Raw genomic sequence first — 57,671 nt, 5'->3', positions numbered from 1 at the left:
ATCGCCTTCGTGGCCCATTCGAACGCCGAACTGATCTACCGCGTCAACGTGGTCGGCACGCGCAACCTGCTCGAAGCCCTGAGCGCGGGCGGCCACCGCCCCACCAGCGTGCTGCTGGCCTCGTCGGCGAATATCTACGGCAATGCCAGCGTGCCCGTCATCGACGAGAACGTGCCCCCGGCGCCGGCCAACGACTACGCCGTCAGCAAGCTGGCCATGGAATACATGGCGCGCCTGTGGATGGACAAGCTGCCGATCACGATCGCGCGCCCGTTCAACTACACCGGTGTCGGCCAGGCCGAAAATTTCCTGCTGCCGAAGATCGTCTCCCACTTCCGCCGCAACGAACGCCGCATCGAGCTGGGCAACCTGGCGATCGCGCGTGATTTTTCCGACGTGCGCATGGTCGCGCGCAGCTACCGCCGCCTGCTGGCCGTGGCGCCGGCCGGCGAAGCCTTCAACGTCTGCTCGGGCAGCTCGCATTCGCTGGCCGACCTGATCCGGATGATGAGCGACATCGCCGGCTACCACATCGATGTCCAGGTGAATCCGGCATTCGTGCGCGCCAACGACGTCCTGCAACTCAGCGGCAGCAACAGCAAGCTGACCGCCGTGGTTGGCCACCTCGATCCGACGCCCCTGTGCGATACGCTGCGCTGGATGTACGAGGCGTGAAGTCCGGCGGTCTCAGCGTCGGGCTCGGCACGACCATGATCGAGCCGGGCCTGACCGGCGGCCGCCTGGACGGGATCGGCGTGTATACGCGCGCGCTGCTGCGCCACCTGCCCCAGGCCGGCTGCGCGGTACAGCCTTTTTCCTGGCCGCGCCCGCGAACGGGGAAGGCGGGCATCAGCATCGGCGCCCCGATGCCGCAATCCTTCGAGCAAGCTTCCCTGGTCGACCTCGCCACGCCCGCCGCGCACCGCGTGCACATGCCGGTCGACGTCTTCCACGCCACCGACTACCGCATCGTGCGCATGGATTGTCCGGTGGTGGCGTCGCTGCATGACGCCTTGCCGATCAAGTATCCCGAATGGTGCAACCCGCGCCTGCGCACAGTGAAGAACTGGCTCCAGCGCAAGGCCGCGGCCAAGGCCGACCACGTGATCGCCCTGTCGCACTTCGCGATCGACGAACTGGTCGAATGCTTCGGCGTCGATCCACGCCGCATCTCGGTGGTGCCCTGCGGCGTCGACGACGAATGGCTGGAGGTGCCGGAACCGGCCGCCGTGGCGGCCACCCTGGCTGCTAATAAATTGCAGCCCGGCTATTTCCTGACTGTGGGAACTTTGCAGCCGCGCAAGAACATCGGCCGCCTGATCGATGCCTGGCTGATGCTGTCCCCCAGCCTGCGCGCCGAGCGCGCCCTCGTCATCGTCGGTGCGCGCGGCGCGCGCAGCGAGGAACTGGCGGCCCGCATCGCGGCCGTGCAGGCGGACGGCGAGAACCTGGTCTGGCTCGATTCCCTGACCGATCCCCAGGCCTTGCGCCATGTGTACGCGGGGGCCGGGGTCTTCGTGTTTCCCTCGCTGTATGAAGGTTTCGGCATTCCCGTGGTGGAAGCCTTTGCCTCGAACGTGCCGGTGGTGGCGTCGAATGCCAGCTCGCTGCCGGAAGTGACGCAGGGCGCGGCGCTCGACGTCGACCCCCTCGATGCCGGCCAGATCATGGAAGCCATGCGCACCCTGGCCCAGGACGGCGCGGCGCGTGCGCGCTGCATCGCCGCCGGCCGCGTGCGCGCCGAACGACTGACCTGGCGGGCGACCGCACGCCTGACCCTCGATGTGTACCGTGCAGTCCTTTCGCAGTAAGCTTTGAACATGCGTGTCCTTCACTTCTACAAAACCTATTATCCCGACTCGATGGGTGGCATCGAACAGGTCATCCGTCAGCTGTGCGTCGGCACCGGCCGCCTGGGCGTGAGCAACACGGTGCTGTCGCTGTCGCGCCACGCCAAGCTGACGCCCTTCGAGTTCGAAGGCCACACCGTGCATCGCGTGCCGCTGAACGCCGAGATCGCATCCAACGCCATTTCGCTGCAGTCGATCGGCGCGCTGGCGCGCATGGCGCAAGAGGCCGACGTGGTGCACTACCACTTCCCCTGGCCCTTCATGGACCTGGCGCACTTCATGGCGCGCGTGAACAAGCCGACCGTGCTGACCTACCACTCCGACATCGTGCGCCAGCGCAACCTGCTGCGCCTGTACGCGCCGCTCAAGCACCGCTTCCTGCGCAGCGTCGACGCCATCGTGGCGGCTTCGCCGAACTACCTGGCCTCGTCGCCGGTACTGGACCGCTACCGCGACAAGACCAGCGTCATCACCTACGGCCTGGACAAGGCCACCTATCCGCAGCCCGAGCCCGACCGCCTGGCGCACTGGCGCGCGCGCGTGGGACCGAAGTTCTTCCTGTTCGTGGGCGTGCTGCGCTACTACAAGGGCCTGCACATCCTGCTCGAGGCCGCAGCCGGCCTGGATTATCCGATCGTGATCGTGGGCGCCGGCCCGATCGAGCAGGAGCTCAAGCAGCAGGCCGCACGCCTCAAGCTGAAAAACGTGATCTTCCTCGGCGCGCTCGACGACGCCGACAAGGTGGCGCTGCTGACGCTCTCCTACGCGCTGGCCTTCCCCTCGCACCTGCGTTCGGAAGCCTTCGGAATTTCGCTGCTCGAAGGGGCGATGTACGGCAAGCCGATGATTTCCTGCGAGATCGGCACCGGCACCACCTACATCAACATCGACGGCGACACCGGCATCGTGGTGCCGCCCTCCGATCCGCTGGCGCTGCGCGCGGCCATGCAGCGGCTGTGGGACAACCCCCAACTGGCGCGCCAGATGGGACGGCGCGCCGAATTGCGCTACCAGGAATTGTTCACGTCCGAGAAGATGGCGATGAACTACCTGTCCCTCTACGAGCAACTGGCGCCGCAGCGCCTGGCGGCGCCGCTGGCGCGGGCGCAGGCCTGAACCACAGCCTGGAAATCACCGTTGGCGGCGTCGTAGGGTCGGCGGCGTAGCCGCCAACCCTACGGGTGCTCGGCCCAGCGCATCCTGATCGACTGGATCGCCGGCATCTGTTCGATGAACAAGTCCACCAGCACCGGATCGAAGTGCTTCGCTTTCTGCTGGCGCAGGAAGTCGATCGCCTCGTCTTCGCTCCAGGCTTTCTTGTAGGGGCGCACCGAGGTCAGGGCGTCGAACACGTCGGCGATCGCGCAGATGCGTCCTTCGAGCGGAATTTGCTCGCCCTTCAGGCCGTTCGGATAGCCGCTGCCGTCGTACTTCTCGTGGTGGGTGAGGGCGATGTTGCGGGCCACGGCCAGCATGCCGTCCGCGTGCTCGCCGATGATCTCGGCGCCGATATTCACGTGGCTCTGCATCACCTTCCATTCCTCGGCATCGAGCGGCCCCGGCTTTTGCAGCACCCGGTCGGGAATCCCGATCTTGCCCACGTCGTGCATCGGCGCCGCATGCAGCAGGTCGTCGGCTTCCGCTTCGGTCAGGCCGGCCGCGATGCCGAGCACGCGCGCGAAGTGGCTCATGCGGATCACGTGCAGGCCGGTTTCGTTGTCCTTGTACTCGGAGGCCAGGCCCAGGCGCTGCACGATCTCGAGGCGGCTCGCGCGCAGTTCTTCCATGCGCACCAGCGACAGGTGGGTGCGCACGCGCGCACGCACGATCGGCGGGCTGACCGGCTTGGTGATGTAGTCCACCGCGCCCGCCTCGAAGCCTTCCACCTCGTCGTCGGTGTCGCTCAGGGCGGTCACGAAGATCACCGGGATCGAGGCCGTCGCGGGGTTCGCCTTGAGCGAGGCGCACACCTCGTAGCCCGACATCCCCGGCATCATCACGTCCAGCAGGATCAGGTCGGGCTGTTCGCTGCGCGCCAGCTCGAGGGCGCGCGCGCCGTCCTTGGCGAACAGCAGCCGGTAGTGGTCCTGCAGGATCTGGCGCAGCAGCGCCAGGTTGCTCGCTTCATCGTCGACCGCCAGGATCAGCGGCTTGTTGGTCGGTTGGGTCATGCCTGTATTCCTGAATTGCTTGCTTAGTGCTTGGCCTGGTGCTTAGGTGTTGGCCTCGTCCCCGAGCGCGCCGAGGATGGCTTCGAGCTGTCCGAGGGCGAGGTCGAAATCGAAGTCGCCGATCGCGGTGCGTACCTGGGCCACCTGCGGCGCGCCGGCGTGGCCGGCCAGGGCCGAAGACAGGCTGGCCAGGGCGCCGTCGTCCAGCGCGCCGCGGCGCAGGGCCTCCAGCAGCACGCCGCCCGCGCGCCTGGCGCGCGCCAGGTCGACCGTCGCGGCTTGCGCGGCCTGCTCCGGCTGGGCGCCGCTGGCGTGGATCGCCGCCAACGCCGCGCTCACGGCCTTGCTCGATGCTTCCAGCGCGGCCGCCGCCTTGTGCTCGTCGGTCGGCACGGCGTTGGTGGCATGTTCCAGCAGGCCGAGGGCGTCGGACAGCTGTTCCAGGCCGACGTTGGCGGCCACGCCGCGCACCTTGTGGGCCAGCATGCGCAGCTCCTGGTGTTCGCCGCCGGCGGCGTGCAGGTGCAGCATGCTGTCCAGCTCCGCGTACTGGCGGCTGAAGTGCTCGAGCGCCTCGAGATAGCTGTCTTCCTTGCCGCCCCAGCGGTGCAGGCCGGCGCGGCGGTTCAGGACTTCGCGCGCCGGCCCCGGGATGCCGGAGGCGGCGGAATCAAGGCATTGCTGGGCGATGCCGAGCACGCGCGCGATTTCGTGCGAGAGGGCGAACCAGTCGACCGGCTTGCTGGCGAAACCGTCCATGCCGGCGTCCACGCTGGCGCTGCGGTGTTCGGCCAGCACGCTGGCGGTCATCGCGATCACCGGCACGCGGCGGCGGCCGCCGGCGGCTTCGTGCGCGCGGATCTCGCGCGTGGCCGACAGGCCGTCGAGCAGCGGCATCTGGAAGTCCATCAGGATCAGGTCGAAGTCCTGTTTCGTCGCCAGCTCCACCACGGCGGCGCCGTCGCCGACCCCGGTCATGGTGTGGCCGCGGCGCGCCATCAGGAGCTGCAGCAGCTCCAGGTTCTGCGGCACATCGTCGGCCACCAGCACGCGCAGCGGCGGCAGCACGGCGGCGCTGCGCACCCGCGGCGCCTGCTGGGCGAAGCGCGCCAGCACCAGCGGCACGCGCACGTGGAAGGTGGTACCCCGGCCGACTTCGCTCTCGGCCCAGATCCGGCCGCCCATCAGTTCCACCAGCTGCTTGCAGATCGTGGTCCCCAGGCCGGTGCCGCCGTAGCGCCGGGTCATCGAGGCGTCGGCCTGGGTGAAGGGATCGAAGATCGCATCCAGGCGGTCTTTGGCGATGCCGATACCGGTGTCGATCACGGCGATGCACAACTGGTCGCCTTCGGCGCGCACCTTGAGCGTGACCGAGCCCTTGGCGGTGAACTTGATCGCGTTGTCGATCAGGTTGGTCAGGACCTGGCGCATGCGCAGTTCGTCGCCGCGCAGGCCGGTCGGCAGCGCCGGGTCGTACTGGATGTCCAGGTGCAGGCCCTTGGCGCGGGCGTTCGCCGCCAGGGTCGAGGACAGCTCGTCGATCAGCGACAGCAGGTTGTAGTCGTTCTGTTCCAGCTCGACCGCGCCTTTTTCGAGCTTGGCGGTGTCGAGGATCTCGTTCAGCAGGCGCAGCAGCGACTTGCCCGCGTTGCGGATGGTGTCCAGGTGGCGCCGCTGCTCCACGTTCAGTTCGCCGTCCAGCAGCACGTCGGTGAAACCCAGGATCGAGTTCATCGGGGTGCGGATCTCGTGGCTCATGTTGGCCACGAAGGTAGCGCGCGCGGCGGCGGCCTGCTCGGCCTTTTCCTTGGCGTCGCGCAGCGCTTCTTCCATCTGGCGGCGCTCGGTGATGTCGAGGATGACGCCGTCCAGCCAGCGCACCGCGCCCGATTCGTCGCGCACGCCGGTGCCGTTCTCCCACAGCCAGCGCACGCTGCCGTCGGCGTGCAGGATGCGGTATTCGACCAGGTAGTGCAGGTCGTTGCGCAGCGCGGCCTCGAGCTGGTCGTTGACGCGCACGCGGTCGGTGGCGTGGATCAGGGCGCCGAAGGTACGGCGCGGCGGCGTGCCCAGGAAGTCGGCGGCCGGGTAGCCTGTGATGCGCTCCACGGCGTCGCTGATGAAGACCATCGGCCAGCCATCGTCGAGGGTGCAGCGGAAGGAGATGCCGGGGATGTTGCCGATCAGGGAGCGGAACTGCTGCTCGCTGGCGCGCAGCGCCTGCTCCATCGTTTTGCGTTCGCTGATGTCGGTGACGAAGCCGACGAACAGGTCTTGCGTGCCCAGTTTCGCATGGCCGATCGAGCGGCGCACCGGCACCACGCTGCCGTCCTTGCGCTTGGCCAGCACTTCGCTGCTGCGCGCGAAGGAATCGAGGCTGCCCTGGCGCAGGATACCGAGCAGGCCGTCCTTCTCCGCATATTCCTGGTCGGCGATCAGGGCATCGATGTGCCGGCCCAGGATCTCGTCGCGGCGCCAGCCGAAGATGCGCTCGGCCGAGGCGTTGAATTCGTTGATGATGCCGTCGCGGTCGATGGTGACCACGCCGTCGACGGTGGTGGTAAGCAGGGCGCGCATCCAGGCTTCGCTGCGCGACAGGTCGAGGAACATCTGGCGGTAGCGCAGCAGGCCGTTGGCGGCCACCACGAACAAGGTGAAGGCGACGGTGATCACCGTGATCGCCAGCGCCAGGAAGTCGCTGTTGACGTGTCCCTGGCTGCCCGGCGTCACATGGCCGATGAAGCGCGCGGCGGCCATGCCGGTATAGTGCATGCCGGCGATGGCGCAGCCCATCACGATGGCGGCCAGCAGCAGGCGGCGCGATTCGGACATCGACTGGAAGCGCGACAGGCCCGAGCGCACGCCCAGCGCCAGGGTGGCCAGCACCACCGCCACCACGATCGACAGCCCAAACATCAGCGGGTCGTAGTGCAGGCTCAGGCTCATGCGCATGCCGGCCATGCCGGAATAATGCATCGCGCCGATGCCGGCGCCGACCAGCACGCCGCCCGCCAGCAGGCCGCCGCGCTGCAATTGCGGACGCGCGATCAGGGACAGCGCGACGAAGGAAGCCGCGATGCTGGGCAGGGCCGACAGGATCGTGGTCAATTCGTCATAGTCGACCCGCGTGCACAGGTTGAAGGCCAGCATGCCGATGAAGTGCATCGCCCAGACGCCGGCGCCCAGCGCCAGGCTGCCGGTGGCGAGCACGATCGTGCGCTGCGCACGGTTGACGCTGGCCTGGCCGGCGATCTGCAGGCCCATCCAGGATGAAAAGATGGCAACCAGCAGCGACAGCACGACCAGCCGCGGCTCGTAGACGCCATACGTCAGCAGGGAGGGGTCGGCGGGGACTGAAAATATTTGCAACATAGGGATGGCGGGCTGCGACTGCTATGCCCTTCGGGTGAGCTGGACAGTATCTCATTTTCGTTTGGGAAAGTCTGCTTGAACGCGGGAATCATCCCGAGACAAAGCCGGGACTGTGGCAGCCGCGCCACCTTCCGCTCCGGCGTTGGGGGAAATTTCGGCTTGCTGGTATGCTTGGCTGGCCTTCATCCAAAAGGCAGAGGAGCAAGCTGCACATGTTGAACAGATTCGTTGGTGCCGCAGTCGTGCTTGCCCTGCATGGGGCGTGCGCAAATGCCGCGCCGGCGCCCAGCGGGGCGCCGGCGGACACTCCGCGCCTGTACATCACCACCGAACAATCCGGCACATCGAGCATGCTCGACAAGGGGAGGGTGGTCGGCGTGGCCACCGACAAGGTGCGCGAAGCGATGCAGCGCGCCGGCGTGGCCCATACCATCGAGCTGCTGCCCTGGAAGCGCGCCTATGCCGCGGCGCTCGAGCGTCCCGACGCCTGCGTCTACTCCACCACCCGCACGCCCAAGCGCGAGCCCCTGTTCAAATGGGCCGGCCCGACCGATGTCGGCCAGTGGGTGCTGATGGGGCGTGCCGACCGCGAATGGAACCTGGACACCCTGGAACAGGCGCGCAGCCTGCGCATCGGCACCTATATCGGCGATGCGCGAGACCAGTTCCTGCGCGACCGCGGTTTCCAGGTGGACGCCACCCCGAACGACCTGATGAACCCGCGCAAGCTTCTGCTGGGCCGCATCGATTTGTGGGCCGCCAGCGTGCGTTCGAGCGAAGAAATGCTGGCCCGGCACGGCTGGGACAAGCAGATCGTGCCCGTGCTCGTATTCAACCGGATCGAGGTTTACCTGGCCTGCAACCGCGCCGTGCCGGACAGCGTCATCGACCGCCTCAACCTGGCATTCGCCGAAATCGCCAGGGATGGGACGGGGCGGCGGATCGAGCGTTCCTATGACAGCTGGGGCGTGGCGGGGAATGCGGCGGCGGCCGGCAAGCGCTGAGGATCCGCGACCGGCGCGGTCGTCCCACGTCCCGTGCGCTCACCGCGCTCATGGTAATCTTCCAGCCACAAGCTTGTAAAAAGCACCATGCCTCTCAGGCAGGGCGGCACGCTGCTCCCGGCCGGGATGGTTCCTCGCGCGACAGTTTTCGGGAGCATCATGCAAAGTGTCATGTGGCCTGCCATGGCAGGCGAACAGGCGAGGGGGCGGCCGCGTGCGCGTTCCCACCGCATTCCTGGGCGCGCCGCCATCGTATGACGGGTATCCGCCATCCATTTTTACGGACGCCCGGCCGTCCAAGCCGCCGGTGGCGCGCGCGCGCCTTCGCGGGACTGGCGCTGTGCCTGGCGCTGCTGGCCCTGCTGGCGCCGGCCGCCTGGGCGGCGTCGGCGCGGGAACTGCGGATCGGCATCTACAACAACGAACCCAAGCTGTTTATCGACGGACAGGGGCGGGCAGCGGGCATCCTGGTCGACCTGCTGGAGGAAGTGGCCAAGGCCGAAGGCTGGACCCTGCGTTTCGTCCCTTGTGCGTGGAGCGGCTGCCTGGCCATGCTCGAACGCGGCGACATCGACTTGCTGCCCGACGTCGCCTATACCGACGAGCGCGCCATGCGCCTGTCCTATCACCGCACGCCGGCCCTGCTCAGCTGGTCGCAGCTGTACCGGGGTTCGGTCAAGGTCGCCTCCATCCTCGACCTGAAGGACAAGCGCGTGGCCGTCCTGGAGCGCTCGGTCCAGGCGGCCTTCCTGCCGACCCTGACGGACAGCTATGGCTTGAACACGCGCTTCATCGCGACCTCCTCGCTCGACCAAGCATTCCAACTGGTGCGCGAGGGCAAGGCGGACCTGGCCGCGGCCAACAAATTCTACGGCGACGGGCGGGCCGCGGACTACGGGCTGCAGGACACGCCGATCGTGTTCCTGCCGGCGCGCCTGTTTTACGCGGCGCGGCGCGGCGCCCACGGCGCGGAACTGGCGGCGATCGACCGGCACCTGGCGGTCTGGCAGGCCCAGCCCGACTCGGTGTACTTCAGGATCATCGAGCGCTGGCAGCTGCGAGGCTCGATGCATGAATCCGGCATGCGCATGCTCTGGCTGCTGGGGCTCGCGGGCGCCTTGCTGCTGGCCGCCCTGGCGGCGGCGCTGCGTTTCCGGCGCCAGGCGACGGCGGGCGCACGCGCCCTGCGCGATACCGAGATCAAGCTCGCGACCATCCTGGACAGCGTCGATTCGCCCGTGTACATCAAGGATGCCGGATTCCGCTATTGCTATGCGAACGGGGCGCTGGGCCGGATGCTGGGCATGCCGCCGGCGGACATCATCGGCAAGGACGACTTCGAGCTGTTCGGCCCCGACCATGCGCCCGCGCTGCGCGCGCACGACGTCGAGGTGATGCGGGACGGAGGGCGCAAGGTGTTCGAAGAGTCCGCGTACGATCCGGGCGGCGAGCGCCGCACCTTCCTGTCGACCAAGGTCTCGCTGGCGCTGGAGGTCGGCGCGACGCGCTACCTGTGCGGTATCTCGAGCGACATCAGCGGCCGCAAGCAGATGGAAGAGTCGGTACGCCTCGCCGCCACCGTTTTCCAGTCGCACGAGGGAATGCTGGTGCTGGGCGCGGACCGGGCCATCGTCGACGCCAACGGGGCCTTGTGCACGATGAGCGGCTATGCGCTGTCCGAACTGGTGGGGTCGCGCACGCTGCCCTTCCTGCTGAGCCGGGACGGGCGCGGACTCGACGAGCGCTTCTGGGACATGCTGGAGGCCCAGCAGCGCTGGCAGGGAGACGCCTGGGGCCAGCGCACCTCCGGGGCCCTGTATCCGGCCCTGCTGTCGGTCAGCGCCGTGCCGGACGAAGCGGGGCGCATCGCCCACTACGTCTGCACGGTGTCGGACATTACCGAACTCAAGCAGACCCAGGAGCGCAACCAGCGCCTGGCCTACTACGACGAACTGACCGGCCTGCCCAACCGCAGGCTGTTGTTCGAACGCGTCCAGTCCTGCCTGTCCGCCGATCGCGGCGGCGCCCCGGTCGGTGCGCTGCTGTTCCTGGATCTCGACAATTTCAAGGATTTGAACGACACCCGCGGCCATGTCGCCGGCGACCAGCTGCTGCAGCACGTCGCCCGGCGCCTCGGCGCCTGCGTGCGCGGCAACGATACCGTGGCCCGCCTTGGCGGCGACGAGTTCGTGGTCATGCTCGACGCCGTCGGCGCCGATGAGGAGGAGGCGCGGCTGCACACCGAGCTGCTGGCGGAGAAGATCCTGGCGGCCGTCAGCGCCCCCTACGAGATCGGCGGCATGGCGCACCACGCCAGCTGCAGCATCGGGATCACGCTGTGCACGCATGCCGACGAATCGCTCGACCTGCTCATGAAGCGCGGCGACCTGGCGATGTACCAGGCCAAGGCCGATGGGCGCAACACGCTGCGCTTCTTCGAACCCTGGATGGAGCAGCGCGTCCAGCGCCGCATGCAGCTCGAAGTGGAGCTGCGTAATGCGCTGACCGCACGCCAGCTGGAACTGTTCTACCAGCCGCAGGTCGAAGGCAGCCGCGTGATCGGCGCCGAAGCCTTGCTGCGCTGGCGCCATCCCGAACGCGGCCTGATCGGCCCGGCCGAATTCATCGGCGTGGCCGAGAACACCGACCTGATCCTGCCGATCGGCGCCTGGGTCCTGCGCGCCGCCTGCGAACAGCTGGTGCGCTGGAGCGCCGCACCCGCCAGCGCGCACCTGACGGTGGCGGTCAACATCAGCATCCGCCAGCTGATGGAGGACGGCTTCGTGCGCGACACCCTGGACACCATCGCCGCCACCGGGGCCGATCCTTCACGCCTGAAGCTGGAGCTGACGGAGTCGATGGTGATCGACAGGGTGGAGGAAACCATCGAGAAGATGGAGGAACTGCGGCGCCATGGCGTCTGTTTCTCGCTCGACGACTTCGGCACCGGGTATTCCTCGCTGGCGTATCTGAAGCGGCTGCCGCTGGAACAGCTCAAGATCGACCGCTCCTTCGTGCGCGACATCCTGGTCGATCCGAACGACGCCTCGATCGCGCGCAGCGTGGTGGCCCTGGCCCAGGCGCTGGGGCTGTCGATCATTGCCGAGGGGGTGGAGACGGAGGAGCAGCGGGCCATGCTGCAGGAACTGGGCTGCCAGCGCTACCAGGGTTATTTGTTCGGCAAGCCCGGGCCGGCGGATGGGATCGGAGCCTTGCTGGCCGTGAGCGTCACCTCCTAGCGCGATGCCGGGCAGGCGAGGGCAGGGTGCATGCCGGCCTTGCTGCCTGTTGAGGCAACAAAAAACCCGCATTCTTGTAGGAAATGCGGGTTTCGGTATTGGGTAGTGCAGGATGCTGCACAGTGTTGGTGCCTCCGGCCGGAATCGAACCGGCACGCCTTTCGGCGCTTGATTTTGAGTCAAGTGCGTCTACCAATTCCGCCACAGAGGCCCAATAGCAGGCGCGAATCTTAGCACATGCCTTGTGTAACTGACCAGTCCAACTGACGGGTGCGGCGCGAAATCGCCGTGCCGCCTGCCCGCAACGGCTGAAACCCGGAGTGAACTCAGCGGGCAATGTGGTGCTGGAGCAGGCGCAGGCTGCCTACCGGGCCGATGACTTCCAGCGCGTGTGGGCGCACCGCCACCGTGATGGCGCCTTCCTGGCGGCGCAGCCAGGGGCGCGGGCGGTAGTAGCGGATGCTCTCGGCGTTGGCGTCGCTCTTGCGGTAGCCCAGGGCCGCCATGGCTTCGTCGAGCGTGCTGATCATGTAGTGGGCGTCGAAGCGGGTCTGCATCTCGAAGCGGCCCGGGCCCAGCATGCATACGGGCAGCACACCGCCCAGCAGGGCCGGCAGCACGATGTAGGGCAGGGGCGTGCCGGGGTCGATCAGGTGCAGCACCAGCATCAGCAGCGGCAGCCCGGCCAGCAGGGTCAGGGCCCAGGGCAGGGACTGGCGCCAGGTGGCGATGCGGCGCAGGTAGCCCGGCCGCTGGCGAACACGCACTATTTCAGAAAAGGTAACGCTTTTCATGATCGTCTCCTTGCTGCGTGCTTGAGTGTCCGGGCCAGGGCCTGGCGGGGATCGTTCGGTAGGGTGGACCAAACCATTTTGACGATCACCGCCGGGCGGGGATTGACTCGGCTCAAACAGGACTCAAACGCGCCGATTGTTGGAGATAGGTTCTCATATCGCGCCCGGGGAGCGCGCACTGGTGGCGGAGGCGGCCGGAACAGGCGAAAAAAAAAGCCGCACGGCGATGCGTGCGGCTTTCGATATGGATGAGCGTTCAGCGGTCGCGGCGGAACAGGCGGAAGCGTTCGTCGCGGTCCGAGGCGCGCCGGCCCTCCCACAGCGCGGCCGGATTACGCACGCCGTACTTGCGCATCATCTCGCGGTCGTCGCGGGTCTTGACGCTGTCGCGCAGCAGCACGTAGTCGCATTCTCCGCCGGCCAGGGTCTTGAAGGGCAGGCGGCCGTAGTAGGCGAGCGAGGCGCGCTGGGCCGGGGTGATATTGGTGTCGATGCAGCCGCCGCCGGCGGCGCTGCTGTCGGCCGGCAGGCGCGCCGCGATCTGCTGGGCCACGCCGGCGTAGCTCTTGCTGTAGTTGAGGTCGGGCAGGAACAGGGTCATCAGGAGCACCCACAGCAGGATCAGGCCGCCCGAGGACAGCACCACCGCGCGCCACAGCACCGAGGGCTGGCGCGACAGGCGCCACTGCACCAGCATGATCCAGCCGATGCTGGCGGCGGCCGCCACCACGAAGGCGACGATGCCGACTTCCGGCTTGAAGCCGGGCACCAGCTTGAGCGCGTTCTTGGCCAGCTGGGCCGGCCAACCGGTCAGCTTGGCGATCCAGAACAGCCACACGATGGCGCCCAGGATGGTCAGCACCATCACCGAGAACCAGTCGATGGCGTTGATGGCGCCGCGCTTCATGGTCGGCAGGCCGAAGGCGGCCATCAGGGCCAGCGGCGGCAGCATCTTGAGGAAGTCGCCGTTCTCGGGCGCCGGGTCGCACAGCTGCAGGGCGGCCAGGGTGGCGAAGAAGAACACCGGCAGCACGATGTGCAGGAGCTTGCGCTGGCGGCGCCAGGCCCATACGGCCCACAGCGCGAAGGGCCAGGCCGGCCAGAAGAACCAGATGCCGATGCGGAAGAAGGCCTTCAGCGAGACCAGGCTGGGCAGGCCGAGCTGCTCGCCGTTCCAGGCCAGCCAGTCGCCCACCGGCGACATGCCGTAGGGCTGGGCCAGCAGCGCCGGCAGGATCCACACCAGGGTCAGGCCAAAAGCCACGGCGAGCGCGATCGCCAGGTGGCGCAGGGTGGCCGCGACCGGCAGCTTGAGGTAGCGGGTGCAGGCGAACAGCGCCACGACCAGGGCAAGGGGCGCCAGGAAGCCGCGCGTCAGGGTCAGGGCGCCCAGCGACAGGCCGACCAGCACGGCGTTGCGGATGCTGGTGTGCTCGACGTAGCGCACCGCGCGGTACAGGAAATAGGCCAGCAGCGCGCCCTGCAGGGTGGGCGCCAGGGTCAGGTGGCTCTGCAGCAGCAGGCCGAGGCAGCCGAGGTAGATCAGGACCGCGGTGTCGCCCAGGGTGCGGCCGTAGTCGTCCGGTTCGGGCTGGCCGCCGAAGGCCAGGCGCAGCGGCTGGGCTTCGGCGCGGCGGCCCAGGTGGAAGGCGGTGTACCAGAGCGACATGGCGCCGGTCACGAAAATGCCGATGGTCGAGACGCGCGCGGCCAGCACGTCGCCCAGGATCCAGCCGAACAGCTTGATGCACAGCGCGCCCAGCCAGAAGGCCAGCGGGCCCTCCTCGGCACTGGCCAAGCCGGCGACGTTCGGATACAGCCAGTCGTCCAGGCCGCCGCGCGCCATGGTCCACATGATGCCGAAGCTGCCGGCGTCTTCCTTCCACAGATCGCGGCCGATCAGCCCGGGCAGGATGTACAGCATGCCCAGCGCGAGCAGGGCCCAGCGGGGCAGCGCCAGGGTGGCGGCGGCGGGAAGGCGGACGGGTTTCATCGATGGGTCTGATGCAGGAAAATAATCGCGTAGTATAGCCGCGAAAAAAAAGAAGCCGGACGAACCGGCTTCTTTCTGGGTGCTCCGGAGTGCTCCGGATCGGTGCCCGGCAAATTAGCCGTTGGCGACCGCGGTCTTCGAACCGACCGAACCGAACTTCTGGCGGAACTTCTCGACGCGGCCAGCGGTGTCGACGATCTTGTGCTTGCCGGTGTAGAACGGGTGCGATTCAGCCGAGACTTCGATCTTGATCAGCGGGTATTCTTTACCTTCGTGGGTGATCTTTTCGCGGGTAGCGATGGTCGAACGGGTGACGAACTTGAAATCGCAGGACAGGTCGTGGAACACGACTTCGCGGTATTCTGGATGGATATCGGTCTTCATAGTATTGCCTCTGATTAGGTTGGTAGCCAAAAGACACTTCGTCGGTCGTGCTGCTTCTTGACCCGATTGCCGATCACTTGCCAGGGTTGACTGAACCGGAGATTATAAAGTGGTTTGGGGGCGGGGGCAACCGGTGTGCTGGGGGCCGTTGTCATAATGAGAATACGGGGGGGCGGCAAACTTGGGTCCCGGCCTTCGCCGGAACGACGGCTTGAGGGACGTGTCCGACATCGCGATACCTTTATCACGCACCATCAATCAACGTCATCCCCGCGAAGGCGGGGACCCAAGCTTGCCCGCAGGCCGCCCGATATCCTTTCCCCACGCACCAAAGAAAAAGGCGGCCGTCCAGGCCGCCTTTCGCGCGAGGCTGCGGAGGACTTAACCGCCGCGGCGCATCATGTCGAAGAACTCGACATTGTTCTTGGTCGCGCGCATCTTGTCGAGGATGAACTCCATCGCTTCGATCTCGTCCATCGAGTACAGCAGCTTGCGCAGGATCCAGATCTTCTGCAGCTGGTCCGGCTTGATCAGGAGCTCTTCGCGGCGGGTGCCCGACTTGTTCAGGTTGATCGCCGGGTAGACGCGCTTCTCGGCCAGGCGGCGCTCCAGGTGCACTTCCATGTTGCCGGTGCCCTTGAATTCTTCGTAGATCACGTCGTCCATGCGCGAACCGGTTTCGATCAGCGCGGTCGCGACGATGGTCAGCGAGCCGCCTTCCTCGACGTTGCGGGCGGCGCCGAAGAAGCGCTTCGGACGCTGCAGCGCGTTGGCGTCGACACCGCCGGTCAGCACCTTGCCCGAGGCCGGGATCACGGTGTTGTAGGCGCGTGCCAGACGGGTGATCGAGTCCAGCAGGATCACGACGTCCTTCTTCATCTCGACCAGGCGCTTGGCTTTTTCCAGCACCATCTCGGCGACCTGCACGTGGCGGGTGGCCGGTTCGTCGAAGGTCGAGGCGACCACTTCGCCGCGCACCGAACGCTGCATCTCGGTCACTTCTTCCGGACGTTCGTCGATCAGCAGCACGATCAGGGTCACGTCGGGGTGGTTGGCGGTGATGGCGTGCGCGATGTGCTGCAGCATGACCGACTTGCCCGACTTCGGCGAGGCGACCAGCAGGCCGCGCTGGCCCTTGCCGATCGGCGAGATCAGGTCGACGATGCGGCCGGTGATGTTCTCGGCGCCGTTCATGTCGCGCTCCAGGCGCAGCGGCTCGTTCGGGTGCAGCGGGGTCAGGTTCTCGAACAGGATGCGGTGCTTCGAGGCTTCCGGCGATTCGCCGTTGACCTTGTCGACCTTGACCAGCGCGAAGTAGCGCTCGCCGTCCTTCGGTGTCCGCACTTCCCCTTCGATCGAGTCACCCGTATGCAAGTTGAACCGGCGGATCTGCGACGGCGAGATGTAGATGTCGTCGGTCGAGGCCATGTAGCTGGCGTCCGGCGAACGCAGGAACCCGAAGCCGTCCGGCAGCACTTCGAGGGCGCCGTCGCCGAAGATCTGTTCGCCGCCTTTCGCGCGCTTCTTCAGGATCGCGAACATCAGTTCCTGTTTACGCAGGCGGGCTGCGTTGTCGATGTCGAGGCCGATGGCCATCTCCAGCAGGGCGGAGACGTGCATTGCCTTCAGTTCAGATAAATGCATGTTTGTATGGGTGTCCCGTGATGGGAAAGTAAAGGTAGGGGAGGGAGCTGCGTGGCTGGTTTAATCAAGCCGGAAGAACCAGGTAGTTCTTCCGTCCAGGATGACGGTGGCGCGGGCGCGCCGCCGCCGCTTGTCTCTTTTTTTCTTAAATGTTGCTGTCGATGAATGCGGTCAGCTGGCCTTTGGCCATGGCGCCCACTTTCTGGGCAGCGGCAACACCATTCTTGAACAGGATCAGCGTCGGAATGCCGCGGATGCCGAACTTGGCCGGCACGGCCTGGTTCGCGTCGACGTCCAGCTTGGCGATCGTGACCTTGCCTTCGTATTCCTTGGCGACTTCTTCCAGGATCGGTGCAATCATCTTGCACGGGCCGCACCACTCGGCCCAGAAGTCCACCAGAACCGGGCGCTCGGACTTGAGCACGTCGGTGTCGAAGGATGCGTCGCTGATATGTTTGATGTTTTCGCTCATGGTTTCCTCAAATGAGGTAGGGATTCAATTAACGCCTGGAGACCGATCGTGCGCGATGTCTCAGCCGGCTGCCGTGCACTACACAATATATTGCTGCTACACAATGGTGGAGGCACTGTGCGCAAATATCAATATGGAGAAACGGCTAGAGGGTGTCAGGCGGGGAATGAGGCGAATAATACCCCATTTTTTTAAAAAGTGTTTATCAGTTTGTACAAAATCTCAACATTCCACGGCATGCCGCAATTGCGCGGCGCCGATCGGCTTGCTGAAGCCTCCGGAGACCTCCAGGCCGAGGGCGCGCGCCAGGTCGCAGGCGGCGTCGCGCAGCCCGTCGTCGAGGGCGGTCAGCACCACCACCTTGCCGCGGAAACCCTGGACGGCGGCGGCCTGCAGGAACTCGATGCCATCCATGTCGGGTAGCATCAAGTCGAGGATCACCACGTCAGGACGGTGCTCGCCCAGCCGGGCCAAGGCGATGCGCGCGTCCTCCTCGGTGGCGACATGATAGGGGCCTGCTGCGGCCAGCATTTCTTCCAGCACTTCCAGCACGAACCGGTCGTCGTCGAGCACCAGCACGCGCTTGGGCGCGGCGCTTGGGCGAGCGAGTTCGGTTTGGCTCATGGTTAAGAAAGCATCTCGACGAAAAGGAGCGCCATTATGGGCAGGATTTTGAACAAATGACCAGCGTTGCCGCAAATTTTCGTCGCGCGATGCCTTTAGAGCGCCGGACAAAACTTCCAGGGCAAGGGATGCGGCCCTCCGACGCGGAGTCGAAGACAGTACAACCGTACGGCGAGACGACGCAACGCAGCCATGGAGGTGTTGTTCGGCGCGCTTACACGCTGCCTGTGAAGCGCGCCAGGTGGCCCGGATGCCACATGGTGGCGACCGAGGCCACGCGCCCGGCCGAGGTGGTGCGGCGGTGCAAGACCAGGCAGCAGCTGTCGACCGGCACCGCCAGCACGGCGGCCACGTCAGGCTGGGCCGGATGGGCTTCGATGGTGTAGGTGGCGCCCTGCAGCGGGGCCGCCTGCATCAGGTGTTCGTTCGGGGTGATGACCGTAAAGTCCTGCTCCAGGTAGGCCGGGGCGCATTCCGGATTGACCCAGCGGTCCTCGAGCTGGATCGGGATGTCGTTCTCGAAGTGCAGGATCAGCGAGTGGAACAGGGGCGCGCCCGGCTCCAGCTCGAACTCGGCGGCCAGCTCGTCGCCGGCGTCCTCCTGGCGCAGCAGGCGCACGCTGGCGCGGTGCGCCTTGCCGCGCGCGCGGATCTCGTCGGCGATGTTGCGGATCTCGACCAGGGTCGCCTGGTATTTCTGCGGGGCGACGTAGGTGCCTGAACCCTGGCGCCGCGTCAGCACCTGCTCGGCGGTGAGCTCGCGCACGGCGCGGTTGACGGTCATGCGCGACACGCCGAACTGGCGCACCAGGGCCTGCTCGGAGGGCACGAGCTCGCCTTCCTTCCAGCGTCCGGCGGCGATTTCGCCGACCAGGTAATCCTTGATGCGCTGGAAAATGGGCGTACTGTCTTGCGCGGTCTGTTCTTCCAAACTACTCTCCCGGGAGCCGATCTTGACAGGCCGGGGCGGCGCTGCCGTCGCCTGGGATTTTAACCGGGATTCGAAAGCAAGACCCGGAGTGCTTCCCCCGGCGCCAGGGGCTAGGATGGAGCCATTCGATATTCGGAGCATCATCATGAACGCCGCCATGCCAACACAAGCATTCGATACCGACGAGGCGCGCTGGGACGCCGTCCAGCGCCGCGACCGCGCCGCCGACGGCTGTTTCGTGTATTCGGTGCGCAGCACCGGCGTCTACTGCCGTCCTTCCTGCCCCTCGCGTCCGGCGCGGCGCGCCAACGTCGCCTTCCATGACGATGGCGCGCAGGCCGAGGCCGCGGGCTTTCGCCCCTGCCTGCGCTGCAGGCCGAACGAGGCGCCCCTGGCCGAGCGCCAGGCCGAGGCCATTGCCCGCGCCTGCCGCCTGATCGAGACCTCCGAAGAGGAGCCGGATCTCGACAGCCTGGCCCAGGCCGCCGGCATGAGCCGCTTCCACTTCCACCGCGTGTTCAAGGCCCACACCGGCATCACGCCCAAGGCCTACGCGGCGGCCCAGCGCGCGGCCCGCGTGCGCGCCCAGCTGCCGGAAGCGCCAAGCGTCACCGACGCCATCTACGAAGCCGGCTTCGGCTCGAGCGGGCGCTTCTATGCCGCATCCGGCGACCTGCTCGGCATGACACCCGGCCGCTACCGCGCGGGCGGGCAGGGCGAGACCATCCGTTTCGCGGTGGCGCAGTGTTCGCTGGGCGCGATCCTGGTGGCGGCCACCGGGCGCGGCATCTGCGCGGTGCTGATCGGCGACGAACCCGAGCCCCTCGTGCACGACCTGCAGGAGCGCTTCCCGCGCGCCGAGCTGCTCGGCGCCGAGGCCGGCTTCGAGCAGACCGTGGCCCGCGTCATCGGCCTGGTCGAGGCCCCGCGCGTCGGGCTGGACCTGCCGCTGGACGTGCGTGGCACCGCTTTCCAGCAGCGCGTGTGGCAGGCGCTGCGCGAGATCCCGGCCGGCCAGACCGTCAGCTATGCCGAACTGGCCGAGCGCGTGGGCCTGAAGGGTGGCGCGCGCGCCGTGGCCGGGGCCTGCGCCGCCAATCCGGTGGCGGTGGCGATTCCCTGTCACCGCGTGGTACGCCTCGATGGTGCGCTGTCCGGCTACCGCTGGGGCATCGAGCGCAAGCGTGCGCTGCTGGACCGCGAGGCGGGCCAATGATGCGGGTCGACTGGGATGGCGTCGGGGCGCAGCTCGACGAGCAGGGCTGCGCCCTCATTCCCGGCCTGCTGTCGCCCGACGAATGCGGCTGGTATGCGGCGCTCTACGATAGGCCAGAGGGCTTTCGCAGCCGCGTCGTGATGGAGCGCCACGGCTTCGGCCGCGGCGAGTACCAGTATTTTTCCTATCCGCTCCCGGGCGCGCTGGACTGGCTGCGCACCCGCCTGTATCCGCCGCTGGCGCGCATCGCCAACCGCTGGCAGGCGGCGCTCGGGCAGGACCTGCGCTTCCCGGAAGCGCACGCGGACTTCCTGGCGCGCTGCCACGGCGCCGGCCAGCTGCGTCCGACGCCGCTGCTGCTGCGCTACCGCACGGGTGATTACAACTGCCTGCACCAGGACCTGTACGGCGAGCACGTGTTCCCGCTGCAGGTGGCGGTGCTGCTGTCCCGGCCCGGCGCCGACTTCGAGGGCGGCGAGTTCGTATTGACGGAGCAGCGCCCGCGCATGCAGTCGCGCGCCGAGGTGGTGCCCTTGGGGCAGGGCGACGCCGTGGTCTTTCCCGTCAACGGACGCCCGGTGCAGGGCACGCGCGGTGTCTACCGGGTGGCCATGCGCCACGGCGTGAGCCGCCTGCGCCAGGGCAGCCGCCATACCCTGGGGATCATCTTTCACGACGCCGCCTAGGTTTACCCTATACTTCTCCGTACCGCGCCCACGAGGCGCGGGATACCTATTTCACGGAGAAGAACAAGCATGCGCGTGCGCCCGATTTCCCTGTTCATCGCAGCTGCCCTCGGCAGCCTCCCGGCCATGGCCGATACCGTCATCGACAACGCCAACGGCTACACCCTGAACGCCAAGGGCGAGCTGGTGCAGTTCACGGCGCTGGCCTTCGACGACCAGGGCAGGATCGTCGCGGTGGGCGCCGGCGCGGAGGTGTCGGCAAAGGCGAAGAACGCACGCCGCATCGACATGGGCGGACGCACCGTGCTGCCGGGCCTGATCGACGCCCACGGCCACGTCTTCGGCCTGGGCCAGCAGCTGACCCAGCTCGACCTGTTCAGCACTACCTCGCTCGCGCAGGCGACGAAGGCCATTGGCGACTACGCACGCGCCAACCCCAAGCACGCCTGGATCCGCGGCCGCGGCTGGAACCAGGAAAACTGGAAGCTGGGCCGTTTCCCGCTGGCGTCCGAGCTGGACGCCGTGGTGAGCGACCGTCCGGTATGGCTGGAGCGGGTCGACGGCCATGCCGGCTGGGCCAACAGCCGCGCTCTGGCGCTGGCCGGCATCACCAAATCGACGCCGGACCCGGTGGGCGGCAAGATCATGCGCGACGCGAACGGCGAGGCCACCGGCGTGCTGGTGGATGCGGCCCAGGAGCTGGTGACCAAGGTGCTGCCGCAGCAGACCGAGGCCGAAGGCCGCGTGATGCTCGACCGCGCGCTGCAGGAAATGGCGCGCGTGGGCCTGACCAGCGTGCACGACGCCGGCATCGGCGTGGCGGAAGACCGCCTGTACCGCGCCTATGCCGATCAAGGCAAGCTGACCGCCCGCGTGTACGCCATGATCGGCGGCACCGACAAGGATTTCGATGTGCTCGCCAAGAACGGTCCGCTCAAGGACTACGGCAAGGGCATGTACGCGCTGCGTTCGGTGAAGCTGTACTCGGACGGCGCCCTGGGCAGCCGAGGCGCGGCCCTGATCAAGCCCTACAGCGACGAGCCGCATTCGCATGGGCTGCTGTTCTTTAACATGGCCCAGATGGATGCGAAGATGGCCAAGGCCATGCGCAAGGGCTACCAGGTCAACGTGCACGCCATCGGCGACGCCGGCAACCGCCAGATCCTGGGCATCTACAAGAAGGAGCTGGCGGCGACGAAGAGCGAAGCCCAGCGCCACCGCATCGAGCACGCCCAGGTCGTGACCCTGGACGACATCCCGCGCTTCAAGACCCTGGGCATCATCCCGTCGATGCAGCCGACCCATGCGACCTCGGACAAGAACATGGCCGAGACCCGCGTCGGCCCGGAACGCATCAAGGGCGCCTACGCCTGGCGCAGCTTCCTGCACCAGGGCTCGCGCATCGCCTGCGGCTCGGACTTCCCGGTGGAAGCGCCGAATCCCTTCTTCGGCATCCACGCCGCCGTGACGCGCCAGGATGCGCAGGGGCAGCCGGTGGCGGGGTGGTATCCGAACCAGGCGATGTCGCTGAAGGAGGCGTTCAAGTGCTTTACCCTGGATGCGGCGTATGCGGGGCACCAGGAAAAGTCGCTCGGGTCGCTGGAGGAGGGGAAGCAGGCGGACTTTATCGTGATTGATCGGGATATGTTCAGGATGCCGACTTACGATATTCACAAGACCGGGGTGCTGGAAACCTGGGTGGGCGGACGGCAGGTGTTCAAAAAATGACTTGGGTGGGCGACGAACTTGGGCGGGACAATGCCAGTGGCATTGTCCCGGCCTGCGCGGGGATGACGTTGGTTTGGGGAGCGAGAGAATAGATGTCGTCACTTCGGACACGCACTTTGCACGTCATTCCCGCCACTGGCGCGAAGGCGGGGTCCCAAGTTTGCCCGCATACCCGCTGCCGAAAAATACAGCACAAGCACCATGCCAAAATGATTTGACTTAGTTGTATAGACAACCTAGACTTCAGTGCAGCACACCGCGCGTGCGCCTTCGCACGTGCCGACCTCGACCCCGAAGGAGCCGCCATGTCCACTGAATCGCCCCGCCTCGACGACCCCCGCGTCGACCCTTCCCGCGTGATCCGCGCCCCGCGCGGCAGCGAACTGTCCTGCAAGAGCTGGCTGACCGAAGCCGCCTACCGCATGATCCAGAACAACCTCGACGCCGAGGTCGCGGAAAACCCGCAAAGCCTGGTGGTCTACGGCGGCATCGGCCGCGCGGCCCGCAACTGGGAATGCTACGACCAGATCCTCGCCTCGCTGAAGGAACTGGAAGACGACCAGACCCTGCTGATCCAGTCCGGTAAACCGGTCGGCGTGTTCCAGACCCACCCCGACGCCCCGCGCGTGCTGCTGGCGAACTCCAACCTGGTGCCCAAGTGGGCCACCTGGGAACACTTCAATGAACTCGACCGCAAGGGCCTGTTCATGTACGGCCAGATGACCGCCGGCAGCTGGATCTACATCGGCACCCAGGGCATCGTGCAGGGCACCTACGAGACCTTCGCCGAAGCCGGGCGCCAGCACTTCGGCGGCGACCTCAGTGGGACCATGAGCGGCCGCTGGATCCTGACCGCGGGCCTGGGCGGCATGGGCGGCGCCCAGCCGCTGGCCGCTACGTTTGCGGGCGCGGTGTCGCTGAACATCGAATGCCAGCAGAGCAGCATCGACTTCCGCCTGCGCACCCGCTACCTGGACAAGCAGGCCAGGGACATCGACGAAGCGCTCAGCATGGTCAAGGAGTACACCGGGCGCCGCGAGGCGGTCTCGATCGGCCTGCTGGGCAATGCCGCCGAGATCCTGCCGGAGCTGGTCCGGCGTGCGAAGAACGGCGGCCTGGTGCCGGACCTGGTCACCGACCAGACCTCGGCCCACGACCTGATCAACGGCTACCTGCCGATCGGCTGGAGCGTGGAAGAATGGAAGGCCGCCCAGCAGAACCCGGCGGAACACGCGCGCCTGAAGGACGCGGCGGCCAAGTCCTGCGCCGTCCACGTGCGCGCCATCCTCGACTTCAAGGCCATGGGCGCCTACGCTGTCGACTACGGCAACAACATCCGCCAGGTGGCCAAGGACGAGGGCGTCGAGGATGCCTTCGCCTTCCCGGGCTTCGTGCCGGCCTATATCCGTCCCCAGTTCTGCGAAGGCCGCGGCCCCTTCCGCTGGGTGGCGCTGTCGGGCGATCCGGAAGACATCTATAAAACCGACGCCAAGATCAAGGAGCTGTTCCCGCAGCACGCGCGCGTGCACCGCTGGCTCGACATGGCGCGCGAGCGCATCGCCTTCCAGGGCCTGCCGGCGCGCATCTGCTGGCTGGGCCTGGGCGAGCGCCACCTGGCCGGCCTGGCCTTCAACGAGATGGTGCGCACCGGCGAACTGAAGGCGCCGATCGTGATCGGCCGCGACCACCTGGACACCGGCTCGGTCGCCAGTCCGAACCGCGAGACCGAAGCGATGCGCGACGGCACCGACGCGGTCTCCGACTGGCCGCTCCTGAACGCCATGCTGAACACCGCCGGCGGCGCCACCTGGGTCTCGCTGCACCACGGCGGCGGCGTGGGCATGGGCTATTCGCAGCATTCGGGCGTGGTGATCGTGGCCGACGGCACCGAGGCCGCCGCCAAGCGCCTGGCGCGCGTGCTGGTCAACGACAGCGGCTCGGGCGTGATGCGCCACGCCGACGCCGGCTACCAAAGCGCAATCGACACGGCCAAGCGCAATGGCCTGAACCTCCCGATGATCAAGTAAGGTTGTAGACATGAACCACCACCATCACGCACTCACCCTGCAACCCGGCCAGCTGCTTCTATCCGACCTGCGCGCCGTCTGGGCCGCGCCGGTGCAGCTCACCCTGGCCGACGAGGCCTGGGATGCGATCAAGGCCTCGGCCGCCACCGTGAAATCCATCGTCGCCAAGGGCGACCCGGCCTACGGCATCAACACCGGCTTCGGCATCCTGGCCAAGGCCCATATCCCGCACGACCAGCTGGCGACCCTGCAGCGCAACCTGATCCTGTCGCACGCGGTGGGCACCGGCGAACTGCTGTCGGACACCATCGTGCGCCTGATCCTCCTGACCAAGATCGGCAGCCTGGCGCGCGGCTACTCGGGCGTGCGCCCGGTGATCATCGAAACGCTCATCAAGATGCTCAACGCGGGGATCATGCCGGCGATTCCCGCACAAGGTTCGGTGGGCGCCTCGGGCGACCTGGCGCCGCTGGCCCACATGACCCTGCCGATGCTCGGCGTCGGCCAGGTGCGCGTGAACGGCGAACTGCTGGATGCGGCGGACGCCCTGCGCGCGGCCGGCATCGAACAGATCGAGCTGGAAGCGAAAGAAGGCCTGGCCCTGATCAACGGCACCCAGGTCTCGACCGCGCTGGCCCTGCACGGCCTGTTCATGGCCGAGCGCCTGCTGGAAGCGGGCATGGTCACCGGCGCCCTGTCGGTCGACGCCGCGCGCGGCAGCGACGCGCCCTTCGATGCGCGCATCCACGCGGTGCGCGGCCAGCCTGGGCAGATCGCCGCGGCCAACATCTACCGCCAGCTCGTGGCGGGCAGCGCCATCCGCGCTTCGCACCTGGTGGGCGACGAGCGCGTGCAGGACCCGTACAGCCTGCGCTGCCAGCCGCAGGTGATGGGCGCCGTCATGGACCTGATCGCCAACGCCGGCCGCACGCTCCTGATCGAGGCGAATGCCGTCACCGACAACCCGCTGCTGTTCGAAGGCGGCGAGATTATTTCTGGCGGGAATTTCCATGCCGAACCGGTGGCCTTCGCCGCCGATACCCTGGCGCTGGCGATCGCCGAGATCGGCGCCCTGGCCGAGCGCCGCATCGCGCTGCTGATCGACGCCAACCTGTCCGGCCTGCCGGCCTTCCTGGTGCGCGAGCCGGGCCTGAACTCGGGCTTCATGATCGCCCACGTGACGGCGGCCGCGCTGGCCTCGGAAAACAAGTCGCATGCCCACCCCGCCAGCGTGGACAGCCTGCCGACCTCGGCCAACCAGGAAGACCACGTCAGCATGGCGACGTTCGCGGCGCGCCGTCTCGACCAGATGGCGCACAATACGGCTGTTATCGTGGCGATCGAACTGCTGGCGGCGGCCCAGGGCATCGAATTCCACCGTCCGCTGACCAGTTCCGGCATCCTGGAGCAGGTGCACGCCGCCCTGCGCGCCAAAGTTGCTCCCTACGATGCCGACCGTTTCTTCGCGCCGGATATCGAGGCGGCGCGCCGCATGGTCGTCGGCGGCGAGCTGTCGGCCGCGTGCAAGGAGCTGTTCACGGTGCTGCACCCGTAATCAACAACATCAGGAGTCGCAATGGAGTTCCGGTTCAAGGCAGGCAGGCTTCCCATGCTGGTGTCGATGCCCCACGTGGGCACCGATATTCCCGACGAGGTCGCGGGGCGGCTCGCGCCCTGCGCGCAGGCGCGCGCCGACACCGACTGGCACCTGCCGGAACTCTATGGCTTCCTCGAGGAGATGGGCGTGTCGGTGCTGTCGGCGCGCTGGTCGCGCTACCTGATCGACCTGAACCGCCCGCCCGAGAACACCAACCTGTATCCGGGCATGAGCACCACCGGCCTGTGCCCGGTCGACACCTTCGGCGACGAAAAGCTCTACCTGGAAGGGAAGGAGCCCGATGAAGCGGAAGTGCGCCGGCGCCTGGACCGCTACTGGACGCCCTACCACCACCAGCTGCGCACGGAACTGGACCGGCTCAAGCGCGAGTTCGGCAGCGTGGTGCTGTGGGATGCGCACTCCATCGCGTCCGTCGTGCCGCGCTTCTTCGAAGGCCGGCTGCCCGACCTGAACTTCGGCACCGCCGAAGGCAAGTCCTGCGCCCAAGGCCTGGAAGACGCGGTGGTGGGCATTGCGCGCGCCCAGGACCGCTTCAGCATCGCCGTCAACGGCCGCTTCAAGGGCGGCCACATCACCCGCCACTACGGCCAGCCGCAAGAAAACGTGCACGCGATCCAGCTCGAGATGTGCCAGTGCCTGTACATGAACGAGGCGCCACCCTTCGCATACCGCCCGGACGTGGCGGCCGAGGTGCAGCCCCTGCTGCGCGCCATGATTGGCGGCGCGGTGGAATGGGTGCAGGGGAGCGGGCGCTCATGAGGGCCTTGTTCGCGCGCCATGCGCTGCTGCCCGGCGGGTGGCGGCGCGACGTGCTGGTCGAGTGGGACATCCACGGCGACCTGACCCGCGTCCAAGCCGATTCGCCGCCGCCGCTGAACGTGGCCCGCGCCGACTACGTCCTGCCGGGGATGGTCAACCTGCATTCGCACGCCTTCCAGCGCGCGCTGGGCGGGCTGACCGAGCGCGCAGGCGACGGGCCGGACAGTTTCTGGACCTGGCGCGACCTGATGTACCGCTTCGCCGCCAGCATCACGCCCGAGCAGATCGAGGCCATCGCCGCCCAGCTGTTCTCCGAGTGCCTGCGCCACGGCTACACTTCGGTCTGCGAATTCCATTACCTGCAGCGGGCTCCCGACGGCCAGCCCTATGCGCGCGTGGCGGAGACCGCGGAACGCGTCGCCGCGGCCGCCCAGGCCGCGGGCATGGGCTTGACCCTGCTGCCGGTGCTGTACAGCCATGCCGGCTTCGGCGAGCAGCCGCTCAAACCCGCGCAAGGGCGCTTCCGCACCGGCGTGGACGACGTGCTCGGCATCGTCGAGGCGCTCGCGCCGCTGCGCAACGGCCAGCTCGAAGTCGGCGCCGCGCCGCACTCGCTGCGCGCGGCCACCCTGGACCAGGTGCGCGCACTGGCGGCGGCGCTGCCACCGGCGCGGCCGCTGCACATCCACATCGCGGAGCAGCAGGCCGAGGTCGAGCAATGCCTGGCCTATGCCGGCAAGCGCCCGGTCGAGTACCTGATGGACGGGGTCGCGCTCGACGCGCGCTGGTGCATGGTGCACGCCACCCACCTGAACGATGGCGAGGTGCAGGCGCTGGCGCGCAGCGGCGCCATCGCCGGCCTGTGCCCGACCACCGAGGCCAACCTGGGCGACGGCCTGTTCCCGCTCGAAGCCTTCCTCGCGGCCGGCGGCGCCTTCGGCGTGGGCAGCGACAGCCATGTGTCGCAAAGCCCGGTCGAGGAACTGCGCTGGCTGGAGTATGGCCAGCGCCTGGTGCACCAGCGCCGCAATATCGCCGTCAAGGGCGAACAGCGCGACGTGGGCGAATTCCTGTGGCAGGCCGCCCTGCGCGGCGGGGCCGCGGCGGCGGGACGGCGCGTGGGTGCGCTGGAAGAGGGCAGGCGCGCCGACCTGCTGGTCCTCGACGGCGGCCATCCGAACCTGGATGGCGTGCTGGATGCGGACGTGCTGGGTCGATTCCTGTTTTGCGGTAACGACAACCTGGTGCGCGACGTGCTGTGCGGCGGGCGCTGGGTGGTCCAGGGTGGGCGGCACATGGCGCAGGATGCGATCGCGCAGCGCTATCGCCAAGCTGTCAAACAATTGCGGGAGGGGAGCCAATGACCGTCTTGATTCCATTCGCAGGATTGTCGCCGGTGCCGTGGAAGAACGGCGGCGGCAGCACCATCGAGATCGCCATCGGCCCGCCGGACGCCGGCTTCGAGGACTTCGACTGGCGCGTCAGCCTGGCCACCATCGCCGAGGACGGCGCCTTCTCGCAGTTCCCGGGCGTGGACCGCACACTGGCCCTGGTCGATGGGCACGGCATGACCCTGCAGATCGACGGCGAGCCGAGCCTGATCAGCGAGGCCGAGCCGGTGGCCCAGTTCGACGGCGCCTCCGAGGTGTCGGCAAAGCTCAGCCGCGGCGTGACGACGGACTTCAACGTCATGACGCGCAGCGAGCGCTGCTACCACCAGTTCGGACGCCGCCGCCTGAGCGGCGATTCCCGCTTCGTGACGCGCGCCGACGTGACGGTCTTGTTCCTGGCCGAGGGCGACAGCCTGGAGCTGTCCAGCGACGAGGAGCGCATCGGCCTGGTGCGCTACGACGCCGTGGTGCTCGACCCGGACCACACCTGGAACCTGGAAGCGGGGCAGGCGACCATCTACATCGTCGACATCAACTACCACTCGGACGAGGACGACGAGGAAATGTATGAGTGAAGCGGACCTGCTGTTCACCAATGCCCACCTGGCCACGATGGCCGAGGGCTACGGTGAACTGCGTGACGCCGCGCTGGCGGTGAAGGACGGGCGCATCGCCTGGATCGGCCCGCGCGCGGACGCTCCGCCCGCGGCGCGCGAGCACGACTGCGGCGGCGCCTGGATCACCCCGGGCCTGGTCGACTGCCACACCCACATCGTCCACGCCGGCAACCGCAGCAACGAATGGGAGGCGCGCCTGAACGGCGCCACCTACGAGGACATCGCGCGCCAGGGCGGCGGCATCATGTCCACGGTGCGCGCCACGCGCGAGGCAAGCGTCGACGCGCTGGTGAGTGAAAGCCTGCCGCGCGTGCGCGCCATGCTGCGCGAAGGGGTGACGACGCTCGAGATCAAGTCCGGCTACGGGCTGGAGCTGGAAGCGGAAGCGCGCATGCTGCAGGCGGCGCGCCGCCTCGGCGAACAGCTGGGCGTGCGGGTGCGCACCACTTTCCTCGGTGCGCACGCGCTGCCGCCGGAATTCGCGGGCCGCGCCGACGACTACGTGACGGAAGTGTGCGAGCGCATGCTGCCGCGGCTGGCGCAGCAGGGACTGGTCGACGCGGTGGACGCCTTCTGCGAGCGCATCGGCTTTTCCAACGCCCAGACCGAGCGGATCTTCGCCGCCGCGCGCGCGCTCGGCCTGCCGGTCAAGCTGCACGCCGAACAGCTGTCGGACCAGCAGGGGGCCGCCCTGGTGGCGCGCTACAAAGGGCTGTCGGCCGACCATCTCGAATACCTGTCGCCGGAAGGCGTGGCCGCGATGGCGGCGGCGGGCACGGTGGCCGTGCTGCTGCCGGGCGCCTACTACTTCCTGCGCGAGACCACGCCGCCGCCGGTGGCCGCCCTGCGCGAAGCGGGCGTGCCGATGGCGGTATCGACCGACTGCAATCCGGGCACCTCGCCCATGACATCGCTGCTGCTGGCGATGAACATGGCCTGCACCTTATGGCGCCTGACGCCGCAGGAGGCGCTGCTCGGCACGACGCTGCATGCCGCCCGCGCGCTCGGGCTGCAGGACGAGATCGGGACCCTGGAAGTGGGCAAGCAGGCCGACCTGGCCGTGTGGGACATCGCCCGCCCGGCGGACCTGGCCTATGCGATCGGCTTCAATCCTTGCAAGGCAGTGTTCAAGGCCGGCATATTGTAGGTTGGGCGGCTCTCCCGCTCACCCTACGTGACATTTCCCGTATTGAAAAACAATTGCTTGATAACGCTCAAAGCAAGCTTTTCCACGTCGGTAATGATGACCTACATGGTAACAGTTCAAGCGGTAACCAAATGTAAGGTTTAATGGATCGTTAAGGATGCACGTCTATAGTGATCCTCAGTGATTCCCATCTCCCCTCCCCATTTTGTCAAAAATGGGTTCGCCCACGGCGCCCAAGGCCCCGTGGGTTTTTCTTTGCGTTGCGGTTTCAGCGGCGCTCGGCCAGGGCGTCCAGGCTGTCACCCGTGACGCGGCAGATGCGCCAGTCGGGCAAGATATCCGCGCCCATGGCCTTGTAGAACTGGATCGCCGGTTCGTTCCAGTCCAGCACCGACCACTCGAAGCGGCCGCATTCGCGCTCCACCGCGATCTGCGCCAGGTGCTTGAGCATCTGGGTGCCGTAGCCCTTGCCGCGGTGGACCTGGCGCACGTACAGGTCTTCCAGGTAGAGGCCCTTCTTGGTGAGGAAGGTCGAGAAGTTATGGAAGAACAGCGCGAAGGCGACCACTTCGCCGTTCTCTTCGCCGATGATGGCTTCGCAGGCCGGGCGTACGCCGAACAGGCCTTCGTGCAGCATGGCTTCGGTGGCGACCACCAGGTGTTCGAGTTTCTCGAACACGGCCAGTTCCACGATCATGCCGTGGATATGGGAGACGTCGGAAGGCTGGGCGGGGCGGATGGAAAAGACGGTGTCAGTGCTCATGGCGTTTCGATGGCGTTGTTCAGGTTAGCGGATTGCACCGGTGTGGCTGCGGGTGCGCGCAGGGCCCAGGCCACGCTGGCCAGGCAGACGATCATGCCGAGGAATTCGACGGGACCGGGACGGTAGCCTTCGAGCTGGATCGACAGCAGTACCGACAGCACCGGCGTGACCACGCCGATATAGACCGCCTTCTGCGGCCCGATGCGGCTGATCAGGGTGAAGTAGGCGAAGAAGGCGATCACCGAGCCGAAGATCGACAGGTAGACGAGGCCCATCCAGTAGCTCCCTGCCTCCGGCAGGTCGAAGGATTCGCCGTTGGCGAGGGACCAGGCGGCGACCATGGACGCGCCCCACAGCATCGACCAGGCCATGGACAGCGGCAGGTTGGCGCACTGCTCCTTGACCTTGCCGACCACGATGCTGCCGGCCGAACTGGCAAGGGTGGCGACCAGCGCCAGGATCACGCCGGCCAGGAATTCTCCGCCGCCGCCCGATTGCAGGTCGTGCCAGGCGGTGGCGATCGAGTGGTAGAAGAGCATGGCCACGCCGGCGGTGGCGGCGGCCCCGCAGGCCAGGGTGCGGCGGCCAATGCTTGTTCCGAAGAAGATGCGGCTCCACATGGGCGTCCAGAACACCATCAGCGCGAACATCACGGCCACCAGGCCGGACACCACGTGCAGCTCGGACTCGTAGGTGCAGACATAGGAGATGCCGAAGGTCAGGAAGCCTTGCAGCGCCATCCAGCCCTGGGTGCGCCAGGGCAGCAGCAGGCGGTCGCGGCGCACCAGGCAGATGGCGAACAGCGCGGCGGCGGCGAGGAAGAAGCGGTAGGCCACCGAGACGGAAGGGGCCACGTGCCCCAGTTGCAAGGTGATGGCCCAGAAGGTGGAGCCCCAGATCAGGCAGGCGACGGTGAACAGGACGGAAGAAGGCATCGCGGAAGTATACGTGGTCCGCGAGTTTCACGCATGCATCTTGTATGAGCTGCCCGGTGCCGCATTCGTCGGGTGGACGGGGCCCCGTCCACCCTACGGTTCAATAGGCGAGATTCATGCGCCGATACAAGAAGCTCAACACGAACAGCGGCCCAATCAACAGGAAACGCAAGTCGTCAAAAAACGACGGCTTCTTCCCCTCGATCTTGTGTCCGATGAACTGCCCGATCCAGGCCACGACGAAGATCGCGATCGACACCGGCAGCACCGTCATCTCCGGCAGCAAGGCCAGCAGCGCCAGCATGGCGAGGCTCATGGCGCCCATGCCCAGCGCGAAGGGACGCGACAGCTTGAGGTAGTAGTACAGCGATCCCAGCACCACGGCCAGCGCCACCACCGGATGAATGGCCCACAGGATGCCCAGCAGGCTGAACACGATCGCGGGAATGCACACGAAGTGGATCAGCTCATTGGTGTGGTCCTGGTGGCTCTCCGCGTACTTCGCCAGCAGGATGTCGATATTGCGCGGCGCCGAGGCGTGTTCCATGGTGGTCTCCGGTATGGTTTTTATGCGCCGATTCTACACCGACTGCCCGAGCCGGAAAGCGTCCGGCGGCAGCGGCGGCTGGGCCAGCGAGGAATCGGCCGGCTGCAGCCGCAGGTGCGGATTGCTGGCGAACAGCTCGGACACCCATTCCACGAACACCCTCACCTTGGCCGACAGGTGGCGGTTCTGCGGATACACGACGTGGATCGGCAGCGGATCGGAGCGCCAGTCCGCCAGCAGGCGCACCACGCGGCCGGTGGCGAGGTGTTCGGTCAGGAGGTAATCGGCCATGAAGATGATGCCCAGCCCCGACAGCCCGGCCTCGATGTAGGCATTCGAATCGTTCAGCGCGATCACCCCCGGCAGCGCCAGCTCGATACGCTCGCCGTGGCGCGTGAAGTCCCAGTTGTAGATCTTGCCGGTCTTGGCCGAAAAATAATTCACGCAGCGGTGGCGCTCGAGGTCGCGCGGGTGCTCGGGCATGCCGTAGCGCTCGATATAGGCAGGCGATGCGCAGGTGACGAAATTGACCACGCCGACCCGGCGCGCGATCAGGCTGGTGTCGTACAGCTCACCGCCGCGCACGGCGCAATCGACCCCTTCCTCGACCAGGTCGACCGGGCGGTCGCTGCTGCCCAGTTCCATGGTGATGTCGGGATAGCGCTCGAAGAACGCGGGCAGGGCGGGCAGCAGGATCTCGGACGACAGGCCGGTGGGCGCATCGACCCGCAGCCGCCCGCTCGGGCTGAGCCGGTGGCGCGAGAGCGATTCCTCGGCGTCGCGCACGTCCGACAGGATGCGCACGCAGCGTTCATAATAGGCGGCGCCGTCCGAGGTCACCGTCACCTGGCGCGTGGTCCGGTGCAGCAGCTTGGCCGACAAGGCGGTCTCCAGCGACTGCACCAGGGTCGAGACGGTCGCCTTGGGCAGCTGCAGGGCGTCCGCCGCCTTGGTAAAGCTGCCGCAGTCCACCACCTGGATGAACACTTCCATCGCCTGTAACTTGTTCATTTCCCGTCCTCCGAATGACAGAATCATGTCATTGTTCATCAATCCGAACAATCAATTCGGCTTTGCCATCTTTATCCGATTGTAGATGATGTCTATTATGTGTGCATCGCAACAAATAAAGTCGCAGTCACTTACGGAGCTGGTCATGAGCATTCGGGACGGAATCTTCACCACGGCCGCGGTCGCTGTCAGCGCAGTCGCCCTGGCGGGCCTGCTGGGCACGGACGCCTACTCGCGCGCCGCGGGCGCCGAAGCGCGCGGCCTGCACGCCCTGACCATGCAGATGCAGATGGCCTGCGCCGACGAGTGCGATGGCCAGCAAGAGCGCATTGTTCAGCTGCGTGAAATGCGCGACCCGGAGGCCGCCCGATGAGCGCGGTGCCGGAGAATCTCGCCCTCAGGGTGCGCGAACTCGACGTCGGCGGCGCCAACGGCCCGCTCGGGGCGCGCCTCTACGTGGCGGGCCCGGCGCCCAAGCGCGATACCCTGGTGGTGTTCTTCCACGGCGGCGGCTTCATCGCCGACGACATGGAGGATGCGGACGAATTCCTGCGCATGCTGGCCGAAAGCGACCACCAGCCGCTGGTGCTGGCCTCGCGCTACACGCTGGCCACCGTCAGCCCTTTCCCGGCGGCGGTCGAGGATGCGCATGCGGTGCTGCTGTGGGCAAAGAAGAACAAGACCAAGCTCGGCTGGACTGGCAAGCACCTGGTGGTGTCCGGCATCGAGGCGGGCGCCAACCTGGCGGCGGTGTGCGGCCTGATGTCGCGCGACCGCGGCGGACCGGCACTGGCCGGCCAGCTCCTGATCATGCCGATGCTCGATCCCGGCCTGACCACCTGCTCGATGCGCCAGATGACCCTGTGCCCGGACCGCGAAAAAGTGACCGCCGTCTGCGCCGAGGCCTACCGGGGCTACCTGCCGAACGCCGCCGACCGTGCCCACCCGTACGCGTCGCCGCTGCAGTCGAGCCGGCTGAAGAACCTGCCGCCGGCCCTGATCCTGTCGGCCGAGGACGACCCATTGCGCGACGAAGCCGAACAATACGGCGCCAAATTGATCAACGCAGGTGTGCGCACCACGGTGCGCCGCCTGCCTCCGGCTCAGCTGACCGACCCGAACGGACGCACCGAATGCGCGTGCAAGGTCCATGCGATGGGCGAGATCGGCATCTTCCTCTCGGGAATCGAGGGACAGGGAGGCGCGCCCGTCTAGCGCGTCGACATACCGGGTCCGGCCCGGATCCAGGCTGCCAAGCGGATGCCTTACCGAGTGTAGGGCAGGGGCAGCGCTTTACCTGCGGTTTTTGCAGGCATCGATATCAACGAAGGGAGTTCACCATGACCGACATGTGCCTACGCACCGCAAGGTGTCGACGCTAGCCAGCGTTCCCGACTGATCCACCGAATGACGTACCGACCGTGCCCACGGGCGCGGAAGGGCTTCTTTTTGCCTGCGTTTCCGCGATGGCGGGCACGCACGATTTTTTTGCAACACATAAGAAAGGTTAATCATGAATAGCCAACAACAATGGACGGGCAAACTCCGCATGATGGCCGCCGCCCTGGCGGTCGCCGGCCTGGCCGGCGCCGCGCTCACGGGCTGCGCCGACGCCAACAGCAATGACGCCCCAAGCGCCCCGAGCGCGCCGCCGGTGTCGGCGGCCGTCGTGGTCGAGAAGCCGGTGCTGGAGACCCAGGAATTCTCGGGCCGCCTGGAAGCGATCGACGTGGTCGAGATCCGCCCGCGCGTGTCGGGCTACATTACCGCCGTCAACTTCAAGCCGGGCGCCGAAGTGAAGAAGGGCGACCTGCTGTTCGTGATCGATCCGCGCCCCTACCAGGCCGAAGCCGACCGCGCCGGCGCGGCCGCCGCCGCCGCGAAGGCGCGCGCCGACCTGGCGCGCCTGGAACTGCAGCGCGCCGAGCGCCTGCTGCTGGACAAAGCCATCGCCCAGCGCGAGTTCGACGAGCGCTCCGCCAGCCAGAAGGAACTCGACGCCAGCGCTCGCGCCGCCCAGGCCCAGCACGAAGCGGCCAAGCTGAACCTGGCCTACACCCGCGTGCTGTCGCCGATCGACGGCCGTGTGTCGAAGGCCGAAATTACCCTCGGCAACCTGGTCGACGCCAGCGCCGTGCTGACCTCGGTCGTGTCGATGGACCGCATCTACGCCAGCTTCGACGGCGACGAGGACACCTACCTGCGCGTGAGCCGCCGCGCCCACGCCGGCCAGGCGGTGGACGTCAAGGTGGGCCTGGCCAACGAGGATGGCTTCCCGCACAGCGGCAAGCTCGAATTCGTCGACAACCGCCTCGACAGCGAGAGCGGCAGCGTGCGCATGCGCGCCACCCTCGCCAATGCCGACCGCCAGCTGGCGCCCGGCCTGTTCGCCCGCGTGCAGATCGCCGGCGGCGAACCGCGTCCGCAAGTCCTGATCACCGACCGCGCCGTCGGCACCGACCAGGACCGCAAGTTCGTGTTCGTGGTCGACAAGGACAACAAGGCCGAATACCGCGCCGTCAAGCTGGGACCGGCCATCGACGGCCTGCGCATCGTGCGTTCGGGCCTGAAGGCGGGCGAGAAGATCGTCGTCAACGGCCTGCAGCGCGTGCGCCCCGGCGCCCCGATCGCGCCCCAGGTCGTGCCGATGACGGCGACCGCGAGCGGCATCAAGGACACCAAGCTGGCCATGGCGGACGCCGGCGCCAAGGAGTAATCCATGAACTTCCCTAAATTCTTTGTCGACAAGCCGATCTTCGCGGCGGTGCTGTCGGTGCTCATCTTCGTCGGCGGCCTGATCTCGATTTTCAAGCTGCCGGTGTCGGAGTATCCGGAAGTGGTGCCGCCCTCGGTGGTGGTGCGCGCCCAGTATCCGGGCGCGAATCCGAAAGTGATCGCCGAAACCGTCGCCACGCCGCTGGAAGAACAGATCAACGGCGTCGAGGACATGCTCTACATGTCTTCGCAAAACACCTCGGATGGCGCGCTGGCGCTGACCGTGACCTTCAAGATCGGCACCGATGTCGAGCAGGCCGAGACCGCGGTGCAGAACCGCGTGCAGCGCGCCCTGCCGCGCCTGCCGGAAGAGGTGCGCCAGATCGGCGTCACCACGGTGAAGGCCTCGCCCAACCTGACCATGGTGGTCCACCTGAATTCGCCGAACGGCGCCTATGACGACCTGTACCTGCGCAACTACGCGGTGCTGAACGTCAAGGACCAGCTGGCCCGCATCAAGGGCATGGGCGAAGTGCAGATCTTCGGTTCGGGCGACTACGCGATGCGTGTCTGGCTCGACCCGCAAAAGGTCGCCGCCCGCAACCTGACCGCGGGCGACGTGGTCGCCGCGATCCGCGAGCAGAACGTGCAGGTCGCGGCCGGCGTGGTCGGCCAGGGCCCGGCCAAGGACGCCGACTTCCAGCTCACCCTGAACACCCAGGGCCGCCTGCAGTCGACCGAGGACTTCGGCCAGATCGTCCTCAAGACCAACGCGGACGGCGGCACCACCCTGCTCAAGGACGTGGCCCGCATCGAACTCGGTTCCAGTTCCTACGCGCTGCGCTCGCTGCTGAACAACAAGTCGGCGGTCGCGATCCCGATCTTCGCCGCTCCCGGCGCCAACGACCTGCAGTTGTCCGCCGATGTGCGCGCCAAGATGGAAGAACTGTCGAAGGACTTCCCGAAGGACGTCGCCTACAGCATCGTGTACGACCCGACCCAGTTCGTCCGCGAGTCGATCGACTCCGTCATCCACACCCTGCTGGAGGCCGTGGCCCTGGTGGCCCTGGTGGTGATCATCTTCCTGCAGACCTGGCGCGCCTCGGTGATTCCGCTGCTGGCGGTGCCGGTGTCGGTGGTGGGCACCTTCGCCGTGATGCTGGCCTTCGGCTTCTCGATCAACACCTTGTCGCTGTTCGGCCTGGTGCTGGCGATCGGCATCGTGGTCGACGACGCCATCGTGGTGGTGGAAAACGTCGAGCGCAACATCGCCAATGGCCTGAGCCCGCGCGACGCCACCATCCAGGCAATGAAGGAAGTCAGCGGCCCGATCATCGCGATCGCCCTGGTGCTGTGCGCCGTGTTCGTGCCGATCGCCTTCGTGTCCGGCCTGACCGGCCAGTTCTACCGCCAGTTCGCCCTGACCATCGCGATCTCGACCGTGATCTCGGCCTTCGCCTCGCTGACCCTGGCCCCGGCCTTGTCGGCCACGCTGCTGCAGCCGCATAACGCGCCGAAGGACCGCCTGACCCGCATGATCGACGCCGTGTTCGGCCGCTTCTTCGCCGGCTTCAACCGCTTCTTCACCCGTTCGTCGCACCAGTACGAAGTGGGCGTGAAGGGTGTCCTGCGCCGCAAGGTCGCCGCCCTGGGCGTCTACCTGGCCCTTGCAGTGGCAGGCGTGTTCATGTTCAAGGCGGTGCCGCCGGGCTTCGTGCCCCAGCAGGACAAGGCCTACCTGATCGGCTTCGCCCAGCTGCCGGACGCCGCTTCGCTGGACCGCACCGACGCCGTGATCCGCAAGATGTCCGCGATCGCCAAGGAAATCCCTGGCGTGGAATCCTCGGTCGCCTTCCCGGGCCTGTCGATCAACGGCTTCACCAACGCGCCGAACGCCGGCATCGTGTTCACCACCCTGGCGCCCTTCGACCAGCGCAAGGATAAATCGATGAGCGCGGACGCCATCGCGGCCGAGATCAACAAGCGCATGGGCGCCGTCGAAGAGGCTTTCGTGCTGGTGCTGTCGCCGCCGCCGGTCAATGGCCTGGGCACCACCGGCGGCTTCAAGATGATGATCGAAGACCGCGGCAACCTCGGCTACGATGAACTCAACAAGGCCATGCAGGCGCTGCAGGCGAAAGCCGCCCAGACGCCGGAACTGGCGGGTGTGTTCTCGAGCTTCCAGATCAACGTGCCGCAGCTGTTCGCCGACATCGACCGTGTGAAGGCCAAGCAGCTGGGCGTTTCGCTGGCCGAGATCAACCAGGCCCTGCAGGTCAACCTGGGTTCGGTGTACGTGAACGACTTCAACCAGTTCGGCCGTACCTACCAGGTGCGGGTCCAGGCCGACGCGCAGTTCCGCTCGCACGCCGAGCAGATCGAGCAGCTCAAGGTGCGCAACGACAAGGGCGAAATGATCCCGCTGTCCTCGCTCATGCGTATCAAGGACACCTATGGTCCGGACCGCGTGCAGCGCTACAACGGCTACGTCGCCGCCGAGCTGAATGGCGGCCCGGCGCCGGGCGTGTCCTCGGGCCAGGCCCAGGCCGCGATGGAAAAGATCGCCGCCGAAGTGCTGCCGAAAGGGATCAGCTACGAATGGACCGAGCTGACCTACCAGGACATCCTGGCCGGTAACACCATGATCTACGTGTTCCCGCTGTGCGTGCTGCTGGTGTTCCTGGTGCTGGCCGCCCAGTACGAAAGCTGGACCCTGCCGCTGTCGGTGATCCTGATCGTGCCGATGTCGATCCTGTGCGCGCTGATCGGCGTGAAGCTGACCGGTGGCGACAACAACGTCTTCACCCAGATCGCCCTGTTCGTGCTGGTGGGCCTGGCCTCGAAGAACGCGATCCTGATCGTGGAATTCGCCCGCGAGCTGGAAGACCATGGCCGCAGCGTCATCGACGCCGCGCTGGAAGCCTCCCGCCTGCGCCTGCGTCCGATCCTGATGACCTCGATCGCCTTCATCGCCGGTGTGATCCCGCTGGTGTTCTCGAGCGGGGCCGGCGCCGAGATGCGCCACGCGATCGGTATCGCCGTGTTCTCGGGCATGCTGGGCGTGACCTTCTTCGGCCTGTTCCTGACCCCGCTCTTCTATGTGCTGCTGCGCATGCTGGCGAAACGTTTCGAAAAGCCGGTGCACGCTCATGGTGCGGCGCATGGCAAGGAAGGAGTGCATTAAGATGAACAACATGATCGCAAGGGGCGTGGCCCCGCTGCTCGCGGCCTTGATCCTGACGGCCTGCGCCACCCCGGAATTCAAGCAGCCGAACGTCGCCACCCCGGCGGCCTTCCGCGAATCGCAGGTGCCGCAGTCCTCGGCTGAAGTCGCCGGCATCGAAGGCTCGCGCTGGAAGCCCGCGCAGCCGGCCGAACAGCAGCCGCGCGGCCAGTGGTGGCTGGCCTTCAACGACCAGGCGCTTACCGCCCTGGTCGATGAGGCCACCGCCAACAACGCCAACCTGGCCGTGGCGGCCGCCCGCGTGAAGCAGGCGCGCGCCATTGCCGGCATCGCCAACGCCGACCGCCTGCCGCAGGTGGGCATCGGCGTCGGCGCCCAGCGCGCCCGCCCGGCGCCTTTGGAAGCGAACCTGCCGCAAGGGACGCCGACCCAGGCCCAGACCACGTATAGCGCCAGCCTGACGGCGAGCTACGAGGTCGACCTGTTCGGCCGCGTGGCGGCGGGCGTCTCGGCCGCGCGCAGCGATGCGGCGACCTCCGAGGCCAATTACCGTTCCGTGCTGCTGTCGTTGCAGGCCGACGTGGCCCAGACCTACTTCCGCCTGCGCGCCCTCGATGCGGAGCTCGATACCGTCAACCGCACCGTGGGCCTGCGCGAGGAAAGCGTGAAGGTCACCCAGCGCCGCTTCGACCTTGGCGACATCGGCGAATTCGACCTGTCGCGCGCCCGCACCGAACTGGCCACCGCACGCGCCGAGGCCATCGGCCTGCAGCGCCAGCGCGCCACCACCGAGCACCAGCTCGCGGTCCTGCTGGGCAAGCCGGCGGCCGACTACGTGGCCGGCCCGAGCCCGCTGCTGGATGCGAGCCTGATGCCGTCGATCCCGGCCGGCCTGCCATCCTCGCTGCTGGAACGCCGTCCCGATATCGTGGCCGCCCAGCGCGCCATGGAAGCCTCGAACGCCCGCATCGGCGTGGCGCGCGGCGCCATGTTCCCGGCCCTGACCCTGAGCGCGGGCGGCGGCGGCATCGGCGGCACCTTTGCCGAGGTGTTCAAGTGGAGCAGCCGCTCGTGGGTCACCGGCGCCCTGCTGGCCATGCCCCTGATCGACGGCGGCCGCAACCGCAACAACGTGATCCGCAGCGAAGCCGCGCTCGAGGAATCGGTCGGTACCTACCGGCAGAACGTGCTGAGCGCCTTCGCCGAGGTCGAAGACAATCTGGCCGGCCTGCGCATCCTGGCGGGACAGGGCGAGCAGATCGACGCCGCCCTGGTGTCGGCGCGCCGCTCGGCCGACCTGGCGCAGAAGCTGTACGACGCCGGTCGCTCCAGCTACCTGGAACTGCTGGATGCCCAGCGCAACCTGGCTGCGGTCGAACGCACGGCGGTCCAGCTGCGCGGCAACCGGGCGGTAACGACGGTGGCCCTGATCCGCTCGCTGGGCGGCGGCTGGGATGGCGCGGGCGTGGAAGGAAAGACCCTGGCCCAGCACTGATCCAATCTCTCTCCCCAAGGCAAATCCGATTTGCCCTTTGCGGCGGTGCGCGCAAGCGCCCGCCGCTTTTTTATTGCCGCGCCGGATTCGGACGTTGGTGCAGAAGTAGCGAAACTACACAACCTTGCTGAATTCGTTTGACATGCGTATGCGGTAAACGACAGAATCCACCTGCCTTCCGTACCGTATTGACGGGAGGTTCGTAGTTTAGCTACCTCATGTTCGCGTAACAAAGAAACCTGTAGTTTCTGCTTTTTGAAGGAATCGAACCTAACCGCACTATACTCTTGGAGGAGACATGCAGAAAAAAGTGCGCATCAGCGCCATGCTTGCAACGATCATCCTGGCCTTCTCGGCCCAGGCCCATGCCGCCACCCCGGCGGCCCAATCCGGCAACAGCCAGGCTGTCCTGCTGCAGGGCTTCCACTGGAACTCTGCGAATTACAGCAATCCGAACTGGTACAACACCGTCCTGAATAACGTGGCCGACTTGAAGGGCATGGGCTTCACCCACGTGTGGTTCCCGCCGCCTTCGGACTCCGCGGCCGCCGAAGGCTACTTGCCGCGCCAGCTGAACAACCTGAACTCGAAATACGGCAGCTCGGCCGAACTGACCAACGTGGTGCGCGCCTTCACCAACAACGGCATCAAGGCGGTGGCCGACATCGTCGTCAACCACCGTGTCGGCAGCACCGGCTGGTCCGATCTCACCAACCCCAATTGGACCACCCACGCGATCGTCAACAACGACGAATGCAACTGCGGCCTGGGCAACGGCGACACGGGCGACGGCTTCGGCGCCGCACGCGACATCGACCACCGCAACGTGGGCGAAGTCCAGAACGGCATCACGACCTGGCTCAATTCCACCTTGAAGCCGGTGGGCTTCAGCGGCCTGCGCTTCGACTACGTGAAGGGCTTCGGCGCCAGCTACGCCGGGCAGTACGCGAACGCCTTCGGCGCCGAGTTCTGCGTGGGCGAGCTGTGGACGGACTTGAACCTGAACGACGTCAACCCGCACCGCCAGGCGATCATGAACTGGATCAACGGCACCAACAACAGCTGCGGCGCCTTCGATTTCACCACCAAGGGCCTGCTCAACGACGCGCTCGCGAACGGCAACTACTGGCGTTTGAAGGATTCTCAGGGCAAGCCGCAGGGTGCCCTCGGCTGGTGGCCGGCGATGTCGGTGACCTTCGTGGACAACCACGATACGGGTCCGTCCGAGAGCTGCGGCAATGGGCAAAACCACTGGCCGGTGCCGTGCGGCGCGGTGATGCAGGGTTACGCCTACATCCTGAGCCATCCGGGCATCCCGACGGTCTACTACCCGCACATCTACAACTGGAACCTGAAGACGCCGATCAAGGCGCTGATGGCGGCGCGCAAGGCGGCGGGGGTGCACTCGACGTCGCCGGTGGCGATCCAGCAGGCGACGCAGGGACTGTATGCGGCGATCGTCACGGGTTCGACGAAGCAGCTGGCGATGAAGATCGGGCCGAACAGCTGGAGCCCGGGGGCGGGGTGGACCTTGCAGACGTCGGGGACGAATTACGCGGTGTGGATGAAGTAAGTGGATGAAAACCAGTTAGCCTAAAAACGTCATCCCCGCGAAGGCGGGGACCCAAGTTCTGCCAGCGTTATCGATACGCTGGCAACTTGGATCCCCGTCTGCGCGGGGACGACGTTTTTTAGGCTAACTTAAACGGTTGCTGCTTTGGTGTTCAGAAGCTCGCCTTGAACTGCACACCATACGTGCGCGGTTCGTTGACGATGCCGGTCAGGTTGTTGAAGTCGATCGCGCCCAGCGACTGGATACGGTTGGTGATGTTGCGGCCATACGCTGCCAGCTCGTACTTGCCGTCGTTCCAGCGGTAACCCACGCGCACGCCGCCTTCCAGCAGCTCCTTGGCCTTGTACTCGGCCGCTTCGTACAGGAAGAAGTTGTACGAGGTGCGGTAAGCCCAGTCGGTGAAGGCGTAGATCTCGCCATTGCCCAGCGGCTGGCTGAAGCGCAGGGTGAAGTTATGCTGCCACTTCGGTGCGCGCGGCAGCGGGTTGCCGTCGATGATGGCGGCGGAGCCGATCACGTTGCCGTTCGCGTCCGTGAAGTTGCGGCGCGGGTCCTGGGTGGTGCAGCCGCTGCCGCAGGACTGCACGAACAGGTTCGGGTCCTTGATCTCGGTGTCGTTATAGCTGGTGCCGAAGGTCATGCTCCAGGCGTCGCTCAGGTTGGCCTGGAAGTCCAGTTCCACGCCGCGGCCGGTGACCTTGTCGGCGTTGACCAGCTGGTTCATGTTGACGGTGCCCGATCCGGCGGTCAGCTGCTTGTCCTTCATGCGGTAGTCGAACACGGTGGCCGACAGGCGCGCACGGCGGTCGAACAGGTCCTGCTTGACGCCGAATTCCACCGACACGATCTTCTCGGCGTCGGCCTGCGACGGCAGCGAGGTCAGGTCGAACAGGCGGCCCTGCATCGACGCGGCGCGGTAGCCGGTTGCGATGCGGCCGAACAGGTTGGTGTCCTTGTTGAGGGTGTAGGTACCGCTCAGGTCCCAGCTCACGTTGCTCGACGAGTCGTGCAGCGGCAGGAAGGTCGAACCGCCGGTCTCGACGCGGCGCGCCACGAAGTCCTTCTTGTCCTTGGTGTAGCGCAGGCCGGCGCGCAGCTTGAAGGCGTCGGTCACGGTGTAGTTCACGGTGCCGAACACCGCCCACGACTTGGAATCCTGCTCCTGGGTGGCGTAGTTGAAGTTCTGCGGGTTGCCCGGGGCCAGCGAGTCGAAGGAGATCGAATCGATCTGGATCTGCTCGTCGAAGTAGAACAGGCCGGCGATCCACTGCAGCGGGCCCTTGTTGTTGGACTCGACGCGGAATTCCTGGGTCAGCTGCTTGTGGTCGGGAACCAGGTCGGCGGTTTCCACGACGAAGGGGATGAAGCCCGGGCCCATCGGCTGGGCGTAGACCGCGCCGTAGCCGCCATCGACGTCGGCGCGGCTGAAGAACTCCAGCGTCTCGTAGCCGGTGATCGAGTGGAAGGTCATGCCCGGGGTATCCCAGCGCAGGCGCAGGTTGCCGCCCTTGTTCTTGAGGCTCTGGGTATTCAGGCCGTCGCTCGGGTACGAATCGTAGTCGAAGTTGTCGACCAGCTCGTTGGTGCCCTTCTTGAGGATGTTGGCGCGGAACAGGGTGGCGTTGCCGTCCATGTCGCGCGCGTGCAGGTTCAGCAGGGCGCTGAAGTCCTTGTTCGGCTTGAGCAGGAACTGGATGCGGCCGGCGTTGTCCTTGTAGCCTTCGAAGTCGCGGGTCGGCGCGTTCGGGCGGTCGTTGTGCACGCGATCGCCGCGGTGCTGGGACTGCACCGAGATGCGGGTGGCGAAGACGTCGTTGGCCGGCAGGTTGATGGCGCCTTCGACGTTGCGCACGCGGTCCTTGCCGAAGCCGACGTTGACGTAGCCTTCCTTGCGGAACACCGGCTTGGCCGAGTCGAACTTGATCACGCCGGCCGGGGAGTTACGGCCGAACAGGGTGCCCTGCGGGCCGCGCAGCACTTCGATCTGGTCCACGTCGAACACCGGGAAGCCCTTCAGCATCGGGTTTTCCTGCACGATGTCGTCCATCACCAGGCCCACCGGCTGCGAGGCGTTCAGGTCGAAGTCGGTGTTGCCCAGGCCACGGATGTAGAAGCGCGGGAAGGTACGGCCGTAGTCCGATTCCACGGACACGGACGGCGAACGGCCGCTCAGGAAGCGGATGTCCTGGCCGCCGGAAGTCAGCACGTCCAGCTTCTCGCCCTTCACGGTGGCCACCGACATCGGCACGTCCTTGATGTTTTCCGCGCGGCGCTGCGCGGTCACGATCACGGTTTCGAGCTGGCCGGGCTTCTTCGCCTCTTCGGCCGGCGGGGTTTCTTGCGCCTGTGCGGCATGCAGGGGGAAGGCGCTGGCGACGGCCAGGGCGAGCAGGGAGTGCTTGAAGCGGGTATCCATACCTGAGGGTCCTATCAATAAAAAATCCGGTTGTCGCAAGGGTGGGCGGCAAGACATATCGTGTCCGCGCTCTCGGTCATTGCATAGACAAGATGGGCAATATTGCAGTTTGACCAATCGGTAAGGGGTTGATCAAGCGTAAATATGAAAAAGCCATGATTGCGTTGCGGGAATGCAACGATGCGCTGTGGTGTACATACGTTTCGCAACCCAGAGGCAGGGGTGGGCACCATGCCCGGCGCCGCTAGAATGGCGGTATGCCGACCGCTTCCTCTCCCATCCTCACGGGCTTGGCGCCCGTCATTACCCCTGACGTGCGCATCTTGGTGCTGGGCAGCTTTCCCGGCGCCGCCTCGCTCGCCGCGCAGCAGTACTACGCGCATCCGCGCAACCAGTTCTGGCGCCTGATCTCCGCCGTGACGGGCGAGGACCTGGCCTCGCTGCCCTACGCCGAACGCCTGCCCCGCCTGCTGGCCCACCATGTCGGACTGTGGGATGTGCTGGCCGCCTGCGAGCGCGAAGGCAGCCTGGACTCCGCCATCCGCAAGCCGGCCGCGAACGACTTCGAACGCCTGCGCGCACTGTGCCCGCGGCTGGAAACGGTGGGCTTCAACGGCCAGGCGTCGGGCAAGTTCGCGCCGCAGTTCGCGACGCAGGGCTACCGCACCGTGGTGCTGCCGTCGAGTTCACCGGCGCACATGGCCATGGACTTCGCGCAGAAGCTGGAAGTGTGGCGCCAGCTCGCGGCGCTGCCTGCCGCGCCGGTGCAAGCGCACTTGTTCTGACAGGCGTTCAGCCGCAACAGGCTTGCATGCGGTTGCGCAGCACTTCGGCCGCCGTCGCGAAAGGCAGGAGTACGACCACGGCGACGGCCGTGCAGGGATTGCGCGAGCCGGCGGCAATCAGCAATGCCGGCAGGCCCGTGATGCGGCTGCCCCGGTAGTACAGGGAGAGGCGCCGGCTCGTCGCCGACCGCAGGACTCGCACGGAAACGGGTGTCTCCCCAAGTGCCTGCGGCGCATCGTCCAGTGCCCGCAGTTCAGGGCGCGCCGGACATGCGTCGGGAAGTCGCAACTGCCACACCAATCCGGCCCGCTTCAAGAGCATGAGCGTCCACCAGCCGGGATCCCATTCGCCCGCATACAGTCCGAGCCTGGCCGAGCCTGGAAATGCATGGTGGTTGTTGTGCCACGATTCGCCCATCGTCAGCAGCGCGGCAAAGCGGACATTGCGCCCCTGGACGGCGGCGCCGTCGACCGCATGGTGCATGCCGCCGTGATTATGCGCGAACCAGCCGATCAGCCAGTGGCCGGTGACACCGGCGGCAATGCGGGCGCACACGCCCCAGATGACGAAGGCCCAGCCTCCGGCCAGGTAGAGGAGCAGGGCGGGCGGCAGCTGCTGCAGCATCCAGCTGCGCTCCAGGAAGCGGTAGAAACGGTCGTTGGCGACGGATGCGCGCACGGGCAGGGCGGGCGGCGCATCGAGCTGCAGCTCGCAGTGCAGCTGCCACCAGCCGTCGAGCAGGAAGGGGCGGCCATGGCGCAGGTAATCATGGCAGTGAGGCTGGCTCTGGGAATGATCACGCAGGTCGTGCTGGGCCAGCAAGCCGAGCGGTCCGGAGAGCCCTACCTGGACGCCCATGTAGACCAGGACGTATTCCAGCCAGCCGGGGCAGGCGAAACTATCGTGGATCAGCTTGCGGTGGCTGCCCAGCGAATGGCCGAACAGCAGGACCGCCGCGGTGAGCACGACGAAGAGCGCGAAGGCGCTCCAGCTGAAGGTCATGGCGCCGCCGACGATGGCGGTGGCCGTCATGCCCGTCCACCACAGCGACTTGACCGGAGACCACCTGACGGTTCCGTTGACGACGTTTCCGAGAGTGGGCTTGGTCATGGCGGTCTCCTTTCCGGCCTCAGGCCGGCTTGCGCTTCTTCGCGAGGGTTTTCGAGGCGCGCTTGAGCGGCGCGGCGGTGGGACAGAGCTCGAACATGAAACCAGACAGGTGATTGACCAGGCTTTCGCCGTTGAGCCGGTAGTGGACGAACTGTCCGCGCCGTTCGCTCAGGACCAGCCCCGCGTTTTCCAGCACCGACAGGTGGCGCGAGGTACCCGGGGCGCTGATCGCCAGCTGTTCCGCCAGCTCGGACGTGGTCAGCTCGGCATGCGAGAGCAAGGCCAGGATCTTTCGCCGTGGCAGCGAGGCGAGCGCCTCGAAGGTTTTGTCCAGGTTTGAGTTCATTGCTTAATTAACTAATTGGTTAATCGTAGTGTGGGCCGGTTTGTCCGCTTCGTCAAGCGCGCCCGCGGGGCGGTGGCGCCTGGAGAGCTAGTGGTGCGGCGTCCTGACCCGGACGCGCTGCTTGTCGTGGGCGCCGCCGCGCGGGCAGGCCATCGGTCTCAATCCCTTGTCGAGGCAGATCCAGACTTCCTTGAGGCGGCTGCCGGAAGCGACCTTGACGCGCAGGCTGTCCGCCGGCAGCGCGGGATTGAGCTTCAGGAAGGAGTGCTTGATCGCGCCGGCGGTGGTCTCGGCCAGGCTGTCCGGCGCCGCCTGCGCGCTTGCGCCCAGCATGGCGGCCGTGGTCGGCCGGCGCAGCCCCGCATACACCTTCTCGATGTCGGCGAAGTAGCGGTCCGGGGTGGACCAGCCACAGGTGCCGTGGGCCTGCCATTCGTTCTGCATCAGGTTCGCGCTCGGCATCATGCAGAAATGGCGCTTGAGCAGCGCGGGCGGCAGCGCGTTCGATGCGCGGCAATGGCGAGGGTGGTGCTTGCTGGACGAAGCGTTGCCGTTCTGGGGCCATAGTCCGTGGACGACCCACTCGAAGCGGTTTCTCGATGAGCACTGGAAGGCATCCTGGTTGCCGCCGCGCCGCTTGCGCGCTCCCTCGCAATACTGCGGTGACCATGACAGCACCAGCGCGTGGTAGTCGACCGGCTGGTCAGCGTTGACGTAATCGGCCCGGCGCGGCGCCGGGCTCTCGACACTGGCGGGCAGGGCGCAGACTTCCTGCGCGCTTCCCGTAACAGCGCTCTGCGCCAGCGCAAGCGCCAGCAGGGCGGTTTTCCAACGCATTCACTCCTCGACGGTTGCGGTCAATCCGCCATGGTATCAGCGGATCCTCGTCCCCGTCTGCACCAGTGTGCGCAGGTAGTGGAGCTTGGACGAATACACCTCGCGCATGTCGCTGCTGGTGCTGTTGTTCACGGCCAGCGTGATGTGCTCGCGCGCGTCGCTCATGTGGCCCAGGCGCAGGTGGGCGATGCCGAGCCAGAAGCGGAACTCGTCGTTGAAGGGCGCGCGCTTGACCTCGCGTTCGAACAAGTCCCTGGCGCCGTCGAAGTCGCCGGCCTTCAGCGCCACCATGCCCTGGTCGAAGAAGTGATAGGGCGGATAGGGCTCGATGGCGGCGATGCGTTTTTCCAGTTGCTGCGCTTCGAGCGGCCGGCCCAGCTTCACCAGCAGCGGCTGCAGGTTGCGCAGCACGGCCAGGTTTTCCGGTTCGCGCGTGAGGGCGGTGCGGAAAGCCTGTTCGGCCAGGGCCAGGTCGCCATGGCGCTGGTAGACCACGCCCAGGGTGTTGAGCGGCGAGACTGCGCCAGGGCGCGCCGAGACCGCCGCCTTGGCCCACCAGTAGGCGTCGTCGGTGCGCTGCTGCACCAGCGCTTCGGCGGCCCGGTTGTTCAGGTAGAGCGCGACGATGTCTTCTTCCTCGAGCTGGCGGCTGCGCAGCTTGGCCGCGTCGTCGCGCGGGATGAAGTCGACCACCAGGTGCCGGTCCGGATCGTAGCCGCGCTGGATGTCGGTGGCGCGCTCGCCCAGGCTGATGTTGACGTGGTTGCTGGCGAGGTAGAGTCCGCCGGCGCGGCTCCACAGGTCATCCACGTTGACGCTCTGGAAATGCACCGGCATGCCGAGTTCCTTCGCGAACGCGGCCGTCATGATCACCAGCGACAGGCAGTTGCCCGAACGCGCTTCGTAGGTCTGGGCGGCGGTGCGCGTGACCTTGGATTCGTACTCGAGCTTGAGGTCGGTCTTGCTGTACAGCGCCTCGATCAGGCCGTGGCGCGCGCCACGGTTGCGCAGCAGCTGGGTGAAGGTGGGACTGTTCAGGTAGGCCCGCATGGCCGGGCTGAGCTTGAACAGGTTCTCGGCGCTCACCGGTTCGGAGGGCGGCGCGAAGCCGGCGTCGGCGAACAGTGCGGGCGGCGCACTCGCCGGCATGACGCTGGCGCATCCGGCCAGGGCTGCCGACAATAGCAAAATGATCAGGCGCTTCATGACTCCTCCGGCGTAGCTACTTTTTGTCTCAAGTATCTGCCTGCCGGAAGACTCTGTCAAAAGTATGTATTGACGCGTGCTCAGTCTGCGTGGAAGGCTTCGAGCAGTTCGTCGAGCAACTCGGCGGTTTCCTCGCCGGACAGGCCGAGGTAGGCGCAGGCGGCGTCGCCGCCCTTGCCCCATTCCAGGGATTCGGCCTGGCCCTGGTAACTGCACAGGGCGCTTTCGGCCAGCACCGACAAGGCCACCAGCGAGCGCACGGCGGGCGCGGTCGCGCTGTCGTCGAGGACAGCGAAGTCATGGTGGTGCAGGATGGCCCATCCGACGTCGCCAGACAGGCCCCAGTTGCGCGCAAGCAGGCAGCCGACGGCCGCATGGCTGGTGCTGTGGCGCTCGTCCTCCAGCGCCGTGAACGGACGCAGCGCTTCGAGCGAGGCGTCGGCGTAGGTGGCGGCGTAGTCGGGGAAACGGTCCATCAGCAAGGGCACGCCGGTATCGCAGAACAGGCCGAAGGTATGGGCCACGTCCGGCTCGCCCACGCGCAGGCGGCGCGACAGGAACACCATGGCTTCGGCACGGCGCGAGGAAACATCCCAGAAGGTCGCCAGGGCGGCGCTATTGGCGGGAATCGCCTGGCGCGCCAGCAGGCCGGTCATCAGGGCCGCCACCTGGTTGATGCCCAGGAACAGGATGGCCTGCTCGACCGACTTGGCCTTGCGGCGCCCGCCATAGATCGAGGAGTTGGCCAGCTTGAGCAGGGCGCCCGACATGCCGACATCGCTGGCCACGATCTTGCCGATCGCTTCAGGCGACGGGTCTTCCGAGGCCAGCTCGCGCTGCAGGTCGGCCAGCAGGCTGGGCCGCGGCGGAATGCGGATCGACTTGATCAGGGCATCGACCTGGTCGATCGGCTGGATGGGCTCGGCGACGGTGTTCATGGGGAAAATTTGGTGCTTCTGGGAAATGCAGAGGAGCCGCCACTATACCCCAGCCATGTTTAACTTGCAGCAAAGCAATGCGATCCCTGTGTCGATTTCACCAAAACGCCGGGTCAGGCTGACCCGGGATAAAATCGATTCATGGCTATTTCGATAATTGCAGGAATTGATTTTTCAGCACCAGCAGAGATCGTGGCGCGCCAGCTGATCGGCGTCACCGTGCTGATCGACGGGGTGGGCGGGCGCATCGTCGAGACCGAGGCCTACGACCGCGAGGACCCGGCCTCGCATGCCTATTCAGGGCCGACCGAGCGCAACGCCTCGATGTTCGGCCCGCCGGCCCATGCCTATGTCTACCGTTCCTACGGCATCCACTGGTGCCTGAACTTCGTGTGCCGCGAGGCGGGGCACGGCGCCGGGGTCCTGATCCGGGCGCTGGAACCGGTGGCGGGGCTGGACGTCATGCGCGCGCGGCGCGACGCGGACGACGAATGGCTGCTGTGCTCGGGCCCGGGCAAGCTGTGCCAGGCACTGGGAGTGACACGGGCGCATAACGGCATGGCCCTGTCGGCGCCGCCGTTCGAACTGTTACCGGCGCCGGGGGAGCTGCCGCTGATCGCGGGGCCGCGTATCGGGATTTCGAAGGCGGTGGATGTGCCGTGGCGGTTTGGGCTGGCCGGGTCGAAGTTCGTGAGCCGGCCTTTCAGGTAGGGTCGGCGGGTTTCCCGCCGACCCTACGATGATCGCCTTGCCGCAGGCAATGCCCGCACAGCCTTCGGCCGCATCGGACTGCCCGGCGTCCGCCGTTCGCCCACCCCCTGGAACGCCTCGTCTTCCTCCGCAACCGGCGCCGCTTCCACTGCCGCGACTTCACCCTGATCCTGCGCGATCCGGAAGATCGACACCGCCTTCGCCAGGTTGACCGTCTGCTCGTGCAGACTTTCCGCCGCCGCGGCGGCCTGTTCGACCAGCGCCGCGTTCTGCTGCGTCATGCCGTCCATCTGTCCCACCGCGCGGTTGACGTCGGCGATGCCTTCGGCCTGCTCGGTGCTGGCCACGCTGATGCGGCCGATGATGTCGTTCACCTGGCGCACCGAGGCCACGATGTCGCCCATGCTGGCGCCGGCCTCGCTGACCGAGGCGTTGCCGCCCTCGATGATATTGACCGAGTCCGCGATCAGGGCCTTGATCTCCCTGGCTGCGGCGGCCGAGCGCTGGGCCAGGGTGCGTACTTCGGCGGCCACCACCGCGAAGCCGCGCCCTTGCTCGCCGGCGCGCGCCGCTTCCACCGCCGCGTTCAGCGCCAGCAAATTGGTCTGGAAGGAAATGCCGTCGATCACGCCGATGATCTCGACGATCTGGCGCGAGCTGGCCTGGATCGATTCCATGCTCCTCACCGCGCGCCCCACGGCCTTGCCGCCGTCGGCCGCCAGCTCGGCCGCCTCGGACGCCAGTCCGGAAGCCAGGCGCGCGTTGTTGGCGTTGTCCTTGACCGCCGTGGTCAGCGCTTCCATGGCGCTTGCGGTCTGCTCGAGCGAGCCGGCCTGCATCTCGGTACGGGTGGACAGGTCGAGGTTGCCGCTGGCGATCTCTTTCGAGGCGGTGTCGATCGAGCGCACCGAGGCCAGGATGCTCCGCAGCGCCACGTTCAGGCGGGCGATGGTGTGGTCGAGGGCGCGCGAGGTGTCGGCGATCTCGTCGCGCCCGGTGCTGGCGCCGGGCGGCGCATCGAGCCGGCCCTCGGCCAGCTCGCCGACGGCGCGCGCGATGGCGCGGATCCCCGCCAGCATCGAGCGCCGCACCAGCACCGTCACCACCAGCGACAGCGCGATCGACAGCAGCACCAGTCCCGCCATGCTCAGGCCGAGCGAGCGGAACTCGTCCTTGGCGGCGGTATAGGCGTCTTCGCTGAGCTGCTTTTCGCGTCCCGCCAGGCGTCCCAGTTCGGCGTCGAGGGCGACGAACTGCTTCTCGGCCTTCTGCATCGAACTGGTCGCGATCGACTGGTCGACCTGGGCCAGCTCGATGGTCTCCAGTACCGCCTTGCGGTAGGCCGCCAGCGCGGCGAGCGAGGCGTCGATCGGCGCGCGCTCGCCGGTCCCGGCCAGTTCGGCGAGCTTGCCCAGCTTGTCCTTGATGGCCGCGTGCTTGCGGTGGATATCGGCGGTGAGGGCGTCGAGGCGGTTCCTGGCGAAGCTGCCGTTGACCCAGGCCAGGAGCTGGTAGATGTTCGCGTGCGCGAAGCGCGCGTCGCCCGCCACGTCGGCCACGGCCTGAAGGCGCGCCGCCCGTACCTGCACCATGTGCTCGAGCGAAGCGTTCTGGCGCACCATGCCGTAATACGCGGCCGCCGACAGCAGGGTCAGCAGCACCAGCACCATCCCCGGGGCCAGCAGCAGCTTCTGCCCGATCCGCAGTTTGTTCAGCATGATTCACCCGCCTCCCATCGCCGTCGTCCCGGCGAAGGCCGGGATCCAAGTTCCATCGAGCTGATGCGCTGCCAGCAGCACCCTTACTTTTTGTAGATCCCCGCCTCCAGCACCACATCATCCACCCGCAAGATATAGGTGGTCTTCGGCTCGATCTTCCCCGAGGTCGGGTTCTTGTACTGGTAATCGACCCAGCCCTTGCCCTTGGCCGCGGCCAGTTCGATGATCTCGCGACGGTACTTCTTGCCGTTCGCATCCGGCACGTCGGTCAGGTCCTTGCCCACGATCGAGGGGTTGTAGGGGTGGGCCAGCACGATGCCCGTCTTGATGTCGCGGATGTCGATGTAGAGCGCGCCCTGGACGAAGTCCGGATCCTTGGCGTTGATGCGCTTCATCATCTCGTCCTTGCCCTTGGCCTTGATGAGGGCGGCGCCACGCTCGCACATCGCGATGGCGTCCTTCTCGGTCGGTTCATTGGCCAGGACGGTGGTCGACATCAGGCCCATGCCCAGGCACAGGGCGGCGGCGGTCAGTTTCATGAGGCTTCCTTTCGTGAGATGCAGTGAGATATTTCCTAAGTGCACTCACTAATGTACCGGCACGTTTCGACCGCAAATTGCGTTCGCTCAAGCACCTCGCGCCGAAGCCCTGCGCGCGGCCGTGATTCTGCACGTTTGTCCTACTCGCACCACCTTTGTTCCATGCCATTTGGTAGGAACAGTCTGATTGACGAGCGGCAATTTCCTTTGGTTTCGCGGTCCTACCATGGATTCTTCGCGGCACCCTGCCGCGGTTCTTCATCCTTCCTCCTGGAGAATTCCCGTGACCACGCCAGAATCGACGCCCGTCAAGTTCAAGCCCTATACGCGCCAGAGCATCGTTGCCGCGCGCCAGTGGGAGTGGCTCACTCCCGAGCTGCAGGAGGCCGTGCAGGTGGTATCGCATGTGCTGCCTTTCCGTACCAACGCCTATGTGATGGAGGAGCTGATCGACTGGAGCAAGGTGCCGGACGATCCCATCTACCGCCTGACCTTCCCGCACCGCGACATGCTGCCGGCCGCGGAATACGAACAGCTGCGCGACCTGGTCCTGGCCAGGAAGGACGAGGCGGACATCGCCCGGCTGGTGCACCGCATCCGCATGCGCATGAACCCGCACCCGGCGGGGCAAATGACGCACAACGTGCCGCGCGTGAACGACGCGCCGCTCAGGGGCCTGCAGCACAAGTACAAGGAAACGGTGCTGTTCTTCCCCAGCGCCGGCCAGACCTGCCACGCCTACTGCACCTTCTGCTTCCGCTGGCCGCAGTTCGTCGGCATGGACGACATGAAGTTCGACGCGCGCGAATGCACCGAGCTGGTGGCCTACCTGAAGAATCATCCCGGCGTGACCGATGTCCTGCTCACCGGCGGCGACCCGATGATCATGAACACGCGCTCGCTGGGCGAATTCCTCGAGCCGCTGCTCGACCCGGAACTGGCGCATATCCAGAATATCCGCATCGGTACCAAGTCGGTGGCTTACTGGCCGCAGCGCTTCGTCTCGGACAAGGACAGCGACGACCTGATGCGCCTGTTCGAGAAAGTGGTCCGGGCCGGCAGGAACCTGGCGATCATGGGCCACTACAACCACGCGGTGGAGCTGCGCCATCCCATCGCCCAGCAGGCGGTCAAGCGCATCGTCGGCACCGGCGCCACCCTGCGCATGCAAGGCCCCCTGATCCGCCACATCAACGAAGACCCGAAAAGCTGGGCCGAGCTGTGGACCACGGGCGTGCGCCTGGGGGCGATCCCGTACTACATGTTCGTCGAGCGCGACACCGGCCCGCGCGACTACTTCGCGCTGCCGCTGGCGCGCGCCCACGAGATCTTCCAGGAAGCCTATTCGATGGTGTCCGGCCTGTCGCGCACCGTGCGCGGGCCGTCGATGAGCGCCTTCCCGGGCAAGGTCGTGATCGACGGCGTGGTCACCATCAACGGCGAAAAGCTGTTCGCGCTGCAGTTCCTGCAAGCCCGCGATCCCGACTGGGTGCGGCGCCCCTTCTTTGCCCGTTACGATCCGGACGCGACCTGGCTCGACCACCTCAAGCCGGCCTTCGGGCGCGACCGCTTCTTCTTCGAGATGGAAAGTGGCGGTCCGCTGCGCGGCCCCGGCGGGCGCGTGATTCCGCTGGTGCCGGGCGGCCAGCGCGGCGTCGAAGCGCAACCCGACGCAGCCTGACGCGCCCCCATGGCCGCGGCGCCTGGTACCACCATGACGAGCACCGCCGCGCCGCGCCTGTCCGGCGTGGCGGTATTTTTCCACGTGTTCCTGCCGTTCGCGCTCGGACATTACCTGTCCTCGCTGCTGCGCAACGTCAATGCCGTGCTGGCCTCGCACCTGGTCGGCGAGCTGGCGCTTACGCCGGGCCAGCTCGGCCTGCTCACCAGCGCCTTCTTCTTCGCCTTCGCGCTGGTGCAGCTGCCGGTGGGGATCGCGCTCGACCGCTACGGCCCGCGCCGGGTACAGCTGGCGATGATGGTGGCGGCCGCCTGCGGGGCGCTGCTGTTCGCGCGCGGCACCGGCCTGGTCCAGCTGCTGCTGGCGCGCGCCGTCATGGGCTGTGGCCTGGGCGGCTGCTTCATGGCGGCGCTGAAAGCGGTGTCGGCCTGGATCGCGCCTGCGAAGCTGCCCTCGGTGCACGGCTACCTGATCGCGGTCGGCGGCCTTGGCGCGGCCACCGCCACCATGCCGGTGCGCACGGCGCTGGAATACACCGACTGGCGCGGGCTGTTCGTGATCCTGGCGGCGCTGGTGGCCTGTACCGGCCTGCTGGTGGCGCTGCTGTATCCGCGCCACGATGCCGCGGCCAGCCAGCACGGCCCGCTGCTGCCGGCCTTGCGCGAGGTATGGCGCGCGCCTGGTTTTCGCGGCGTGGTCTCGCTGGTGCTGTTGCCGCATGCGGTCTTCTTCGGCGTCCAGGGCCTGTGGATCGGGCGCTGGCTGTCGGACGTCGCCGGGTTCTCCGATGACGCCGTGGCCTACCTGCTCTACCTGAGCATGGCCGGCGTCATCTTCGGGGCGATCGCCGTGGGCATGATCACCGAGTGGGCGGGACGGCGCGGCATGCCGCCGCTGGACGTGGCCGCAGCCGGCGTCACGGTGTTCGTGCTGGTGCAGGCGGGCTTCGTGGCCGGCTACCAGCCGAGCTTCCAGCTGCTGTCGGTGCTGTTCAGCCTGGTGGGTACGATCACCGGCATCGAATACGCGATCGTGGCGCAGTCGATGCCGCGCGCGCTGACCGGACGCGCGGCGACCTTCCTGAATCTCCTGATCTTCATCGGCGCCTTCCTGGTGCAGGCCGGCTTCGGCCTGGTGGTCGGGCTGTGGAAGCCGGACCTGGCCGGCAGGGCGCCCGCCATCGCCTACCAGGCCGCCTTCGGCCTGCTGGTGCTGGTCCAGCTGCCCGGCCTGTGGGCCTTCGCGCGGCGCCGCAGGCTGGCGCCCGCACCGCAAGAGGAAACAGCAAGGGCGGCGTGAGCGGGTGTGCGTGCTTTCTTGGCGGTAACGTACGAAGCGTAATTTTTTGTCTATATAAAATGTCATCTTCAATTCCTGGGGATGACCATCATGCGCACCGATTCCGGGCGCCTGCTCGCAGGCGCGACCTTGCTGCTGCTTGCCGCCTGCGGCGAAAAATCGATCCTTCCATCCGGGGCCGACGTCGGCGCCCAGCCGGTCATCAAGGAGCCGGTCAAGACCACCATTCCGACTGTCGACATCGCGCCGGCCAAGGGCTGGCCCTCGGGGACGACGCCGAGGCCGGCGGCCGGCCTGGCGGTCAACGCCTTCGCCACGGCCCTCGACCATCCGCGCTGGGTCTATGTGCTGCCGAACGGCGACGTGCTGGTGGCCGAGAGCAACGCTCCCGAGCGTCCCGAGGACGGCAAGGGGATCAAGGGCTACGTGATGAAGAAGGTGATGAAGAAGGCGGGCGCCGCCGTGCCCAGCCCGAACCGCATCAGCCTGCTGCGCGACGCCGACGGCGACGGCGCGGCCGAGCTCAAGCGCGTGTTCATCAAGAACCTGAATTCGCCCTTCGGCATGGCGCTGGTGGGCGACACGCTCTATGTCGCCAACACCGACGGCATCGTGCGCTTCGACTACAAGGAGGGCATGACCGAGATCACGGCCAAGCCGCAGCCGGTGGCGCCGCTGCCGGGCGGGCCCTTGAACCACCATTGGACCAAGAACATCATCGCCAGCAAGGACGGCAGCAAGCTGTACGCCACCTCGGGCTCGAACAGCAACGTGGCCGAGAACGGCATGGACAAGGAAGTCGACCGCGCCGCCATCCTCGAGGTCGACCTCGCCACCGGCAAGACCCGCCTGTTCGCCTCCGGCCTGCGCAATCCCAACGGCCTGGCCTGGCATCCGCAGACGGGGGCCCTGTGGACGGTGGTGAACGAACGCGACGAACTGGGCAGCGACCTGGTGCCCGACTACCTGACCTCGGTGAAAGACGGCGGCTTCTACGGCTGGCCCTACAGCTACTACGGCAAGCACGTCGACCAGCGCGTCAAGCCGCCGCGCCCGGACCTGGTCGAGAAGGCCATCGTGCCCGATTTCGCGCTGGGCTCGCACGTGGCGCCGCTGGGACTGGCCTTCTACGAAGGCTCGCTGCTGCAGCAGTTTTCGGGGGGCGCCCTGATCGGCCAGCATGGCTCCTGGAACCGCAAGCCGCTGTCGGGCTACAACGTGGTGTTCGTGCCCTTCCGCGACGGCATGCCGAGCGGGAAGCCGGTCGAGGTGCTCGGCGGCTTCGTCGACAAGAACGGCGACGCCATGGGGCGCCCGGTCGGGGTGGCGGTGGACAAGGGCGGGGCGGTGCTGGTGGCGGACGATGTCGGCAACGTGATCTGGCGCGTGGCGCCGGCGCGCTGACCCACCTGCGGCCAGCCTGGGCGTCGTGCGGGCAGCCGATGCTGGATATCCTGCAAGACCTGATGCGGCCGCCCCCGGGGATGGCCTTCGACTTCAGCCAGCCGGCGGGAGAGCCGGCGCTGGCTCCCGCGGACGGCGTCTGCTGGCGGGTGTTCGCCAACCCGGTCTCGCTGTTCGTCGGCGGGGTGGCGGCGGTGCTGCTCGAACTGGCGGAACCGGCGGTGCGCACGGGTGTGTGGGAGCATGGCGGCTTCCGGATCGACCCGGTCATGCGCCTGCGGCGCACCGGTTTTGCCGCCATGATGACCGTCTACGGCCCACGCTCGGCGGCGGAACAGCTCATCGCGCGCGTGGTGCGGATGCACGACCGGGTGCAGGGCAGGACGCCCGGCGGCCACGCCTACCGCGCCAACGATCCGCGCCTGCTCGACTGGGTGCATGCGACTGCCGCATTCGGATTCATCGAAGCCTATCATCGCTACGTCCTACCCCTGTCGCCTCAGGAGAAGGATCGCGCCTTCGCCGAAGGCGGGCCCGCCGCCGCCCTGTATGGCGCGACCGGCGCGCCGCGCTCGTGGGCCATGTGGCAAGCCATGCTCGCGCAGACCGCGCCGGGGCTGGAGGGTTCAAGCATCCTGGCCGAGTTCATGCGCTTGATCGAAACGGCGCCGCTCCTGCCGGCGCCGGTGCGCGGGCTCCAGCGCCTGCTGGTGCGCGCCGCTGTCGACATCAGCCCCGAGCCGGTGCGTTCGCTGCCGCAGTTGCGCGGCCGCGGTTTGCGCCTGGGCGA

Annotated in this window: 47 protein-coding genes and 1 tRNA gene (1 of these 48 running past the window's edge); 26 read left to right on the top strand and 22 right to left on the bottom strand. The window is 66.9% G+C overall.

The genetic code is table 11. The annotated features are described in order from the left end of the window. The 3 genes in view from V7778_RS18225 to V7778_RS18215 are tightly spaced (at most 9 nt apart) and all read left to right on the top strand, a layout consistent with a single transcriptional unit that may run on beyond the window. Positions 1–675, top strand: partial view of a GDP-mannose 4,6-dehydratase gene (locus tag V7778_RS18225; protein ID WP_335557846.1) — the 3' portion only. It extends 258 nt beyond the left edge of the window; only the last 675 of its 933 coding nucleotides appear in the window; its start codon lies beyond the left edge, outside the window; the stop codon is at positions 673–675. Further along, positions 672–1,811, top strand: coding sequence for a glycosyltransferase family 4 protein (locus V7778_RS18220; RefSeq protein WP_335557844.1), 1,140 nt, complete (start codon positions 672–674; stop codon positions 1,809–1,811). The genes V7778_RS18225 and V7778_RS18220 overlap by 4 nt, the downstream gene beginning before the upstream one ends. 9 nt (positions 1,812–1,820) lie before the next feature. Beyond that, positions 1,821–2,966, top strand: coding sequence for a glycosyltransferase family 4 protein (locus tag V7778_RS18215; protein ID WP_335557842.1), 1,146 nt, complete (start codon positions 1,821–1,823; stop codon positions 2,964–2,966). Positions 2,967–3,025: 59 nt separating this feature from the next. Here the strand turns inward: V7778_RS18215 and V7778_RS18210 are convergent, their stop codons facing one another. Both V7778_RS18210 and V7778_RS18205 read right to left on the bottom strand, forming a co-directional pair. Then, on the bottom strand, positions 3,026–4,021 hold the full coding sequence (locus V7778_RS18210; RefSeq protein WP_335557840.1) for a response regulator: 996 nt from the start codon (positions 4,019–4,021) through the stop codon (positions 3,026–3,028). 42 nt (positions 4,022–4,063) lie between these two features. After that, entirely contained in the window at positions 4,064–7,393 is a 3,330-nt protein-coding gene (locus V7778_RS18205; RefSeq protein ID WP_335557838.1) for an MHYT domain-containing protein, read from the bottom strand. Between the two features lie 212 nt (positions 7,394–7,605). On the opposite strand from V7778_RS18205, the gene V7778_RS18200 reads away from it, so the two are divergent. After that, the gene (locus V7778_RS18200; protein WP_335557835.1) at positions 7,606–8,397 is read left to right on the top strand and encodes a substrate-binding periplasmic protein; all 792 of its coding nucleotides are present in this window, start codon (positions 7,606–7,608) and stop codon (positions 8,395–8,397) included. A gap of 254 nt (positions 8,398–8,651) precedes the next feature. Then, complete coding sequence (locus V7778_RS18195) at positions 8,652–11,636, top strand: EAL domain-containing protein (RefSeq protein WP_335557834.1); 2,985 nt, start codon at positions 8,652–8,654, stop codon at positions 11,634–11,636. Between the two features lie 126 nt (positions 11,637–11,762). Here V7778_RS18195 and V7778_RS18190 read toward each other — a convergent pair. The 8 genes from V7778_RS18190 to hutC all read right to left on the bottom strand — a co-directional run bounded on the left by V7778_RS18190 (position 11,763) and on the right by hutC (position 18,478). Then, positions 11,763–11,847: transfer RNA gene (locus V7778_RS18190), tRNA-Leu, on the bottom strand. A gap of 115 nt (positions 11,848–11,962) precedes the next feature. Continuing rightward, positions 11,963–12,430 carry a hypothetical protein gene (locus V7778_RS18185; protein ID WP_335557832.1) on the bottom strand — a complete coding sequence of 156 codons (468 nt, stop codon included), beginning with the start codon at positions 12,428–12,430 and terminating at the stop codon, positions 11,963–11,965. Between the two features lie 256 nt (positions 12,431–12,686). After that, positions 12,687–14,423, bottom strand: a complete 1,737-nt coding sequence (locus tag V7778_RS18180; protein WP_335557830.1) for an ArnT family glycosyltransferase — start codon at positions 14,421–14,423, stop codon at positions 12,687–12,689. A 114-nt stretch (positions 14,424–14,537) separates the two neighbouring features. Next, positions 14,538–14,807, bottom strand: a complete 270-nt coding sequence (locus V7778_RS18175; RefSeq protein WP_335557828.1) for a type B 50S ribosomal protein L31 — start codon at positions 14,805–14,807, stop codon at positions 14,538–14,540. Between the two features lie 381 nt (positions 14,808–15,188). Next, on the bottom strand, positions 15,189–16,451 hold the full coding sequence (gene rho, locus V7778_RS18170; RefSeq protein WP_312512806.1) for a transcription termination factor Rho: 1,263 nt from the start codon (positions 16,449–16,451) through the stop codon (positions 15,189–15,191). 145 nt (positions 16,452–16,596) lie between these two features. Further along, on the bottom strand, positions 16,597–16,923 hold the full coding sequence (gene trxA / locus V7778_RS18165) for a thioredoxin TrxA (RefSeq protein ID WP_211518438.1): 327 nt from the start codon (positions 16,921–16,923) through the stop codon (positions 16,597–16,599). A gap of 222 nt (positions 16,924–17,145) precedes the next feature. Then, positions 17,146–17,547 carry a response regulator gene (locus V7778_RS18160; protein WP_335557824.1) on the bottom strand — a complete coding sequence of 134 codons (402 nt, stop codon included), beginning with the start codon at positions 17,545–17,547 and terminating at the stop codon, positions 17,146–17,148. 214 nt (positions 17,548–17,761) lie between these two features. Then, the gene (hutC, locus tag V7778_RS18155) at positions 17,762–18,478 is read right to left on the bottom strand and encodes a histidine utilization repressor (RefSeq protein ID WP_335557822.1); all 717 of its coding nucleotides are present in this window, start codon (positions 18,476–18,478) and stop codon (positions 17,762–17,764) included. Positions 18,479–18,635: 157 nt separating this feature from the next. On the opposite strand from hutC, the gene ada reads away from it, so the two are divergent. The 9 genes from ada to hutI all read left to right on the top strand — a co-directional run bounded on the left by ada (position 18,636) and on the right by hutI (position 29,667). Beyond that, the gene (gene ada, locus V7778_RS18150; RefSeq protein ID WP_335557820.1) at positions 18,636–19,694 is read left to right on the top strand and encodes a bifunctional DNA-binding transcriptional regulator/O6-methylguanine-DNA methyltransferase Ada; all 1,059 of its coding nucleotides are present in this window, start codon (positions 18,636–18,638) and stop codon (positions 19,692–19,694) included. Next, positions 19,691–20,380 carry a 2OG-Fe(II) oxygenase gene (locus V7778_RS18145; RefSeq protein WP_335557818.1) on the top strand — a complete coding sequence of 230 codons (690 nt, stop codon included), beginning with the start codon at positions 19,691–19,693 and terminating at the stop codon, positions 20,378–20,380. The genes ada and V7778_RS18145 overlap by 4 nt, the downstream gene beginning before the upstream one ends. Positions 20,381–20,449: 69 nt before the next feature. Next, on the top strand, positions 20,450–22,108 hold the full coding sequence (locus V7778_RS18140) for an amidohydrolase (RefSeq protein WP_335557816.1): 1,659 nt from the start codon (positions 20,450–20,452) through the stop codon (positions 22,106–22,108). 305 nt (positions 22,109–22,413) lie between these two features. After that, on the top strand, positions 22,414–24,135 hold the full coding sequence (gene hutU, locus V7778_RS18135) for a urocanate hydratase (RefSeq protein WP_335557814.1): 1,722 nt from the start codon (positions 22,414–22,416) through the stop codon (positions 24,133–24,135). A 10-nt stretch (positions 24,136–24,145) separates the two neighbouring features. Then, positions 24,146–25,690 (top strand): histidine ammonia-lyase, encoded by a 1,545-nt coding sequence (gene hutH, locus V7778_RS18130; RefSeq protein WP_335557812.1) that lies wholly within the window; start codon positions 24,146–24,148, stop codon positions 25,688–25,690. Between the two features lie 21 nt (positions 25,691–25,711). Then, positions 25,712–26,512 (top strand): N-formylglutamate deformylase, encoded by an 801-nt coding sequence (gene hutG / locus V7778_RS18125; RefSeq protein ID WP_335557810.1) that lies wholly within the window; start codon positions 25,712–25,714, stop codon positions 26,510–26,512. After that, the gene (locus tag V7778_RS18120; RefSeq protein ID WP_335557809.1) at positions 26,509–27,876 is read left to right on the top strand and encodes a formimidoylglutamate deiminase; all 1,368 of its coding nucleotides are present in this window, start codon (positions 26,509–26,511) and stop codon (positions 27,874–27,876) included. The genes hutG and V7778_RS18120 overlap by 4 nt, the downstream gene beginning before the upstream one ends. Further along, on the top strand, positions 27,873–28,478 hold the full coding sequence (locus V7778_RS18115) for a HutD/Ves family protein (RefSeq protein ID WP_335557807.1): 606 nt from the start codon (positions 27,873–27,875) through the stop codon (positions 28,476–28,478). The genes V7778_RS18120 and V7778_RS18115 overlap by 4 nt, the downstream gene beginning before the upstream one ends. Beyond that, positions 28,471–29,667: an imidazolonepropionase gene (gene hutI / locus V7778_RS18110; protein WP_335557805.1), complete on the top strand. Its 1,197-nt coding sequence runs from the start codon at positions 28,471–28,473 to the stop codon at positions 29,665–29,667. The genes V7778_RS18115 and hutI overlap by 8 nt, the downstream gene beginning before the upstream one ends. 268 nt (positions 29,668–29,935) lie before the next feature. Here hutI and V7778_RS18105 read toward each other — a convergent pair whose 3' ends face one another. The 4 genes from V7778_RS18105 to V7778_RS18090 all read right to left on the bottom strand — a co-directional run bounded on the left by V7778_RS18105 (position 29,936) and on the right by V7778_RS18090 (position 32,923). Then, positions 29,936–30,430 carry a GNAT family N-acetyltransferase gene (locus V7778_RS18105; protein WP_335557803.1) on the bottom strand — a complete coding sequence of 165 codons (495 nt, stop codon included), beginning with the start codon at positions 30,428–30,430 and terminating at the stop codon, positions 29,936–29,938. Next, positions 30,427–31,365: a DMT family transporter gene (locus tag V7778_RS18100; protein ID WP_335557801.1), complete on the bottom strand. Its 939-nt coding sequence runs from the start codon at positions 31,363–31,365 to the stop codon at positions 30,427–30,429. The genes V7778_RS18105 and V7778_RS18100 overlap by 4 nt, the downstream gene beginning before the upstream one ends. A 100-nt stretch (positions 31,366–31,465) precedes the next feature. Next, entirely contained in the window at positions 31,466–31,912 is a 447-nt protein-coding gene (locus tag V7778_RS18095; protein ID WP_335557800.1) for an Mpo1 family 2-hydroxy fatty acid dioxygenase, read from the bottom strand. Between the two features lie 33 nt (positions 31,913–31,945). Next, a complete protein-coding gene (locus V7778_RS18090; protein ID WP_335557799.1) occupies positions 31,946–32,923 on the bottom strand; it encodes a LysR family transcriptional regulator in 978 nt (325 codons plus the stop codon). A 145-nt stretch (positions 32,924–33,068) separates the two neighbouring features. On the opposite strand from V7778_RS18090, the gene V7778_RS18085 reads away from it, so the two are divergent. The 6 genes from V7778_RS18085 (at position 33,069) to V7778_RS18060 (ending at position 41,890) form a co-directional block, all read left to right on the top strand. Next, positions 33,069–33,296, top strand: a complete 228-nt coding sequence (locus tag V7778_RS18085; RefSeq protein WP_335557797.1) for a hypothetical protein — start codon at positions 33,069–33,071, stop codon at positions 33,294–33,296. After that, a complete protein-coding gene (locus tag V7778_RS18080) occupies positions 33,293–34,138 on the top strand; it encodes an alpha/beta hydrolase (RefSeq protein ID WP_335557796.1) in 846 nt (281 codons plus the stop codon). The genes V7778_RS18085 and V7778_RS18080 overlap by 4 nt, the downstream gene beginning before the upstream one ends. A 298-nt stretch (positions 34,139–34,436) precedes the next feature. Continuing rightward, on the top strand, positions 34,437–35,639 hold the full coding sequence (locus tag V7778_RS18075; RefSeq protein ID WP_335557794.1) for an efflux RND transporter periplasmic adaptor subunit: 1,203 nt from the start codon (positions 34,437–34,439) through the stop codon (positions 35,637–35,639). Between the two features lie 3 nt (positions 35,640–35,642). Further along, on the top strand, positions 35,643–38,822 hold the full coding sequence (locus V7778_RS18070) for an efflux RND transporter permease subunit (RefSeq protein WP_335557791.1): 3,180 nt from the start codon (positions 35,643–35,645) through the stop codon (positions 38,820–38,822). A gap of 1 nt (position 38,823) precedes the next feature. Then, positions 38,824–40,317, top strand: coding sequence for an efflux transporter outer membrane subunit (locus V7778_RS18065; protein WP_335557789.1), 1,494 nt, complete (start codon positions 38,824–38,826; stop codon positions 40,315–40,317). Between the two features lie 298 nt (positions 40,318–40,615). After that, positions 40,616–41,890 carry a glucan 1,4-alpha-maltotetraohydrolase domain-containing protein gene (locus V7778_RS18060; RefSeq protein ID WP_335557788.1) on the top strand — a complete coding sequence of 425 codons (1,275 nt, stop codon included), beginning with the start codon at positions 40,616–40,618 and terminating at the stop codon, positions 41,888–41,890. Positions 41,891–42,041: 151 nt separating this feature from the next. Here V7778_RS18060 and V7778_RS18055 read toward each other — a convergent pair whose 3' ends face one another. Then, positions 42,042–44,306, bottom strand: coding sequence for a TonB-dependent receptor (locus V7778_RS18055; protein WP_335557787.1), 2,265 nt, complete (start codon positions 44,304–44,306; stop codon positions 42,042–42,044). 257 nt (positions 44,307–44,563) lie between these two features. Between V7778_RS18055 and V7778_RS18050 the strand changes: the two genes are divergently transcribed. Continuing rightward, positions 44,564–45,091: a DNA-deoxyinosine glycosylase gene (locus V7778_RS18050; RefSeq protein WP_335557785.1), complete on the top strand. Its 528-nt coding sequence runs from the start codon at positions 44,564–44,566 to the stop codon at positions 45,089–45,091. Between the two features lie 7 nt (positions 45,092–45,098). On the opposite strand, the gene V7778_RS18045 is transcribed toward V7778_RS18050, so the two are convergent. The 5 genes from V7778_RS18045 to V7778_RS18025 form a co-directional block, all read right to left on the bottom strand. Further along, on the bottom strand, positions 45,099–46,202 hold the full coding sequence (locus tag V7778_RS18045; RefSeq protein WP_335557783.1) for an acyl-CoA desaturase: 1,104 nt from the start codon (positions 46,200–46,202) through the stop codon (positions 45,099–45,101). A 19-nt stretch (positions 46,203–46,221) separates the two neighbouring features. Continuing rightward, on the bottom strand, positions 46,222–46,548 hold the full coding sequence (locus V7778_RS18040; protein WP_335557780.1) for a metalloregulator ArsR/SmtB family transcription factor: 327 nt from the start codon (positions 46,546–46,548) through the stop codon (positions 46,222–46,224). A gap of 87 nt (positions 46,549–46,635) precedes the next feature. Beyond that, a complete protein-coding gene (locus V7778_RS18035; protein WP_335557779.1) occupies positions 46,636–47,385 on the bottom strand; it encodes a ribonuclease T2 family protein in 750 nt (249 codons plus the stop codon). A gap of 36 nt (positions 47,386–47,421) precedes the next feature. Continuing rightward, positions 47,422–48,591: a tetratricopeptide repeat protein gene (locus V7778_RS18030; protein ID WP_335557777.1), complete on the bottom strand. Its 1,170-nt coding sequence runs from the start codon at positions 48,589–48,591 to the stop codon at positions 47,422–47,424. A gap of 80 nt (positions 48,592–48,671) precedes the next feature. After that, entirely contained in the window at positions 48,672–49,529 is an 858-nt protein-coding gene (locus V7778_RS18025; protein ID WP_335557776.1) for an HDOD domain-containing protein, read from the bottom strand. Between the two features lie 141 nt (positions 49,530–49,670). Between V7778_RS18025 and V7778_RS18020 the strand changes: the two genes are divergently transcribed. Next, entirely contained in the window at positions 49,671–50,240 is a 570-nt protein-coding gene (locus V7778_RS18020) for a DNA-3-methyladenine glycosylase (protein ID WP_335557774.1), read from the top strand. Positions 50,241–50,263: 23 nt separating this feature from the next. On the opposite strand, the gene V7778_RS18015 is transcribed toward V7778_RS18020, so the two are convergent. Both V7778_RS18015 and V7778_RS18010 read right to left on the bottom strand, forming a co-directional pair. Next, positions 50,264–51,958, bottom strand: a complete 1,695-nt coding sequence (locus V7778_RS18015; protein ID WP_335557772.1) for a methyl-accepting chemotaxis protein — start codon at positions 51,956–51,958, stop codon at positions 50,264–50,266. An 83-nt stretch (positions 51,959–52,041) separates the two neighbouring features. Then, positions 52,042–52,497, bottom strand: coding sequence for a cache domain-containing protein (locus V7778_RS18010; protein WP_335557771.1), 456 nt, complete (start codon positions 52,495–52,497; stop codon positions 52,042–52,044). Positions 52,498–52,780: 283 nt separating this feature from the next. Here V7778_RS18010 and V7778_RS18005 point away from each other — a divergent pair, with 283 nt between their 5' ends. The 4 genes from V7778_RS18005 to V7778_RS17990 form a co-directional block, all read left to right on the top strand. Beyond that, a complete protein-coding gene (locus V7778_RS18005) occupies positions 52,781–54,178 on the top strand; it encodes a KamA family radical SAM protein (RefSeq protein ID WP_335557769.1) in 1,398 nt (465 codons plus the stop codon). Between the two features lie 33 nt (positions 54,179–54,211). Continuing rightward, the gene (locus tag V7778_RS18000) at positions 54,212–55,477 is read left to right on the top strand and encodes an MFS transporter (RefSeq protein ID WP_335557768.1); all 1,266 of its coding nucleotides are present in this window, start codon (positions 54,212–54,214) and stop codon (positions 55,475–55,477) included. 90 nt (positions 55,478–55,567) lie between these two features. Continuing rightward, positions 55,568–56,881, top strand: a complete 1,314-nt coding sequence (locus V7778_RS17995; RefSeq protein WP_335557767.1) for a PQQ-dependent sugar dehydrogenase — start codon at positions 55,568–55,570, stop codon at positions 56,879–56,881. A gap of 38 nt (positions 56,882–56,919) precedes the next feature. Next, positions 56,920–57,671 (top strand): oxygenase MpaB family protein (locus V7778_RS17990; protein ID WP_335557765.1); only part of this gene is annotated, 752 nt, incomplete at its 3' end.

It is taken from the genome of Massilia sp. DD77, from assembly GCF_036961685.1.
GTDB lineage: Bacteria > Pseudomonadota > Gammaproteobacteria > Burkholderiales > Burkholderiaceae_D > Telluria.
This window is presented reverse-complemented; position numbering and strand designations above follow the sequence as displayed.

What these genes read in the sequence shown, in the direction of transcription:
- trxA (WP_211518438.1), bottom strand. Translation starts at nt 16,923, where the DNA reads ATGAGCGAAAACATCAAACATATCAGCGACGCATCCTTCGACACCGAC.
- V7778_RS18020 (WP_335557774.1), top strand. Translation starts at nt 49,671, where the DNA reads ATGGCTATTTCGATAATTGCAGGAATTGATTTTTCAGCACCAGCAGAG.
- V7778_RS18100 (WP_335557801.1), bottom strand. Translation starts at nt 31,365, where the DNA reads ATGCCTTCTTCCGTCCTGTTCACCGTCGCCTGCCTGATCTGGGGCTCC.
- V7778_RS18010 (WP_335557771.1), bottom strand. Translation starts at nt 52,497, where the DNA reads ATGAAACTGACCGCCGCCGCCCTGTGCCTGGGCATGGGCCTGATGTCG.
- V7778_RS18090 (WP_335557799.1), bottom strand. Translation starts at nt 32,923, where the DNA reads ATGAACAAGTTACAGGCGATGGAAGTGTTCATCCAGGTGGTGGACTGC.
- hutH (WP_335557812.1), top strand. Translation starts at nt 24,146, where the DNA reads ATGAACCACCACCATCACGCACTCACCCTGCAACCCGGCCAGCTGCTT.
- V7778_RS18160 (WP_335557824.1), bottom strand. Translation starts at nt 17,547, where the DNA reads ATGAGCCAAACCGAACTCGCTCGCCCAAGCGCCGCGCCCAAGCGCGTG.
- V7778_RS18080 (WP_335557796.1), top strand. Translation starts at nt 33,293, where the DNA reads ATGAGCGCGGTGCCGGAGAATCTCGCCCTCAGGGTGCGCGAACTCGAC.
- V7778_RS18050 (WP_335557785.1), top strand. Translation starts at nt 44,564, where the DNA reads ATGCCGACCGCTTCCTCTCCCATCCTCACGGGCTTGGCGCCCGTCATT.
- V7778_RS18070 (WP_335557791.1), top strand. Translation starts at nt 35,643, where the DNA reads ATGAACTTCCCTAAATTCTTTGTCGACAAGCCGATCTTCGCGGCGGTG.
- V7778_RS18075 (WP_335557794.1), top strand. Translation starts at nt 34,437, where the DNA reads ATGAATAGCCAACAACAATGGACGGGCAAACTCCGCATGATGGCCGCC.
- V7778_RS18030 (WP_335557777.1), bottom strand. Translation starts at nt 48,591, where the DNA reads ATGAAGCGCCTGATCATTTTGCTATTGTCGGCAGCCCTGGCCGGATGC.
- V7778_RS18210 (WP_335557840.1), bottom strand. Translation starts at nt 4,021, where the DNA reads ATGACCCAACCGACCAACAAGCCGCTGATCCTGGCGGTCGACGATGAA.
- hutU (WP_335557814.1), top strand. Translation starts at nt 22,414, where the DNA reads ATGTCCACTGAATCGCCCCGCCTCGACGACCCCCGCGTCGACCCTTCC.
- V7778_RS18145 (WP_335557818.1), top strand. Translation starts at nt 19,691, where the DNA reads ATGATGCGGGTCGACTGGGATGGCGTCGGGGCGCAGCTCGACGAGCAG.
- V7778_RS18065 (WP_335557789.1), top strand. Translation starts at nt 38,824, where the DNA reads ATGAACAACATGATCGCAAGGGGCGTGGCCCCGCTGCTCGCGGCCTTG.
- rho (WP_312512806.1), bottom strand. Translation starts at nt 16,451, where the DNA reads ATGCATTTATCTGAACTGAAGGCAATGCACGTCTCCGCCCTGCTGGAG.
- V7778_RS18085 (WP_335557797.1), top strand. Translation starts at nt 33,069, where the DNA reads ATGAGCATTCGGGACGGAATCTTCACCACGGCCGCGGTCGCTGTCAGC.
- V7778_RS18095 (WP_335557800.1), bottom strand. Translation starts at nt 31,912, where the DNA reads ATGGAACACGCCTCGGCGCCGCGCAATATCGACATCCTGCTGGCGAAG.
- V7778_RS18140 (WP_335557816.1), top strand. Translation starts at nt 20,450, where the DNA reads ATGCGCGTGCGCCCGATTTCCCTGTTCATCGCAGCTGCCCTCGGCAGC.
- V7778_RS18040 (WP_335557780.1), bottom strand. Translation starts at nt 46,548, where the DNA reads ATGAACTCAAACCTGGACAAAACCTTCGAGGCGCTCGCCTCGCTGCCA.
- hutI (WP_335557805.1), top strand. Translation starts at nt 28,471, where the DNA reads ATGAGTGAAGCGGACCTGCTGTTCACCAATGCCCACCTGGCCACGATG.
- V7778_RS18055 (WP_335557787.1), bottom strand. Translation starts at nt 44,306, where the DNA reads ATGGATACCCGCTTCAAGCACTCCCTGCTCGCCCTGGCCGTCGCCAGC.
- V7778_RS18120 (WP_335557809.1), top strand. Translation starts at nt 26,509, where the DNA reads ATGAGGGCCTTGTTCGCGCGCCATGCGCTGCTGCCCGGCGGGTGGCGG.
- V7778_RS18215 (WP_335557842.1), top strand. Translation starts at nt 1,821, where the DNA reads ATGCGTGTCCTTCACTTCTACAAAACCTATTATCCCGACTCGATGGGT.
- V7778_RS18015 (WP_335557772.1), bottom strand. Translation starts at nt 51,958, where the DNA reads ATGCTGAACAAACTGCGGATCGGGCAGAAGCTGCTGCTGGCCCCGGGG.
- V7778_RS18105 (WP_335557803.1), bottom strand. Translation starts at nt 30,430, where the DNA reads ATGAGCACTGACACCGTCTTTTCCATCCGCCCCGCCCAGCCTTCCGAC.
- V7778_RS18000 (WP_335557768.1), top strand. Translation starts at nt 54,212, where the DNA reads ATGACGAGCACCGCCGCGCCGCGCCTGTCCGGCGTGGCGGTATTTTTC.
- V7778_RS18060 (WP_335557788.1), top strand. Translation starts at nt 40,616, where the DNA reads ATGCAGAAAAAAGTGCGCATCAGCGCCATGCTTGCAACGATCATCCTG.
- V7778_RS18035 (WP_335557779.1), bottom strand. Translation starts at nt 47,385, where the DNA reads ATGCGTTGGAAAACCGCCCTGCTGGCGCTTGCGCTGGCGCAGAGCGCT.
- V7778_RS17995 (WP_335557767.1), top strand. Translation starts at nt 55,568, where the DNA reads ATGCGCACCGATTCCGGGCGCCTGCTCGCAGGCGCGACCTTGCTGCTG.
- V7778_RS18205 (WP_335557838.1), bottom strand. Translation starts at nt 7,393, where the DNA reads ATGTTGCAAATATTTTCAGTCCCCGCCGACCCCTCCCTGCTGACGTAT.
- V7778_RS18200 (WP_335557835.1), top strand. Translation starts at nt 7,606, where the DNA reads ATGTTGAACAGATTCGTTGGTGCCGCAGTCGTGCTTGCCCTGCATGGG.
- V7778_RS18175 (WP_335557828.1), bottom strand. Translation starts at nt 14,807, where the DNA reads ATGAAGACCGATATCCATCCAGAATACCGCGAAGTCGTGTTCCACGAC.
- V7778_RS18180 (WP_335557830.1), bottom strand. Translation starts at nt 14,423, where the DNA reads ATGAAACCCGTCCGCCTTCCCGCCGCCGCCACCCTGGCGCTGCCCCGC.
- V7778_RS18045 (WP_335557783.1), bottom strand. Translation starts at nt 46,202, where the DNA reads ATGACCAAGCCCACTCTCGGAAACGTCGTCAACGGAACCGTCAGGTGG.
- hutG (WP_335557810.1), top strand. Translation starts at nt 25,712, where the DNA reads ATGGAGTTCCGGTTCAAGGCAGGCAGGCTTCCCATGCTGGTGTCGATG.
- V7778_RS18025 (WP_335557776.1), bottom strand. Translation starts at nt 49,529, where the DNA reads ATGAACACCGTCGCCGAGCCCATCCAGCCGATCGACCAGGTCGATGCC.
- V7778_RS18115 (WP_335557807.1), top strand. Translation starts at nt 27,873, where the DNA reads ATGACCGTCTTGATTCCATTCGCAGGATTGTCGCCGGTGCCGTGGAAG.
- V7778_RS18195 (WP_335557834.1), top strand. Translation starts at nt 8,652, where the DNA reads ATGACGGGTATCCGCCATCCATTTTTACGGACGCCCGGCCGTCCAAGC.
- V7778_RS18185 (WP_335557832.1), bottom strand. Translation starts at nt 12,430, where the DNA reads ATGAAAAGCGTTACCTTTTCTGAAATAGTGCGTGTTCGCCAGCGGCCG.
- ada (WP_335557820.1), top strand. Translation starts at nt 18,636, where the DNA reads ATGCCAACACAAGCATTCGATACCGACGAGGCGCGCTGGGACGCCGTC.